We start from the raw sequence: 57,671 nt of genomic DNA, 5'->3' as shown, positions 1-57,671 counted from the left end.
TGTACTGGGGGTGCGTTTTTTCGAAGCAAACGCTAATTTTCATTACATTCCATTATACCATACGAAGTATATGGACTCCATATATCCCGTATGAAATTTATAGAAAAGATTTTAATGTTCGGATTTTACTATATACAAAACTTAATATGAGGAAATAATCTTTAAGAGGCGCTAGCCTTTCGACGGACTATGCTTTATGATCCTCGCCTTTAGACATTTTAACGGCCCCTACAGGACAGATTGAATAACAATCGCCACAGCCGATACAGCCTTTGCCAATATTAAATCGAGTCTCCCCTTTGGTGATGCATTGAACAGGACAATCTACGGCACACGCACCACACTTAACACAAGTATCATCTATATTAAACTTTAGATTTCCCATTCCACATCACCTCCTATGGGTTTAATAAAACTAACTTAGCATTCGCTCTAACATCAGCTAAAGCAATGTATTACCTGTAATACACTTTCGAGCAATGCCTCACTATAAAACCGACTGGAATACAAACCGACAAACAAATATATATAGTTTTTTCAGATACTACCAGTTAAAAGTATTTATTTTTAACTGGTAGTATCTCAAATTTACACATATCGAGCACAATCCAGATCAGAAAGATTTACTTTTAACTGGTAGTATCTCAGATTTGCACATATCGAGCACAATCCAAATTAGAAAGATTTACTTTTAACTGGTAGTATCTCAGATTTACACATATCGAACACAATCCAAATTAGAAAAATTTACTTTTAACTGGTAGTATCTCTAATTTGAGATATGATTACTGTTTTTTTAGTAATTCATTGTTATACGCAATGGCGGAATAGATTGCTTTAGCCACGCCATGATGGTTATTATCCGTCGTCACATAACGCGCTGCCTCTTTAATATTTGGCTTCCCATTGCCCATAGCTACGCTAGCACCTGCAAAACGCAGCATGGATAGGTCGTTTTCACTATCCCCTAAGGTCATGACTTCATCGGGACTAAATTGCCAGTGATTTGCCAAGGCCTCAACAGCTGTTCCCTTCGTAGTATGTGGTAATACAAATTCTAAGTTACCTTCACTAGAGAGTAGTACATCATAAAAACGTTCACGGCCTGTACCATCGTGAGACATACCTTGGTATTCATCGCGTAAGTCTTGTAAGATGCGTTGGCGCATAGGCTCGTCACCGTAAAAGATTTGCATCTTTTCAGGGCCTTCGTCTAAGGCTTCCATATGAGCTAGTAAATCAGGCACCATCGTACGTGTTGCCAAGATAAATGGACGAATATTAGGTCTAAAGAAGAAATTAGACTGTTCGACTTCACACTCAGACATATTTATAGTCGCTGCTTCATCACCTTCCGCTAAGGCATAGTGATCATGGGTTTCACCAGGTAGATGTCCCTCAGGTACATCAAGTTGAGGATGATTCATTAAGCTAGGTAGATGATTATCCATGAGTCCAACCGAACCTTTTGTATCAGTCGATTTACGATCACTAGCATATGCGCTTAATCGTTCAGGCGTAATGCATCTGGACGGTGGATACATACCAAAGATTTTATCTTTCACATAGGCCTCTACATAAACGCCATAGGTTAAGAGTTTACGCAATAAATATAAGGCCTGTACTTTATCAAATGTTACATGGAATAAAGTGCGTTTTTCATCTTTATCCATTACATAGGCACCATTGGTACACATAAAATAGCGTAAGCATGGCAACTTCTCGATGACATCGTTCATTTCATTCCAAGCACGACCAGAAGCGATGGCTACACGAATGCCACTTTCACGAGCGGCACGAATCGCCTCGATAGCCTCATTAGGAATTGCTTTCGCATCATTAACCAAGGTACCATCTACATCAGATGCAATGAATCGAATGGGTTTATCACCGGTGAGACCTATATAATTTTTAATTTGTAATGTTTCAGTTGAGGACATAAAGCCTCCTTTAATACGGTATATAAATGGATAGATATTATTTTCAATCAGTAGTACAGTAATAGTTACAAATATATCTGTTAAAAGAATACACAGATAGTATGTAAGACATAGATAGTATATAAGGCATAGATAGGAAGTGAAATCATATGCGTATCATAATTGATCGAGATGCAGTTTGTGCAGGCGATGATATGAATCATCATCGGGAGGAATTTGTCATTCCAGATGATATCACTATCGCTGGTTTATTTGAATTCCTTGAGTTTAAGTACATTCCAGTCATCGCGGGAAATAACGTGGTCTGGACGCTCTATTATCACGAACGTGAGTTAGGTGCCTATTTCACCAAAATTCAGAGCTTCATAAATGGAAACATCTCATTATCATCCATAATTAATAGATCTGAAAAAGACCACGAATTCTACCTACACTATTACAGCCATCCTGATAGATATAGAAAACGCTTTATTTAGTTGCATTAAATTCAGCAACGATTTCTTCTAATACAGCTGGATTTTCTACCAATCGTAACAAGGTGTGGCCTATAATATTAGCTCCGTCCACAATTGTTTGTTCAATGGTGGATTCTAACATAGCCGCAGCGAATTCTTTAGAGTGGCACACCTTGTCTTCCCCAGCGAGTCGCAATTTTGGATGGAATGCAGCGCATTGATAGCTAACATTACCGATGTCTGAGCTGCCCCCAATATCTGCTGGGCCTGGCTTGAAATCAATGCCCATATCAGACATTACGTCTTCGATTAGAACGGTGCCTCTATGGTTTTGGTTCATATCATCATAAGGATTACCGTAGAACTCTACATCTACAGTAGTGCCTGTACAGAGGGCGGCACCTTCAAAGATTTTTTTGATTTGTTCAGATAGACCATTCAAATATTCACGTTCAGTATGACGCACGGTCACCTCTAATTCGCCGAAGTCAGGAATGACATTAGATGCAGTACCACCGGCAATGATCCATGTGCCAATACGACTTTCAGGACGTACTTGTTGACGCATCATATCTATTGCATGAATAGCGAGTTGCACACCATTTACCGCGTTGATACCGTTCCACGGTTCCCCTGCAGCGTGGGCGGGTTTACCGTGATAACGAGCGCGGAAACAGTCTAGCGCCAAGAATTGTGAATTAGGTCGTGTTTCTTCACCATCGAGGTGAACCATGATAGCCAAATCATAGTCTTTGAACACGCCTGCATTACACATATCCACCTTGCAACCTGTGGCTTCTTCATCTGGTGTACCGATGATATCGATGTCCATATTGAAAACAACGCCGTCTTGTTGCATTTTGCGGAGCGTTAATGCGGCAAGAACACTCATAGAACCACTGGCAGAGTGACCACATGCATGACCTACTTCAGGCAATGCATCATATTCACATAGGATAGCCAAACGACCTTTTGGGTTATCTACTTTTACAGCAGACGCCTTAAAGGCTGTAGGTAAGTTACAGAAATTATAAGTTACATCCATGCCATGTTTTTCAAGAACCGCGCCAATCGTTTTGACGGATTCAAATTCATGACTGGAAAGTTCAGGGTTTTTAGCTAATGTATAATTAATGACAAACGCATCAGATGTGAAGCTTTTACAAAGATCTGAAAAGGTATTAGTAAGGGACATATTACCTCCATGTATATATCCTAATTATTGTAAAAATTATAATACTCTACAATAAAGAATAGAAAACTCATTTACTCTTAATTATACAATGTTATTGCCTATTATTGTAAAATTCCGTACAATATAAACAGAATTTGATAAACCATGTATATGGATGTTTGAGGAGGTTTCTATGTTTAAGTTCAAAAAGTTGACAGCCATCGCCCTCGTAGCGGTAGCAGCAATGGGTTTATTGGCTGGTTGTGGCAATGACAAACCAAAAATGACACAACAAGAAGGTGTATTGCGTGTAGGTTCTGAAACTACATTCCCACCATTCGAATTTACTGAAGGCGACAAATACGTTGGTTTCGACGTTGATTTGTCCGAAGCAATTGCTAAAAAATTAGGTTTAAAAATGGAATTCAAATCCATGGGCTTCGATGCTTTGATTCCAGCAGTTCAATCTGGCGATATCGACATGATCGCAGCAGGTATCAATGCTACACCTGAACGTGAAAAAGCATTGGACTTCTCCGATGTATACTTCGACCAAGGTGGTTTCATCACAGTTGTTCGTAAAGACAACACAACAATCCATAACATGGATGAATTAGCAGGTCATACTGTAGGTGCTCAAATCGGTACTATCCCTGTTGAAATGGCTCAAAAAATCCCTAATACAACAGTAAAACAAATTGATTCCAATGCTAATATCTTCATGGAATTGAAAGCTGGTACAATCGACGGTGCTATCATCGATAACGCAGTGGCTATGTACTACCTTAAACAAGGTGCTGACAAAGACCTTAAACTCGTAGGCGAACCTACTAAAGCTGAAGGTACAGTTCTTGGCATGAAAAAAGGCAACAAAGCTTTACAAGAAGCTGTTAATAAAGCTCTTAAAGAACTTAAAGAAGACGGCACTTACCAAAAAATCTACGACAAATGGTTCGGCGATTACAACAAAAAATAATATCTATCTCTATGAACTAGGATAAATATGACCCCTCTGAAAGACTTCAGAGGGGTTTTTTCCTCTTTTGCGGTCTCTTACGTTCGTTATATAATAAATATGTATTCTATAGTAAATGTAATTAATATAAAGGAGGCCTTATGGCACAGTACTTTACGGAACGCCTACAAAAGGTCTTCCACATGATTTTTAAATCCTACAATCAAGAAATGGCCCAAGAAGGTTTGCGCCAATTAGAACTGATTGTAAATAATCAGCAAAGCCCGGAGCAAACGAATCATCAAGCCTTGCGCAACGATATGACTACCTCTCTGGAAAACGAAATTGACACTAAAGAGGACGCATTAAAAATAGCAAACGATCCAGAGTCTCGAGAGATAGCTGATGCATATGCTTTATTGGCTCGTATCTACGCAGGTCCACGCTTTACGTGGGAGGAATCTAATTTCCCTGAAAACAATATGCGTACCTATCAATGCTTGCACGATAGCATTCGCCGCTGTAGTCCTATCGGCACCTTACAAGCATTGCGTATCAACGGAACCATTACACCTACGGTTGAAAAGGATATGTTAATATCCTTTAATGATGCATTTCGTATAGTCTACGACTACGCTGAACAAGGCGATGCATTTTGTCAGTACATTATAGGTAATGTCTTTTTCTGGCGCGATGATGACCGCATCAGCTTAGCCAAGGATATGATTACACCGCCTCGCCTAAGTTGGTCCAAACGGATTCAACAGATTTTACAAAAAGGTTCTATTCAAGAACGTATTGGAGCCTTACAAGGCACTGTTTCAGACGAAACATTACAGGAAAATGCTACTACATTTGCCAAAGAATGGTTTAACAAGGCCCTCAACAATGGACTTGCCATGTTCCAAGGCAATTTACGTAACATCTATATCGACGAAGGTGATTTTGATAATGCGCGCCGTGTAGCTTTAACTGCTGCTGAGCTAGGCAATCCAACTATGATGCTCTACACTGGCCTAGACTGTCATGAACATGGAAAATTTGAGGATGCTTTCACATGGTTTACGAAAGGTGCCTCCTTGGGTCAAGCTGAAAGCACCGCCGAATTAGCGGATTATTACTATCACTTTTATGATACGAAAGAGCTACGCCGCCTAATTCCGTATAATCCCGTAAAAGCAATCGGCCTCTACCGTCGCGCAGCTACTAAGCATTTTAGCGACGCCGGCTATGCTGCATTGCAAGCCGCCTTCGGCTATATTTTCCACATAGGCCACCTTCCTCTCGACTGGGGTCTCATTGCAGACTTAACACACATGGCAGCCACTAAAGAACGCTTTATGTTCTCCTTGCCATACATCGGTTACATGCGAATCCATGGCTTAGGGGTAACAAAAAATATACGTTTCGGTGTACAATCGTTAACACGTGTACTGGATGAAGAAAGGCGCGCACTAGAAGAGGAAGATCGTGTTCTCTTCTATGATATTACACGAGCTTTAACAAGAGTTGCCTTAGGGTATGCCTACGAAAAAGGCTATGTTACAGGCAAACCTGATTTAGATGCCGCTGTAGCCTATTACGAAGAGTCTCATCAATATATGTTATCTCACAAGGCAAACCTTGATGAAGAGCTGAAGGATATCCCTATTGATGATGAAGCAGAAGAGCGCTTAGCGGTCTTCGAGGAAATAGACGGTCATTGGCACTATAAAGAGGGCTTTACAGAGTCTACCTCAACAGTACGCCCTAGTCATACGAAATGGCCTCAAAATGCGGCTCGCTTATCTGTAAATATGGATGACTTCTTATGGGATACCACCTTATATGATTGGCAAACCATTGAGCATGCTTTAGAATCACAAGAAGAAATGAAACTGAGCTTTTACAATCATTTCCTATCCGTTCCAGATAAGTTGCGCAACATTTTTAAGTTAGATGTAAAACGCATGCCACGTGATACGTACCAAGTCAGAATACATGGATATGACTCCACAGAAGGTCAAGAGGTTATCTATCGAGCACTATTCAAGAAAGAGGATGCTATACATCTGTTAAAAGACCTCTATGATAATCATCAATTACCTGTATTTGGTGATAACTGGTCTATTGAAAAGAATGAAGAAAAACCAACTTGGCACTATGTACTCGACGTAGATCAACAAGCTTTCTTGCTTGAAGAATACGACGATGCGAATGCCATGATACAAACCGCATTACAAGGCTTAAAAGACAAAAAGTACGAACAAATTAATGTCCGTACCCATGACTTTATCGGTCCATCCTATTTTATTTTCAGAGGCAATCACGCAAATCCATTTAGAGTGCAACTCTATTTGAAAGAATCTATGCGCCACTCCATCGATAAGGATGGTAACCCTCTCGATACACCAGGCAATACCTATTTATTTGAACAACAGTTAGGTAACGAAGTATCCTTAAACTACTGGATTCAAAAAACGATTAATACCTTGGAAATACCTGAGCTAGACAATTGGAAAAAACTCAGTGTGCCTAAGGCATTACAATAAAAATGACCCAAAACATAAAAGGAGCTAGTACAGAAAGTACTAGCTCCTTTTTATAAGCTATAAATAGACTAAACTATTATAAATGATCATGAGGGTAATGAACACGGAAATTCCTATAAACCAACATCGACAAACTGCTGTTCATAAGTATTTTCCACAATTTCTTGTACAACCATATCGCTACGATGTACCTTATCAAGCATCTTGGAACGAGCCGTTGTAATCGCGCTTTCACTATGTTTACCACCACGCCAAGCAAACTTAGATGTGCCGATGGTATATTTCAAAGTCGCATAAGGACCACTCAAATGATGAGATGCCGTTTGGTAACCCGCATCGAGGGTAAGATGCGGTGTGATATGGAATTCTGCACCCACTTTAAAACCTTTTATGGCATCACGTTTTTTTAATTTATAATACCCTACTCTTACAGCCTCTCTACCACGCCAATTATAATAGTCCGCATAAGCACGAGCCCAGCGAGCATTTTTGAAAGTTCGTGAGTATCCTACATCAAACCCACTGGCAGCAACCTTTTCTGATAGCATCCAATGATTTTCATAAGCAGCAATACCATAATTATAAAGACTTTGATCAGGATCCATACCATATGGATACAATCCTGCAGGATCACCCAATACAACACTACGCCCATGGAGACCTATATATTTTCTATCATCAGTCCCTAGATTTCGGTACAGATTAGCATGAAATTCATTAAGGCCTGCCACATATTCTAAGCCGCCACTAACGCGCTTATAACCGCCTTTAAACACATGGTCATAGAACGCATTAACACCAACATAAGCATGTTCACCTTTGCTAAGGCGACGATAGCCAATGCCAATATTAGCATTCATTCCTAATGATTCTTTCGTATCTGTTTGCTTATCATGTGTTATAAACGTCCCTGCAGGTCTGGCTGGCTCCAAATAACTATCTAATTTATAAGATGAAATTTTTTCTCCACTGCGCCCAATACGACCTTGTACAAAGACAACGCTTTTAGCGTTTTCATCATAATGGGTTATAGGTTGCAAGGTCTCAATATACAATTTATTGATTTCAGTAGATTTTGAATTTTTCGAAGTTACAGTATTTAGATCATCATGTCTCATCGATGATGCACCAACAGCATGGTGCTGACTATGCGTCTCTTTCGAATCTTTCATACCAACGCCGACTACCACATCTGTGCGATCCATCCAATTAGAACGAACAGCTTCATGTTTAGCCTCATTCACTTCTGTAGTAGAATCTGCAATACCTTGTCCATGCCCATCGGCTGCCAGTCCTGTAATAGTGAAAGCACAACTTATAGCACCTAAAACAAAAGCCTTAATAATCAAATTTCTTCTCATGTCTTGTACGCTCCCCTCGTTTTACATAAGAAATAAAACCACACAAACTGTACGCTCTTCACGTTCACTTCATGGTTCATTCATCTTAATTATAGGTATGCTATTTTCCATAGTCAATATAAAGCCTTATAGTTAAACGATAGTTAAAGATTCTCTAAATCATTATGTTACAAATTGATTTCTATTTTCAGGTAAAAGAAAAAGACCACCTGCAAGCTAGGTGGTCTTTTTTCTGGGGAATGAAATTGTTATTTGAATAAAGGCAAGATTGCGTTTGCTAAACCAGTAAGTGCAGCCAAAATTGCTTTAATGATAGTTGCTACCATTGCTGTTCCTCCTTCTCATATAAGCACAATAACTAAACTAACTATAAACATCTTAAACCAGTATATTAAATTTAATGTGAAATGAGTAAAAATTTACACATTAAGTTTTCATGAGGAAAATAACAAGTTAGCAATTATTATAGATAGTTTTATGAGAAAGATAGCATGCAACGAATTCATAAATTTCTATAAAATTTTAATAATTAACAGACTAAGGGATATTAATTTTCATAAACGTACTTACAGGACAGATACATATAACAAAAACCCTTCTCTCACTAGCTTAGCCAAGAATAACTAAGTGTAGTATAGAGAAGGGTTTCCTATTTAGAAGTTAATACATAATAGACAACTCATAGTATGTATTATGTTCTTTGGATTATAGAGATTCAACAACCTCTGCACAACGATGGCAAAGTGTAGGATGTTCGATGTCTTGACCTAAATTTATTTTTTATCCGAATTAGGTTTTATCCCTAATGCCTCTTCTTGTACATACAACCGTTCTGTCTTTTTTTCCAATAATCGATCATAGAGCTTATTACCGGTTTCCACATTCACTTTAACGTCGGAATCGTCTTTTTTATCCATATGTAACTCATCTAATAATTCTTTAGTGCGCTTTTCTTCTTTATCCAATAATTTTTTCTCTATTTTTTTTGTTATGGACATAATATAGCCCTCCATTCAATAATAATGAAACCTCTATATATAATCATTATACCTTAAAACGGCCAATATTATAATCAGATAAAATTAATAAAGTCACTATAACCGATATATCAGATAAATATAATCATTTTTCACATTATATTCATTAAATGTTATATACTTCTTACTACCTCTGCACAACGATGGCAAAGTGTAGGATGTTCGCTATCTTGACCGACTGTATCACGGTGGATCCAGCAACGTTCACATTTTTCAAGTTCAGATGGAGCCACTACTGTCGCTACGCCTGTTTCTTCATCTTTAACAGCCTCTGCTGGTGCAGCGCCATTAACGATGTGAGCTTCGGATACGATTACGAGTTTAGCCAAGCCTTCTTCACCAAGAGCGCTCAATGCGTCGAATGCAGCGCCTTCAGCGTATACTGTAACGGATGCATCCAATGGATGACCGATTGTTTTGTCTTGACGAGCAAGTTCCAATGCTTTTTGTACGGATGTACGCAAGTCTAACAATTGGTTCCATTTATCAGCCAATTCTTGGTTGAAGTGTTCAGGATGACCTTGTGGCCAATCTTGAAGCATAACGGATTCAGGCATACCTTCTTCTTTAGGCATGTATTTCCAAACTTCTTCCGCTGTGAAAGAAAGTACTGGAGATACCATTGCTACCAATGTTTTCAAGATTTCGTACATCGCTGTTTGAGCAGAACGACGAGCTACGTTGTTTTTGCTTTCAGCATACATAGTATCTTTCATTACATCAAGGTAGATGGAGCTCAAGTCTACTGTACAGAAGTTATGAATTGCATGATATAACATGTGGAATTCATAGTTTTCGTATGCTTCAGTAACCTTTTGACGTACTTCTTCTAAGCGCAACAATGCCCATTTATCAAATTCGGACATATCTGCGTAAGCCACTTTATCAGTATTTGGATTGAAGTCATCCAAGTTACCAAGCAAGAAGCGGAATGTATTACGGATCTTACGGTATACTTCAGATAATTGTTTTACAATGTCTTTGGACAAACGTACGTCTGCCTGGTAATCCGCAGAAGATACCCACAAACGCATAACGTCAGCGCCGTATACGTCGATAATGTCGCTAGGTGCTACTGTATTACCTACGGATTTAGACATTTTGCGGCCTTCGCCGTCCACAACAAAACCGTGAGTCAATACGGAGTTGTATGGTGCTTTACCTGTTGTTGCTACTGCAGTTAACAAGGAAGAGTTGAACCAGCCGCGATGTTGGTCAGAACCTTCAAGGTACATAGCACATGGTACATCTAAGCCATTAACTTCAAGTACACCTGCCCAAGAGGAACCAGAGTCGAACCATACGTCCATGATATCTGTTTCTTTTTTGAACTCATCATGACCGCAATGAGGACATTTGAAACCTTCTGGTAACAATTCTTTTGCACTGTGAGCCCACCAAGCATCGGAGCCTTCTACGGCTACTTTTTCTTGTAATGCTTTGATCGTATCATCGTTGATGATGTGCTCGCCGCAGCTTTCACAATAGTAAATAGGAATTGGCACGCCCCAAATACGTTGACGAGAGATTACCCAGTCACCGCGATCGCGAACCATGTTGAAGATACGATCATGGCCCCATTTAGGAATCCATTGTACTTGGTTATCGATAGCATCAAGTGCTTGTTGACGATATCCATCTACAGAGGAGAACCATTGTTCTGTAGCACGGTAGATGACAGGGTTTTTACAACGCCAGCAGTGTGCGTATTGGTGACGCAAGCTAGATTTATGAAGCAATGCATTATTGTGCGCCAAAATTTTAATAACAGGCACCTCTGCATCATGAATTTCTACGCCAGCCAATGGGAATTCAGTATCGCCATAACGGTTGTCGTCCACTTGTTTAGTATAGTTACCAGTTTCGTTAACAAGGGATACGATAGGAAGCTCTGTTTTACCGTCCTTGTTATAACGCATAACGATGTTAAAGTCATCTTCACCGTGTGCAGGAGCTGTATGTACGCAACCAGTACCTGCTTCGAGTGTTACATGGTCACCACACAATACTGTAGCATTACGTTCAACAAATGGATGTTTGAATTCAGCCAATTCTAAATCTGCACCAGAGAAGCGATTTACGATTTCGTAGTCTTCGATACCGATATCTTTCATAGCCGCATCAACAAGTTCAGTAGCCATCAAGTAGTATTCGTCTCCTACTTTTACCCAACCATATTCAAGCTCTGGGTTAACAGAGATTGCTACGTTGGCAGGCATTGTCCAAGGAGTAGTTGTCCAAATAACGGAGTATGCTTGTTTTGGATCTACGCCAGCTGGCAAAGTTACCTTTTTCTCGGATACGTAAGGGAATTTTACGTAAATAGAGAAGGATTTTTTCTCAGCGTATTCGATTTCTGCTTCTGCTAATGCAGTTTCACAGTGAGTACACCAGTATACAGTTTTAAGACCTTTGTAGATATGGCCGCGTTTTGCCATTTCGCCAAAAATACCAAGTTGTTTAACTTCGAACTCAGGACGCAATGTCAAATAAGGGCGATCCCATTCGCCTAATACACCAAAGCGAATAAAATCTTGTTTTTGAGTTTCTACGCATTCTAATGCATATTCCTTACATTTATTGCGCAAGTCCAATGGCGCCATTTCATGACGGTTAAGACCTGTGTTTTTAATAACCGCATGCTCGATTGGCAAACCGTGCGTATCCCAACCAGGAATGTAGCGAGTATAATGACCAGTCATAGTCTTGTATTTCATGATGATGTCCTTCAACGTTTTGTTGAGGGCATGACCGATGTGCAATTTACCATTTGCGTATGGAGGGCCATCATGCAAGATGAAAGGTTTTGCGTCTTTACGCAATTCCAAACGTTTTTGATAAATTTTGTTGTCTTCCCAGAACTTTAAGATTTCTGGTTCGCGCTTAGGCAAATTGCCGCGCATTGGGAATTCTGTTTCAGGCAAATGTAACGTCTTACCGTAATCCATGATGTGCTCCTTTTACATAAAAAAATCGCCCGCCCCCGAAGGGACGGACGTAATATCCGTGGTACCACCCTACTGACCTTCTGTGAAAGCTAGAATATTCCGAGCATACGAAATAACTAGGCTTCATTTTGTGAAAGCCACTTAAACATATAACGGTGTTCACCGGCGGCGTTACCGCTTGCTCCAAAGTGATCCGCAAATCTCTAGATTTCCAAACCTTTCAGCCCATGAGTTTGGTCTCTACTAAATCCGTCTGAGATATGCCGTCTTTTTCAACGCAATCTTCATATAATAGATAATTATAGGACTCACGAGGGTAGATTGTCAAATATTTCATCACCTAATTTTACAAAGATTTTAAAGTCCTAATAACTAAAAAAGCCTGCATAAGCAGGCGTTTTCTTATATTGATAAAAAAGATATCCAAATATTAAGAACCCAAAGGCAGAGGCACACAATCATTGCTTTTTGGTCCATGCTTTCAGATGGTGTTTCTTTAAGGCCCGTACGAGCAGATTCGTCAGCTGTGATTGTTTCATAACTTACTGGGGAACCATATTGGTTATCGCCTGCATCACCTGGTTTAGCCAATAAATAAATAACATATATAAGACCGATAATTGGAATAAATGGAAGTAGCAAAAACCATCCAGATTTATTAATATCATGTAAACGACGAACTGCAATACCAAGAGACGGCAAGAATATTGCACAAGTGTATGCAAAGGATAATAAATTAAAGAGGGATTCCAAGAATGTATTGCCAAAAATAAATCTTAATAGACTAAATACAAAACCTATGACAACTGTAACTGCTGTAAATCGCCAATATTCACTGCGACTAGCTCTAGTACTAAAGTTTACAAAATTACCGACTACAGAATGCTTGAAATTATCAATATACGCCAAGTTTTTAATGTTTAAATCAGTCATAATTCTCTCCTATCAAATGACAAATTGAAATTAATTTATTATACAACAAAACAGCCTATTGCACCATGCAAGAGGCTGTTCTTTGTATATATATTTTATTTTTTATATCACACTTGTCGTTAGCAATCGATCCACCAAGAACCACAGCACAAAGATTGCACATAGTAATCCTGCTGTAAGGCCTGTGGTAGGTGTAGCATCAATCAAACCAATTTCATGAGCCATTTGTTTTGTTAAGATCACTTGCCCAGTAGGAGAGCCAAAGCGATTTGCGTGGCTTTCACCAGGAAGAGCCATTAACACTAGTAATATAATTGTACCAATGACAGGAACGAGTCCCACAAAGACAAGTCCGCCAGAGCGGCCTTGATCGTGCAAGCGTCGTACTGCAACAGCTACACCAGGGATGACCATAACGACGGACATAAGTACAAGAATGACTAGCCCGAAGCCAACGCCAACCACACTAGAGAGCGGACTGATATAGCTCAAGAATGCACAGGTGAATAGAATGGCTACAAATAGCAATTGATACACCAAAAAGAAATTCCAATATTCACTACGACTAGCACGCCCTTCAAAGTCAGCATATTTGTAAATCAAACATTGTTTAAAGTTTTCAATCAATCCCAAGTTATATTTATCTAACGAAATAGGTGCTTTACGAATACGTCCACAGTTTGGACAGTATCGTTCATTTTTTAACACCTCATGCCCACAATAGGGACAAGGTCTCATACTAAACTCCTTCCATTCACAGCAGGAAACAGTGAAGCTCATAAAGTCCTGTTGTTCTTAACACATATAGTAACTTAGATATGTTGTAACGTAACCATATCTATATTTTTAAATTCATCTTGATTTCATTTTACTACAAAGTGTTATATTGTCTATAAAGGAGTTGTTAAACTTTTATAAAATAAAATAATAAGTATGCTATTTGATGCAGGTTAATACTATATGTAGCCATTGGCATTAATGCCATACCATAATATATCACCTATGGTATTTCCAAATATTATGGACTGAATAATAAAAATGGTGATCCCCATAATCCAATCCTGACGACGAGAAGGTGTTTCTTCAAGTCCTATAGAGTTACTCATAACAGCGGTGACAGGTACATAAGCGGTTCTTTCACCGTAACTATTCTCACCTTCATCGCCTCGTTTCAATTCATAGGTCAAAAATATAAAGAAACCTATAATAGGAATAAAGGAAATTAGCTGAGTCCAGCCACTACGCCCAATATCATGCATACGTCGCGTTGTGATGGCGATATTAGGAATCAGGAAAAACAGAGTCACTAATAGATTAATCGTATCAATGATAGACTCAAAATTATAGAGACCTACTCCGTTACAAAGAATGGCTACAATCCCTAGCGTTCCTTGAACCATCATGACTCCAGCTATGAACCGCCAGTATTCACTACGACTTGCACGACCTTTAAAATTGGCGTAGTTTTTGATGCCTAGCACGAAGGCATCGGTATAGTTTAAATCGTATACATTTACAGATGCCATACTAGTCCTCCTCAAACTCTTCAAAACCAACGATTTTCCAACCGTTACCCACATTATATAAACGTACTAATATAGATGGTCTTTTATCTACAAAGTCCACTCTATATCCGATATAATCCACCGTTACATCATCATCCACATCTTGAGACACATAATCCAATCGTATAGTTTCCACAACAGAACGTTGTTCCTTCGTCTTAGCCTGTTGCCAAAGATCAAAGGTACCATATCGTTCCATTTCACGACTACTCAATTCTCGATACGCACTATGATAATCCCCATTCGCAAGTGCTTGGTAATACTCTTTCACAACTAGATAACCTTCTGTTGTAGCAGAATCACTATGTAGTAAACGATTTGCTTTTTTGGTGAAAGCCCCCTGTCCTAAATTACCAAAGGCTGTTTCTTCTACCATATAATTATGACCCATCATAGAGGTCCCTATACTGCTAGCAATCCAGCCTAAAACAAGGATAGCCATGATGAATACACCAGAAACGGACCGTTTTTCACCAATACTATGTTCTACAGATATCTGTTCGTTAGCTATACTTCTCTCTTGTTGCGGAGCCGACCTCTTGCATAATAGATAAAGCAAAACCAACCATCCTAAAATAGGAATAAAGATGAGAATCATCAATGTTGGATCATTATTAGAATCACGCAACCGTCTAGCTACGAGCATAATAGTCGGCAATGTTAACACTACTGTCAATGCCGTTAATACGCCGCCCCCTAAGGATATAGCATATAAAAATCCATAAGGAATGAAGGTAGCAAGACCTGTTATGAATGTAACTAGACCGTATACAAAGGTCATAGCGCTTATGGTAAGCCAAAAATCGGCTGTCGTTGTTCGTCCTTTACCATTTGCATAGTTTTCTACTAGCTCGCGATAGAGGATTTCATATACTCTCTGTTTCATAAAACTCCTACTATATTTAGATATTATACAAACTTAGCTATTACTATTATACTATGCTTTACCAAGGCTTACATTTCATTTTTTCTTCATTAATTTTACCTATACTAATAATATATTTTTTACAACTAAAATTCGTGCAATTAAGTTTGTATAGGAGATAATACTTATGAACGCTAAATTGACTAAAGTAGTAGCTATGGCCAGCTTGGCAGCATTCTTAACAGTCGGTATTGGTGCCAATGTAGCGCAAGCTAAAGATTACCACTTCAAAATCGGTGAAAACCATCGCATGGAAAAGAACGATGATGGTACTGTAGATAGCAGTGCTCATCCATGGTTCAAACCGGACCAAAAGAAATATAAAAAACACAGAGTATCTGAACGTGAAAAACATGATAAAAATGCCACTGCTAAACGCAGCGAACAACATCAACGTTCCGAATCTACAAATGGCTAATCATTCCCCTTTCATAACTGGTTATCCAGTCATATAACACATAACTAAACTAACTAACCTAAAAAGGACGTTATACCACATGTATAACGTCCTTTTTAGTATGTATTGTATTATCTATTTTATTATGCGTTAGCTTTTTGTACCGCTTGTTTCATGGATTGTACGTAGTCAAATAACGCTTGGTCAGCATGTTCACCGTGTTCTGCAACGATTTTAACGATAGCAGAGCCAACGATAGCACCGTCAGATACGCGAGCCATTGCTTCCGCTTGTTCTGGCTTAGAAATACCGAAACCAACAGCTACAGGAATATCTGTATATTTGCGAATCGTCTCAACGATGGATTTAATATCTGTCTTGATTTCGCTACGCATGCCTGTAACACCGAGGGAGGATACGCAGTACACAAAGCCTTCTGCATCTTTTGCGATCATTTCGATGCGGTTTTCAGATGTTGGAGCAATTAAGGATACCACTTCAACGCCATGTTTATTAGCTACGCTAGCGAGTTCTCCTTTTTCTTCAAACGGCATGTCTGGCACGATAACACCAGAGATACCAACCTCTTCGCAGAGAGTAAAGAATTTTTCGCGACCAAATACGTAGATTGGGTTCAAATAGGTCATGAATACGAGAGGAATCGTCACCGCATCATCACCGGTACGCAAACGGCGCACCATATCGAAGATATCGTGAATTTTTACGCCTGTAGATAATGCGCGTGTGCTCGCTTCTTGGATAACTGGACCTTCCGCTGTTGGATCAGAGAAAGGAATACCAATTTCTACCATGTTGGCGCCGGCTTTTACCATCACACGAATATAACGTTCTGTATTTTCAATGCCATGGTCACCAGCGCTGATGAACGGGATGAATGCCTTGCCCTTTGTGAAAGCGTCTTTAATTTTACTCATGAAGATCCACCCCTCTGTACTTCGCCATAGCCGCTACGTCTTTGTCGCCACGACCAGATAAACAAATAATAATGATATCGTCCTTGCTCATAGTAGGAGCGATTTTACGAGCATGCGCCACTGCGTGAGCACTCTCGATAGCTGGAATAATGCCTTCTAAGCGAGACAAGTATTCGAATGCATCCACTGCTTCATCATCTGTTACAGGCACGTATTCAGCACGACCGCTATCGTGCAAGTACGCATGTTCAGGTCCGATGCCAGGGTAATCAAGGCCTGCAGAGATAGAATATACTGGAGCAATTTGGCCGTCTTCGTCTTGGCAGAAATAAGATTTCATGCCATGGAAGATACCAACAGAGCCTTTTGCGATTGTTGCTGCATGTTCCTCTGTATCAACACCACGACCAGCTGCTTCACAACCGATGAGGCGAACACCTTCATCAGGAATGAAGTGATAGAACATGCCCATCGCATTGGAGCCACCGCCTACGCAAGCCATAACCGCTGTTGGCAATTTGCCTTCTGCTTCAAGGATTTGCTCACGCGCTTCACGGCTGATGATGGATTGGAAATCACGAACGATCATCGGGAATGGATGCGCCCCCATAACAGAACCCAATACATAGTGTGTATCAGACATGCGGTTTGTCCATTCGCGCATCGCTTCAGAAACAGCATCTTTTAATGTACTTGTACCAGTTGTTACAGGATGTACCTTAGCTCCCAATAATTCCATGCGATATACGTTAAGTGCTTGACGTTCACAGTCCTCTGCACCCATGTATACTTCACATTCCATGCCCATCAACGCAGCGATAGTAGCCGTTGCCACGCCATGTTGACCAGCACCGGTTTCAGCAATAACGCGCGTTTTACCCATCCGTTTTGCCAATAACATTTGACCAATTACGTTGTTCAACTTGTGGGAACCAGTGTGGTTCAAGTCTTCCCGTTTTAAGTAGATTTTAGCGCCCCCAAGGTCCTTTGTCATGCGTTCTGCATAGTATAAAAGGGATGGACGGCCTGTATATTTTTTATGTAAATCCTCAAGTTCGCGTACGAAATCAGGATCATCTTTGTACTTGTTGTACGCCTCTTCCAATTCGATGACCGCATTCATCAATGTTTCTGGCATAAATTGGCCACCAAAGGAACCAAAATAACCATGTCTTTGTTCACTCATATAACTTACCTTTCTATCTATCATTCCTGCTAATGTACCATGTTATGACAGGGCTATTGTTCTTACGATGTGGGTGAAAGCTTTAATCTTTTCATCGTCTTTCACGCCTTCTGTTTCAATGCCGCTGCTAATATCGATGCCATAAGGGCGAACCGTACGAATTGCACGGGCCACATTGGTACTATCGATGCCGCCTGCGAGCATAAATGGTCGTTCAAACTCATCTAACGAGGACCAGTCGAATACTTCGCCTGTACCGCCCCGCTCATCTTTGTGGTATGCATCAAACAAAAGCATATCCGCACTGCTATCAATCCATTTTTCTGCATCTGCCGCACTACGAACTTGAACAGCTTTCCAAACCTCTACATTAGTACATTCTTTTAAGGATTGGATGAAAGTCTCATCTTCATCGCCATGAAGTTGAATCACATCAAGTTTGACTTCCTCAGCAATCTTAAGTAGGTTTTCTACCGTTTCGTTTACGAATACGCCTACTGTTTTAATCTTCTCAAAATTAGAGTTTCCTTGGACAAATTCCTGACTGTCCTGACCGTCTTGTGCTGTACCAGTATTCATTGGTGCTGTAACTTCACCATATACTTTTTCGTATTGCTTATGGAACTCGTCCACTAATGTCTTACCTTGCTCCACAGTGACCTGCCGTTTGCTCGGTGCAAATACAAGGCCCATATAGTCAGGCTTTGCATCGACTATAGCAGGGATAGTTTCCACCTTAGAAATACCGCACATCTTAATTTTTGGTGTGTAGTATGTGGGACCATAGAGATATGCCAATTTCTCAACCTTATTAGGAGAACGCATAAAGGTTTCCCCCATCAAGGCGACGCCGATATTGTTATCCCGCAATACTTGGATATCCTCTGGCGTTTCAAGTCCACTTTCTGATACGAAGATTACATCGTCTTCCACGAGATTGCGTAAGCGCACGCTGTTTTGTACATCTACAGTGAAGTCTTTCAAATTACGGTTGTTAACGCCAATGATACGAGCACCACAATCGATGGCCATTTGCACTTCGTGCTCGTCATGAGCCTCTACCAAGGAGGATAAGCCTAGAGAGTCGGCTAACTCACGGAATTTTGTTAACGTAGGCACATCTAAACATGCACAAATCAAGAGGATCGCACTAGCGCCCCACACCTTCGCTTGGTAGATTTGGTATTCATCGATGATGAAGTCCTTGCGAAGTACAGGGATTTTTACAGTGCTTGCAATTTCTTGCAAATATTTTTTATCACCTTTAAAGAAGTCTCGCTCAGTTAATACAGAGATAGCCGCTGCGCCTGCTACTTCATATTCTTTAGCGATCTCTAAATAGGGAAAGTGCTCAGCAATGATGCCCTTAGACGGAGATGCCTTCTTGACTTCGCAAATGAAGTTGAAGTCTTGCTGACGAAGGGCTGCTTCAAAAGGAAGTCCTGTATCAGATGGTAACGCCAAAGCCGCTGCTTTTACAGCCTCAGGCGTTTCCACCTGTTTTTCTTGGGCTACCCGAATTTTGGTAGCCTCTACAATTCTATCTAAAATCAATGGTTATACCTCTTGTGTTGCTTTCACAAACTGTTCCATTGTGGCAAGAGCCTTGCCAGAGTCAATCATATGTTTCGCCTCTTCAATGCCCTCTGCTAATGTAATGCCATCTTTTGCAAGGTAAATCGCCATACCTGCGTTGAGGAGAACGGCAGTACGTTTGCCACCTTGTTCACCACCGAGAACGCGGCGAGTAATCTCAGCATTCACCGTAGCATCGCCACCTTCAAGATCAGTTTTATCAGCGTATTCGAAACCGTATTCCTTAGGATCGAATTCATAGCTTGTGAAAGTACCATTATTAATTTCGCATACGTACGTTTTATTGGTAGCTGTAATCTCATCGAGACCGTCGAAGCCGTGTACCACTGCACCGCGTTTAACGCCAAGGTTAGCCAATACGCGAGCCAATGGTTCTACTAAGGATTTATCGTACACGCCCATTAATTCTACAGTAGCACCTGCAGGGTTTGCCAAAGGTCCAAGGATGTTGAACACCGTACGAACGCCTAACGCTTTACGTACAGGACCTGCATATTTCATAGCTTGGTGATACACAGGGGCAAACATGAAGCACATATTTGCTTTATTGAGAACTGCCTCGTTTTGTTCACCATTAAGCTCTAATTTAGCGCCTAAGGCTTCGATTAAATCAGCAGCGCCACATTTACTAGATACACTGCGGTTACCATGCTTTGCTACAGGAATACCTGCTGCAGAAATGATAAAACCAGACGTAGTAGAAATGTTGAACGTATTAGCCTCATCACCGCCAGTACCTACGATTTCCACAACAGTACCTTCATGAGGCACAGAACCAGCCTTCTCGCGCATAACCTCAGCAAAAGCCGTAACCTCATCTACAGTAGGGCCTTTTGCGGCAAGGGCGCACAAGAACCCTGCCATAGGAACCTCGGGTACGTCGCCGCTCATAATCTTGTTCATTGTATCTTTTGCAAGGTCGTAGGATAAATCTTGACCGTGCGTTACTGCATATAATGCGTCTTTAATCATTTTATATCTCCTTACTTGTTGTTCATTTTACTTCGCTTCAACGTTAATAGGGCATATACCTGCGTTAATGCAACATGTGATTCACAGGGACCTATGCCCTCCACTGGCCGGGTCTGACTACGGCCTACGGCCTTCGCAGGGCCAAAGTCGGGCCTAGAACCCCGTGAACTCACATAAACGCTATGACATTTAATCTTTTATATGCCCTACTCATCGTCACATTCGCAATAAAATGAACAACAATTCAATATCTCTCAAATGATCCTGCGCATTATATGGAGTAACGCACAGATCATTTCTTTATGTGGATGGGAATGGTGGTGCTTTGCACCACCTTTTCCTATGTTAGGGGTTCTGATTCGCATATTTCTTTAGAAAAATATGTCTATCGTTTAAGGTATGTGCTGTAGAGGGGCTATTGAATGAGTAATGCCAAGGTTGATTTGGCAGGAAATAAGGTCTTAAGGAACGACTTGGCGGCCCCACAAAGTGGGGCGGTGGCCACTCGGAGTTCCGAGAGACCTTATTTCTGCCCTATCGTTCTAGAGCCTTAGAATAGCCCCTCGATACATAAATTAGGCTGTAGGTTATTTTTCTAAGAAATTGCGAATCATTTGTTCCCCGTTCGGTGTCATGATGGATTCCGGATGGAATTGCACGCCGTAGATTGGGTAGTCTTTGTGTTCTACGCTCATTACTTCGCCGTCGTCTGTAATGGATGTGACGATGAGCTCACTTGGCATGGTTTCGTCGATAATCGCCAAGGAGTGGTAGCGTGCCACTTCAAATTGTTCTGGTACGCCTTTAAGGATTTTGGATGGGTGTACTTGTTTGGCTACGCTTTGTTTACCTTGCATCACTTGTTTTGCGTAGGATACGGTGCCACCGAATACTTCGCCGATGGCTTGGTGACCGAGGCATACGCCGAGAATTGGGAATTCACCTTTGCATTCGCGCAATAGGTCTTCGTATACGCCCGCATCAGCTGGTCTGCCAGGTCCTGGTGAAAGTATCACATAGTCTGGTTTCAAAGCGCGGATTTCTTCAACTGTTAATTCATCGCTGCGGATGACTTTAATATCTGGATCGATAGAGCCTACTAATTGGTATAAATTAAAGGAGAAGCTATCGTAATTATCTATAAGGAGTACCATTATTCTACCTCCTGTGCATCTGTAATTGCGGAAATCATGGATTGGCCTTTTATTAAGGTTTCGTTATATTCACTAGCAGGTACGCTATCGCGAACGATTCCAGCGCCAGCGCGAACATAAACCTTGCCTCCTTTATTCATGGCCATACGGATGCCGATACATACGTCCATGTTACCGGAGAAATCGATGTAACCTACGGCACCACCGTATACGCCGCGTGGGCTTTTTTCAAGTTCGTGTAAAATCTCGATAGCACGAATCTTAGGTGCCCCAGACAATGTGCCTGCTGGCAAAGTAGCACCAATAGCATCAAGGGCATCTTTACCATCTTGAATGTCACCGCTTACAGTAGATGTAATATGAATTACATGAGAGAAGCGTTGTAACATGTGTAATGCTTCAACTTTTACAGAACCAAATTTAGCAATCTTACCTAAATCATTACGACCAAGGTCAACGAGCATATTATGTTCAGCCAACTCTTTTTCGTCATTAATGAGTTTTTCCTCAATAGCGAGGTCTTCTGCTTCGTTTTTACCACGGCGCATAGTACCTGCAATTGGGAAGGTATACATTTTACCATCTGTCAATTTTACCAATGTTTCTGGAGAGGCACCTGTAAGCTCTACATCGCCACCAGATAGATAGAACATGTATGGAGATGGGTTCAACGTACGCAATACGCGGTATGCATTTAGCAAGCTGCCATCGAACTCAGCTTCACGGCGGTTAGATACAACACATTGGAAGATATCCCCTTCCTTAATGTAATGTTGTGTCTTTTTAACAACTGCCTCAAACTCATCCTTTGTAAACTCAGAAGTAAACTCTGTTTTAAGGATCCCTTTTGGAATATTAGCCTCTTTACCGTTTACTACGAGGTCAGCTAATGCTTTCAACTCAAGCTCAGCCTTGTTATAGTTGCGTTCCAAATCGTTTGTGCTGATGTTAGCAATCAAATAGATTTTATTTTTATAGTGGTCAAAAGCGATTACCTTATCAAAGAGCATAAGGTCTACATCGTTTACCATAGCAGAGTCATCATCCGGTGTTGGGAAGTCTAATGTTGGCTCAATATAGCGGATGTATTCACAAGCAAAGTAGCCTACAAAGCCGCCTGTAAAGGTTGGTAACTCTTCTAAACGAGGGCTTTTATATTGACTCAAAATATTGCGAATTTCTGCAGCTGGGTCAGAGCATTCAAAAGTACGTGTTGTACCGTCTTTGATAGTCATTGTATGGTTTTTGCAGAAAAGCTCAATCTTAGGATCGTAGCCTAAGAAGGAGTAACGGCCCCAATGATTACTATTATCCGCACTTTCAAGCAAGTATGTATGACTGCTCACTTGTTTTAACGCTTTCAACACACTAATCGGTGTGCGTACATCGGATAAAATTTCCATATATACAGGCACGATATCGTAGCCCGGTGCGATAGCTTTCACACGGTCAAGACTAGGGAAAATCATGAGAACCTCCATCTGGCATTTGCCAATAAAAAACTCGCCCATGACAATATAACGTCAAGGACGAGTCTATAGTTCTATTCTTATACAATTATTAGAAAATACTTGTATTATGCTATAAATCGCGGTACCACCTTGTTTGAATGCAGTGCATTCCCCTTTCGCAGGATACTAACATATCCCTCACGACTAACGCTCGTGTGACGTCGCACCATACTAGGAATGAAAGTTCATTCTGTTCCATGCGCCCTCGGTGGTCCATTTAATAAGCTGCGTACTACGGGTTCTCAGCTAATCCCGCTCTCTGTGAGTGCATTTCCTATTTTTATCTCCACCTCATCGGTTTCTTTTAGGCGAGTATAAAATTATAATCTGATTATACGTTTTCTATAGAATGAAAGTCAAGGATAATCTTAACTTTCACCTTATCCTTAGATTCATTAATTATCTAATATGCTTACTTGTAATCAAATAATATCCCCTTATTCTCCCTAACAAATTCAGAACATTTATATTGTGTTCCTCTAAACACTAATAGTATACTGAAATTACATATGTTATCAGCTTCTACTGATTATTATGCAGAGGAGAGAGAATGAGTTTTTATTTTACTGATCAAATACAACAGTCTTTCAATAAAATATTCCATCAATGTAATAAAGATATCGCTTGGGCGGGCAAGGCTGAGCTTGAGACCCTTGTGAAATTAGACGAGGAAGGCCAAACGATTCCTGGTATTGGCGATGTGTACGCTATTTTGGCGCGCGTCTATTCTGGCCCTCAGTTCACGTGGATTGAGGCAGGCTTTCCTGAGGATGACACAAAGGCGTATAGCTATTTACATACGGCTATTCGTAAAGGCAGTGCCATCGCCATTTTACAAGCTATGCGTACCTCAGGAGCCCTGACACCAACCATCGAAAAAGAGTTGCCTATGACGAAGGACCAAGCATTCCAGCGTGTCTATGAGGGCGCCCAAAAGGGTTGTTCTTACTGTGCCTACGCCATTGCCAATGTATACCAATGGGGGGATTATCACATCTTACCATCGGCTAAAAAGGTGGCTAATGAAGGTGAACCATCTGGCTTTGCCCGTTTTTTAAAGGGCTTATTTGTACAAGCAGATCAACGTAGATTGGCCAATAAAGTAAATGCTATTGCTCAGCAATGGTTGCGTAAATCTGCCGAGGCAGGCCTTGTTATTGCATACCGCAACTTGCGCATTACCTATGTAGAGCAAGGCAACAAGAAAATGGAAGAACACGTCATTTTTGAAGGTGCTAAAGCAGGTTTGCCTCTCATGATGTATTTAACAGGTGATATTTGTAAATCACGTGGGGAGCATGAACGAGCTCTCCAATATTTTGAGCGCGGCGCCGCCATGAATAATGGCATGTGTTTGCGTGAAGCTGCCGAGTACTATGCAAAACCACGTGAGTCTAACAAAAGAATCCCTCAGGATATTCAAAAGGCCCTCAGATATTACGAGCGCGCTGCTATAAGCCCAGATTACTTAGACTTTGACGACCACGCTTATGTTACAATGCAAGCCATCATTATTCGTACCTTGAACATCGATGGTCAGTCCCAAGACTGGTCTCGCATTGCTCACTTATTGCAACAACCAGCTATTTACACGCTCGATGCTATCTGGCCATATCTCGCTTATGTATTTACTTTCAAAAAAGGTAATACCCCTGCAATGAGAAACGCCATAGAGTGCGTTAATCAGGCTAGCAAATGTCACGATAGATACGGTAGTTATGACTATGCGGACCATCTATGGCAACTAGCAGCCGGCTATTGCTACGAAATTGGTGCCATTACAAATGAACCGGATTTAGACCAAGCCGTTACGTTCTACGAACATGCTCGTGAAAGCATCAGACGTATTAACACAAGAAATGATAATTGGTTAAGTACTGGTGAGCCCTTGGTAATCCCTGACGAAGCATCTGAACGATTAGAAGCCTTTGAACTCGTTAATGGCCACTATCAGTACAAAGAAGGCATAAAAGAATCTTCTACAACTTGTAATCCTATGCCACCTACATGGCCTCAAAATTCTGTGGATGTATTAGAAATCTTCGAGGACTCTACTACTGGTTGGCGCACGAATAAATACGACTGGAATTTCATTCAACGGGAATGGGATACACAAAAATATCTCAGCTTTATCATCTACGATAATCGCCAATCCATAGAAAACGTCATTTACGATGTGTACAGTATCGTTATGTTCCACAATGAAGATAAAAACTCTTGTACGATCTATCTATACGGATACCTTGAGGATACTAGTAGACAGGATGAAAACGTGGAGCCTACGGTGTATGAAATACGATACTTTAAAGAAATGTCCATTCCTGAAGGGCTCGCTTTAATTAAAGAGTTCTATGATTATGCTACATTGCCTGTTATTGATGAAAGATGGGAGAGACAGTACAAAAATACTACGCCTCCACGGGAATATGTATTAACTTGCGACAATGATATTTTCTACCTCAATCAATATGAATTTTCCAATCAAATGATTAAGGATGCCTTAGAAGGCGTAGCCAATGGCAAGTATGATATCATGGCCGTTCGCCCATCTAACCTCGACGATCCAGGTATTAGCTACTTCATCGAGCGTGGAAAAGGTAAAAACTTACACATTAGCCTCTATATCACGATAGAAGACGACGTAGAGGACGACATCGTATATGGCTTTGAACGAGACTCTAGCAACTTAACATCCATCAACTACTGGATTCAGGAATCTATAACTAGCAATAATCTTCCTGACTTAAGCGATTGGGAAGAAGTTAAAAAGAAACATAATTAATAATTATTTCGTAGCAAGAAATAACTAGCCCAAAGTCATTAAGCAAAAGACTAGCTCAAAGTCATTAAGCAAAAGACTAGGCAAAAAATGAGCCTACAAGTTTTTATAGCTATAAATGTATTACAAGACAAAAGGAGGGATACTTTGGAAACGTGGAAACGAACGGTGTACATCAGTTTAGTATGCGTATTCTGTACAGCCTTTGGTGTTAGTCAACTAGCTCCAATTCTACCTTTATACTTTCATGATTTAGGCGTTAAAACTCCAGAGGCAATGTCCCTCTGGTCAGGTTTAGCTACGGGTGCCACCTATATAATCGTTTGCTTAGCTGCGCCATTTTGGGGACGTGTGGCTGACAAAAAAGGTCGTAAAATTACATTAATACGATCTAGCTTTGGCATGGCATTATGCAATATATTAATTGCTTTTCAAACTACACCCGAAGGGGTTGTTTTAATCCGACTCGTTCAAGGTCTAGTAAGTGGTTTTTACTCGGCATCAATTACATTAATAGCTTCAGAATCACCTATTGAGCGGACAGGTTGGGCCTTAGGATTATTAGCATCTGCTAATCTTGCTGGTTCACTAATAGGGCCTTTATTGGGCGGCTATATTGCAGATACAGTAGGCATTCGCAATGACTTCATTATCGTCGGTACGCTCATGGGTTTAGCTGGTGTGCTGGCTACTATATTCATCCATGAAAATTATGTACCACAACCGAATCCTGAAAAACTTTCCATCCGTAAGTTGAAAGAGCAAATACCGGAATTTAATAGTATTGTCGCATTATGTGTAGCGTCCTTTATCTATGCAATATGCATCATGTCCTTACAACCTGTTATCTCTGTATACATTAAGGGAATCGTTCCTAGTGATACAGAAAATCTAGCATTTATTGCAGGCGCTGTATTCTCCGCTATGGGTATTGCTCAACTTATGAGTAGTTCTCCACTAGGTAAATTAGTCGACAAGATTGGGCCACGTAAAGTATTAGTAGTATCTCTTATTTATGTAGGGATTCTAAATATCCCTCAAGCCTATGTTTCTGATGTATATCAACTGGCAATCATCAGATTCCTACAAGGTTTTGGTTTAGGTGGCATGTTGCCTGCCTTAAACACTTACCTCTCTTCAAAAACGCCTCGAGAATTTACAGGCCAAGTATTTTCCTATAATCAGTCTTGTTTGTTTTTTGGTTATTTCTTAGGGTCTGTTGGTGGTGCTAGCCTTATGGCATGGCTAGGCTTTACTACCCTATTCTGGGTTAGCGGTGGCTTATTTATTATTTCCGCTCTCTGGATTGGCTTCAAACTTAAATAATACAAAGATATGTAAAAAGAACCCTATCATGATTGAACTGCACCTCCAAAAATTGGGCCTAATTTTTGGAGGTGCAGTTTTTTATGTCAAAATAGGGTTCTTTTATTGTGTATTCTAAAGTTTAACGTCTTTAATATATCTGTAATTTATGAATTTATAGTTTTACAGCTATATTTTAATCTAATCATAGTAACAATAGCATAATCACTACGGTAGCAATAATACATGGTACAGCATTGCGTTTTGCCATTTCCATAGGGTTAATGCCTGCAAGGCCAGCAATGATGATACCTGCACCTGCTACTGGACTCATACTACGACCGATGCCAGCACCTAATTGGGCCATGGAGCCGAGTTGCATAATGCCATAGCCAAAGTCTGCCGCATGCGGTGTAACAGCTCCGTTAAACGCAAGGGCTGCTGCATTACCAGAACCAGAGATAACAGCTAATAAGAATGGACCAAAGGCTGCACCAATTTGAGCGATTTGTTGAGAGTTCTTCATACCATCAATGAGTGCACTTGTAAGTCCAATGTACTGCATACCCGCAGTAAAGGCTGCTGCCGCAGCCATAAGACCCACAACATCACACATACCATCGCCAGTACCGCGGAAGAATTTCTTAACTGCTTCCGTTACATTAGGACGTACAGCAATAATACCGATGGCTGTACCAATTAACATGGATACCGGAACAGAAATTTCTGGAATCACCGCTACTTGTTTACTACCGAGTACGAGTAATACAAGCGGAATGATTGGGATGATAGCATATAAATAATTTACTTTAAATTCTTTACCTTCTTCTTCGTTAGCATCTTTCAATACATAGCCAGTATGTTCCTTCTTAACGATAGCTACGATATTGAGCAAGATAGCTGCTACGACAATACCAATAATAGCTTGCATAGAGAAGCTCGCAATAACGGTCATTACGTCTTCACCTGCTAGTTGTGCTACTTGTGGGTTAAACATAAGACCTGGGCTCAATGCACTTCCCCATGTACCTAGGAAAATAGCAGAGCCTGCCATCGCTGGATGCACACCGGAGCGAATAAGTGCAGGAATTAATAGAGCACCTACTGCCGCTGCACAGCCTGCCGCTGTAGGTAACGCAATGTTAATCAAGAACGTAATAATAACAGCACCAGGGATGATGATTTTAGTCATTTTTTTAAGGCCTGCAGAGATGAAATATACCATGTGCTCTGTACATTTTGTATACTCCATAACATAACTAAAACCAAGCACTGTACAAATAGTTGGTACAAGGCCTGGATTTGTAAGTTCTTTTACAAAGGCTGTCGTACCAGCACCAAGTTGCCCACCAATAAAGCACATTAACAAACCCGATAATAATAACACGAGCCGTGTTTCAAACTGTTTAATAATGGCAATAAACGTCGCCACTACGATAACAATACCGGCAATAACCATAATCTCTCCAATCTGTGTATTCCCTACCAATAGCGAGTATTCTCTGCCATTCTATTGCGGAATACACCCTTCTAACCACGTAAAATATGATATCTTAGCTAGTTAACACATTGCTAACTAAATTATATCTACATCAAATATTCCACAGTACTCAACCTAGTTAAGTTTAGTACTTTCTAAGCTAAGCTTTCTTAGCACCGTGTCTAATATCTTAGCTCCCGTAACGATGTCATCCATATCTGCAAATTCAGCCGGATTATGACTAATACCTTCACGGCATGGGATAAAAATCATTCCTGTAGGAACATCATCAGCCCAATGCATGGCATCATGACCTGCACCGCTTGGCATGGTCATATAGTCTACGCCTACAGACTGAACAGCCTCTTCAATTTCTCGAATCATAGCTGGATGCATCGCTACAGGATGATCCTGTGCAACAGGCTCAATCGTATAGGATAAGCCTCGTTTCTCTGCAATAACATCAATATATTCCTTAATGAGAGTAACCACAGAATCACGGGCCACCTTAGAAATACTGCGAATATCGACGCCCAGTTTAACGGCCCCAGGAATAACGTTCATCGCTCCTGGCACAACCTCTACTACACCGACTGTACCCACTACTGGAGGCTCTTCTTGCATGGATGCAATCTCCTCAATACCGAGAATGATTTTAGAAGCCCCACAGAGTGCATCATGACGCAAGTTCATTGGTGTGGCCCCACTATGATCCGCATTACCACGAATGGTTACATAGAACCGTTCTGGTGCAGCAATCCCCGTTACAATACCGATAGGCTTAGCTTCGTACTCTAACACTTTACCTTGTTCAATATGAATTTCTGTGAAAGACTTTACAGGTCTCTTATATTCCATATGCTCAATAGCATCTGGATTTAAATTACGCTCTTTTAATGCGTCATACAAGGAAATGCCTTGTTTATCTACTAAGCGATGTAAATCTTGCAATGTCAATTCACCGCGCATAGATTTACTACCCAATGTAGCTGCTCCAAAGCGGCTAGACTCTTCACACATAAAGTCTACTACTGCAATGGTATGATCATGTTCAAAACCATCATCAGTCATACTGCGAACCGCTTCGATAGCAGATAATACACCTACAACACCATCATAATTGCCCCCATTAGGCACGCTGTCCGTATGAGAACCAACCATGACAACCGGTAAATCAGGATTCTTACCTACCTTATAGCCTAGCACATTTCCAAAATCGTCTATCTCTACAGTTAGACCTGCATCAGTCATGCGGTCAATAATATATTGCCGCCCCTTCCAATCTGCATCGGTAAAAGCTAGGCGATTGATTCCCTCACCAGGTGCAGTCAACTGTGCCATAGCATCAAAATCTTTAGCTAAACGCTCTCGTTGAATCATATAACACCTCACAATCTAATACTCATATTACATCTAATATATAGCACACTATACATATTTCGATGCATACATCTATATAGTTATGTACCTATAGCTTGGATGTATGCATCACAATATCTCAATCAATATGTCCTATTTTAAATAGTGAGTAGCAATTGTACCTAACGCAACAATACCGTTTAGCATGTCTTCTTCATCGATATCGAATAATGGATTATGATGAGGTGCTTTAATAGCTGAGCCCAATACCATATAGGTTGCTCGACCACCACGATCAATAACACGATTTAAGAAGTAAGCACAGTCTTCACTACCGCCACCGCTATAATCGAATGGAACTTCTTTAAAGATACCTAATGGTTCAATGATAGATTGTACTTCGCGAGCTAAATCATCGCTAATACGGCCTGCAGGAGTTTCACCTTGTTTTGTAATTTCAAAGGTACAATCATGCATTTCTGCAGCACCTTTAATAATGGTCTTAGTGCGTTCAATCATATAATCATTAATCTCTGTAGTAGCACCACGAGTTTCTAATTTAAGTGTTGCTACATCAGGAGTAACATTGCGACCTGTACCACTTTCAAAAACGCCTACATTCATGCGAGATGCACCCCCACTATGGCGAGCAATGGCTTGTAAGTTAATAACAGCTGTACAGCCTGCAAGCATGGCATTTTGAGCCTTTTCTGGAGAACCACCTGCATGGGAAGAATAACCATGGAATACAGCATCAAGTTTTGTAGTCGCTAAAAAGCCATGATCACTACAAGCAAAGCAATTAGATAACTGTTCATTAAATCCGATATGCATGCCGAACATCAAGTCTACATCATCTACTACGCCAGCCTTTACCATCGCTTTAGCACCACGTACGCCTTCCTCTGCTGGTTGGAAGATAATTTTAATAGTACCCTTCAAGCCTTCCTTATGTGTAGCAATATATTCAGCAAGACCAAGGCCCATTGTCATATGTGTATCATGACCACAAGCATGCATAGCCTTCTCATGACGGGAACGGAAACCATTCTTAGCAGGAGTATGGTTAGATGCTTTAGATTCGATTACATCATTGGAATCCATATCTGCACGGAATGCTACTACAGGACCATCATCACTAAACTTCATAGTTGCCACAATAGCTGTTTTACCATAGCCCATCTTCTCTACTAGTTCAGGATCAGCACCTTCATCCATAGCACGAGCCATTGCTGCTTTCATAACATCCTCGCTCGGCAAACCCATACGAGAATCTAAATCAAGCACTTCTGCACCGAGTGACACATCATAACCCAAAGCAATTAGCTTTTCAGCTACTTTAGCGGCAGAACGATATTCGAGCCAAGCTGGCTCTGGATACATATGAAAATCACGACGTAAAGCAATAAAATCATCGCGGCGTTGTTGTACGAAATCTTTTACAGACATACTTACCTCCTAAAATACAATAGATACTATACTTCAACTATATAAAGAGCTACAAAAATAGCTAATTAAATAGTCAACCAATAAGATTATGTATACAGAATTATAAATTTCTATATACATCAATAATAATTCTTATATTTATTATAACTTATATTGATATTTTTAGAAATAAAAAAACATACACACTATGCCTAATAAATATACATAGTAATATATGTTTTTTAAACAGTCTTTCTCTACTGTACCGCTTCTGTACAAAGCATTATGCCCTTAATGTATGCCCCAAAAGAGCATACACACGTAGATCACACAATTTCTTCTTTATTTAATTTTTTTAGTACTTCTCGTTTAATTTGTCGTTGACGATCCCAAGCAATAATAAACACAGTAGCAATGATGCAAACCATGCCAAAAATGCCGACCAGCATAAAATGATTCCCAAGCAATACCCATCCAAAGATCGCTGCTGAGATTGGTTCTAATGATGAAAGTATAGAGCCTTGTATAGCACCAATGAGTCTAACCCCTTCCATATAAGCATTAAAAGATACGACTGTACCAAGTATGATGATGGCGAATAATCCTAACCAGGTCATGCCATCCCAGAGGGCTTCCGATTCTACTTGTTGAAACATAGCTAAAGATAAAATACCACAGATAAACATGGCAAAGCCCACAATGGATGTGGTGCCATATTTCTTTAATAGCTCAATAGGTTGCAATGTATATACACAGATACTAGATGCCGATACAAGCCCCCAGAATAAAGCAAGCACATTAAAGTTTGAAATATCTAGCCCTTCTTGCATGACGATACAGAGTGTTCCCACCAAGGCCAATACAATACAGAAAAACTCTGGTATAGATGGCTTTTTAAAGTATCTCAAAAACAAATAGATAATGATTAGCGTAGGCGCAACATATTGAAGGACCGTAGCAATACCGACTCCTGAAATGGCAATAGCCTTGAAGTATGAGTACTGAGCTAAAGCAATACCTAAAATACCAAATACTAATAATTTCCCTATATCCTTTGGTTCTTTAAAGATAGAGAAAATACGCTTACCATCCCTTATATAGGCAAGACCTATCGACAATATACCTGCTATGAGCAAACGCGCTTCTAGTAGCCACTCCACATTGATATGCTTTGCATTTTCAAGGAATTGTACAGATGTGCCTGAAAGCCCCCAAAACAGAGCTCCCATAATGGCGAGGCCCATGCCCTTCCATTGTTTTTCCTCCATAAGCCCCTCCCATGACGATTACTTTCACAATATGTATCATAATAGCAAAGAGGTCCCAACCGCTGCAATACGCAGAGATGAAACCTCTAACATTAAATTATAAATATAGTTACATCAATATAGATTAACTACGTTTTTCTAAAGCAATAATAATAACGGTAGCAATGATCATAGCCATACCAATTAGCCCTAATGCACTAAATTGGTTGTCTAACAAAGCCCATCCAAAGAAAGCTGCTGAAATCGGTTCAATAGATGACAAAATGGATCCTGGAACGGCGCCAATGCGTTTAACCCCTTCAAGATACGCATTAAATGATACAATCGTACCGAGAAATACTACATTAAAACAACCCACCACAGTCCATACATCCCACATAGCATACGAATTTGGCTGATGAAATAAAATAGCAGCAACAATACCACTGAGAAGCATACCAAATCCTACAATCGGCAAGGTTCCATATTTATATAATAAATCTACAGGAGAAACACTATATACAGCGACCCCTACAGCAGATAGGAGTCCCCATACGAGCACTGCTAGTGGGAATTGCTCCATAGAAAAGCCATCATTCCCCATCAAACAAATCGTACCTACCAAGGCCAGTATAACGGAGATAATTTCCCCTTTAGAGGGCCTTTTACCATAACGAGCTAGCATATAAATAATAATCATTGATGGCGCCAAGTATTGGAGTACCGTCGCAATACCGGCCCCTGCTAAAGCAATAGATTTAAAGTATGTATATTGGCATAAAGCCATGCCAAATACGCCAAAAACGATAAGGCCTGCTGTATCTTTTAAACTACGAAAGACATGGAAGATAGAATTACCATATTTAAACCATGCATAAATAACAGTCAACAGTCCTGCTGTAATTAATCGCATGGTGACTAGCCATTCCAAGTTCATATCCCTAAAGTTACTTAAGAACTGTACTGAAGCACCTGATACGCCCCATAAAACAGCACCTAATAGGGTTAGTAAGACACCTATAATTTCATATCGCTTCATAGGATTACTCGCCTAAGAGATCCACATGCACTTTTACAACAACCTTGCGGATTTTAATAGGCTTATCATTAACAGCTAATAGTGGTCTATGGATATCAGATGGGAAGAATACTGTATAGTACCCTTCTGGGCAATGGATTTGTCCTTCATCTTCAGCTTCGTTTGGGTAGAAATAACAATCACGATCTGGATGAGACTCCACAGGCTTTACGAGGCCTTTATCTACAAAAAAGCCCATATTTTCTTCCCCATCTACCATGAATTGAATATCTACATAATTGCGGTGAGACTCAGGTTTTGTAGTTTCAAACAATTTTGTTTCTACATCGTCTACATTGGCGTACATCATGTCCCCTTCAATGGCATGACGGCCGCCAGGCAATGCTTTCAAATCTGTATTTTTTAGGAAATCCAAAGCTCGTACGATAGCTTTAGGATAACCCATTTTTGTATAATCTGCAGTAATGCTAGAAAAAAACATATACAATCCTTTCCCGATATATGGAAATAACACCCGATACATAAAGAAGTATATTATCTTAATGTTAGCACATATATACATAAAGGACTAGCAATTCTATTATTTCCACTGCATCTATACATACCAGTGATTAGGTCCCAATATTCTCCGTTATCGATTAAGCTCTATTCTAATCTATTTCAAATATAGTAAAAGCCCTCCATACGCTACATATATGGAGGGCTCGTGTAAAATACTATTCAAATTTATGACTTACGTCAATTGTTATGCTATTAAGTTGTTACGATATGCAATTATCTATTCAGTTGTAGTGATTCTAACTGTATTTGATACAGTACGTGGACATGGTCTTACTTTATTCTTGAGTCTTACGAGCAGCGATAATTTCTTCCGCTTGCTTATGTGGAACCTCTTCATAAGTATAGAACTGACGGTTAAATACGCCTTGTCCTTGAGTGATAGAGCGCAATGCAGTTACATAGTCGGCCATTTCAGCCAATGGTACTTGTGCTTTAACAACAGAAATACCTGTTCTTTCACTTTGTTCCATGCCTAATACACGACCTCGACGGCTATTTAAATCACCCATGATGTCGCCCATGAAAGCATCTGGTGCAAACACGTTAACTTCATAGATTGGTTCTAATAGGACTGGTTTCGCCTTAGGAATTACATCCTTGATAGCTTGTGACGTAGCTACTTTAAATGCTAACTCTGAGGAGTCTACGCTATGGTAAGATCCATCCAAGAGTGTCACTTGCACGCCAATCATAGGATATCCCGCAATTAAGCCTTTATCTAGGGTTTCTTTGGCACCCTTTTCCACTGCTGGTATGTATTGTTTAGGTACAGCACCACCAAAGATTTTGTCTACGAACGCAAATTCCGTACCATCATATAATGGATCCACTTGAATCTTAACGTGACCATATTGACCATGACCGCCACTTTGTTTCTTATATTTAGACTCGGTTTCAGCAGAGCCTTTAATTGTTTCGCGGTATGGAATATATGGAGTCACAAGTTTAGCTTGTACGCCATATTTACGATCCATTTTGTTGAGGATATGCTCGAGATGAACCTCGCCCATACAATCGATTTGTAGTTGACGGGCCTCAGCATTTTTCACTACTACACAAGTAGGATCTTCTTCTGCCACTTTTAGAACAGCACTAGCTAATTTTTCCTCCTCACCTTTTTTCACAGGTTCTAATGCCACTGTGTATAGAGGTTGAGGGAAGCGGATAGCATCGTATGTTACTTTAAAGTCAGGAGCAGTTAAGGTATCCCCAGTCTTAGCATTTGCCAATTTCGGTATCACTACGATATCGCCAGCTTTAGCGGAGGATACAGGGATTTGTTGCTTCCCAATAAGGGTAACCATCTTGCCCCATTTTTCTTCTACACCTTGATTTACATCAAAGAGGCGATCGCCTTCTTTTAGTTCACCAGAGAAGATACGTACAAAGCTTTGTTTGCCTGCGAATGGGTCTAACAATGTTTTAAATACAAATGCAGTTAAAGGTTTATCTACATGTACTACACATTGTTCGCCGGTTCCCGCATCAGTTGCGGTCATCACTTTTTTAGTTGCATCCGGCATGTAACGGATCATACGATCCAATACTTGATCTAGGCCAATACGAGATGTGGCACTGCCACACATGATTGGGCACACACGGCCACTAATCATCCCTTCACGCAAGCCTTGGCGAATTTCCTCTAAGGATAATTCTTCGCCTTCTAAATATTTTTCCAACAATTCATCGCTACCTTCAGCCGCGGCTTCTACGGTCATTTCCCGAATTTCTTGAGCCTTTTCGATAAGGTGAGCTGGTACAGCAATCTCTGTTGGTTGGCCGTCCTTATAAGTAAACGCAGTCATTTTTGCTACGTCTACGACGCCTTCAAAGTTGGCGCCTTCACCTATAGGAATCTGCAATGGCATAATACCTTTGCCAAATAATTCCCGCATTCTTTCAATAGTACCGAAGAAATCGGCACCATCCACATCCATTTTATTGATAAATGCCATGCGCGGCATTTGTAATTCAACTGCATAATCCCATGCGCGAACTGTGTCAGTTTCTACACCAGATGTGGCGGATAGTACCATCAACATACCATCGCACGCACGCAAAGCGGCACGAACTTCACCATGGAATTCATTATAGCCTGGAGTATCTACGAAGTTAACCTTATGGTCATGCCATTCACATGGAGCCATGCCCAATTGGATTGTTACGTTACGTTTAATTTCTTCAGGTTCAAAGTCCATAATATGTTTATTGTCTTGGCCTTTACCTACGAAATCAACCGCACCAGAGGTTAACAACAAAGATTCGACAAGAGCTGTTTTACCCGCACCATCGTGGGAAACAACAGCAACATTTCTAATTTTATCACTACTGTACTCTTTCATCGGAATCGCCTCCTTAATGGCAAATTACGGCTTTTGCTATTACATTTCGACACCCAAATAGAAAAGTCCTCTTTTTCCGAAAAAATTTATCAAAAAAAGAGGACTCTTTATTAATATTAATTTATATATGAGTATTATCTACCCACTAAAGAGGCACAGCCTCCAAGAAGCGCCATGAAAAGTGCCCAAATTATAGCGAAGATTATGGACGTTAAGATGCAGGCAATGAATACTTTCATCTTCGTAAGCATTACTTGTGTTGCCATAAGTTCTAAGGATACCCAAATGGATATAACCAATAAGGCTATTGTTCCTACAAAATAGATAACACCAGCAAAGGCCCTACTATCGAATGCAAGTCCTAAAATCCCCATTAAAACCATGATTATCGTATAACCAATACTAAATAATAGTACCCCATACCCTTGTAGATACCAACTAACTTTCATAATCGCCTGTACATTGTCGGTACCACCCATCTTAGTGATAACCCAGTTGTATACATAGGAACCGATGGCTACCATCACAAAGGACCAGCCGATACTGATAAGCCATGCAAAGATGAACATAAAACTGGCACCGATACCGATTAAATAGGTTAAACCAGTAAATTCATTATGAGGGAGAAATGGAATTAACATAGTCCCAAATAAAGCCAATATAATATATGGAATAGCCCACAAGAATACAGTGCCCCAAAATCCTTTATTCAATGTCCCCGATTGTACAACTTGATCAATACCGCCTTTAAAAGGACTAGCAAATAACCGCCAAAAATCAGAATACCATTTTGTCTCCATAATACACCTCTAATATATACAAACTAAAACTCTCCCGTACGCTTGCCGTAGTGTTTGGAGTCACCATTTTGCTTCCAACCCACGGTATCACCGATGGACATTACGCGGCGCGTTAAGCAGTCTTTACATTTATCTGCATTATCATCTACACAAGGTTTGTTATCATATAACAAATACTTTGCCCGATGTTCAGGGATTGTAATAATAGGCATCAAAATATTGGCTCCTGCAGCAAGGCCTTTTTCACGGCCAAGTTTATCCAAAGCTTGTAATGCTGTTGTAGCCGCAATATTTACGTCTTTTAAGAATAAACGTGTTAACGCAATCATCTTAAGACCCAATTGAATACGGCGCAATTTACCAGCTTCATCATCGATGCCCATAGCTAATGCTTCTTGGCCTAGGGGCGTATCGTGATGTACCACATATGGTCCCATACCAATCATGTCGATATCCATATCGCGATAGAACAAGATATCGTTCACTAAATCTTCCTCAGTTTGACCAGGCAAACCGATCATGACACCTGTACCTACTTGGAAGCCTACGCGGCGCAAACGACGTAAGCATTCAACGCGCGTTTCAAAGGAGTGCAATTCATCTTGAGGATGAATTTTATGATACAGTTCTTTATTTGTTGTTTCAATGCGCAATAAATAACGACTAGCACCGGCTTCACGCATGCGGCGGTACGCCTCTTCGCTTTGTTCCCCTACGCACATCGTAATGCCCAGGGAACCATCGCCAATGGCTTTAATATCCCGAATGAGATCTACCACATAATCAACGAATATATCATCACTGCGTTCACCAGATTGTAACGTAATAGAACCATATTCATGGTCATAGGCCCACTGCGCCATCTTGATGATGTCTTCTCGGTTCATATCAAAGCGTTCCGTCTTATCATTTTCACGACGGATACCGCAATAATTACAGTTTTTGATGCATCGGTTCGAAAACTCGATGAGGCCCCGATAATACGCTACAGGCTTTACATATTTTGCCTTTACTTCGTAAGCCTTTTTATATATTAACTGCAACTCGTCTTCATCAGTTACAGACATGAGAAATCGCAATTCTTCCTCGGTCAGCCATTCATCGCCGACGAGGTCTTTTGCAAGAATGTCTTGCACTTGCAAACAATCACTTCCTTTCATAACGAACCGTCATCGATTCGCTTGGTATAGTAATGGAATCTATGTCAGTGACACAAGTAAACCCATTAACTTCGCGCGGCAAGTCACGCACATGTTTCACTTGGTTCGTTAAACATTCGTGAGCCATCACACCTCGACTCATTTTCGAGGACGTACTCATCTGTTTAAACGCATCGCCTCGCAATTCCCAAAATTCAACAGTTACCACCTTCGGATGGTTTACCATTTTGGCGTATTCTTTAGACGCTAGATTTAGGATCCAATCTTCCTTGTGAAAGTATGCATCCACAGTTTCCCGCCAAGTATCGTATAGATTAATACCTACTTTATCGACCATATCGAGTCGATAGTCTCTAACGCCCATCATAGGCTCTACGACGCCGTACAAGGCAGACATAACAACAAGATGGCTTTCACCAAAGACCTTGGCCTCTTCAGACAAGTTCTGCCAGTCTAAATATTTGAAAGCAATACCATCGTAGCTTTCACAAGCAAGCCCTACAGGATGAGACGCAAAATCTTGATAGAAATCAAAGATAGCCTGCGCCTTATCATCCTTGAGTTTCAAAGCCTTACCAAGGGCCGCCACATCTAGGGACTGCACATGTTTTACAATGTCTTGTGTAATGTGCGGTTGAAATTGACCGTCTAAGACTGTAGGATTGACTGCCCCGTCGTTGATAGTAGCAGGGGTAATCGTTTTAGTCTTACTAGGAGAGAGGACGATTTTCATGGGATAATTCCGCCTTGATAGTTTCCTCTGTCAAATTGTCGATCAACTCAGGATTCCACAACATAAGAGGCACAGCCACTACATGGCTAGCTTTCATTTCTTTACATAAATTAATGCATTCTTTAAGGTAATCAGAATCTTCATCTACAAGATCGCATACGATAACAACGTGACGACCTTTTAAATTTACACCTTCGTAGTCGATGCTGCCAGCAGATACTGTAAGCATGCCAGTTTCTAGACGACCTTCGCTCATGTCGTTCAAGCGAGACATTAGAACGTGTTCGAGCATAGTAGATACAGGCGTTACCACGCGACCAATGCCGATAAGAGCCTCAGGTTGGGCGTGAACAATAACTGTTTTCTTGCGTTTATCAGTTCTAAAATCAACGAGAGCTTTTTCTAAAGCGCCAAAGAACACGAATAATTGCCAAGGATCAAAAGAACCTGTTTGGAACATGTCGATAACAGAGCCATCCTCATCCATATTTAGGCGCGTTAATAATTCCTCTGCAATGTCGTTTACTACAACACTAAAATCAGATTGCATTGCATCTTGTACTTTTACTTCCTCTGCCATTAGGTCCTCCTAATTTCTATCTATTACACTGGTGAGGGATTGTTCCCTACAGAATTTATACTATCTTTAATTGTAACATATTTTATAGCCCACATGGGTATTCATAGATATACTTTTTACATAACAACTATACCGGTTATATACCGGTTATATGACAAAGTAATTCTAATAAAACAATGTTACATGATTAATGTAACTTTATGATTAATGTAACTTTATAAATTTGAACACCTAATATACAAAAAAGACCGCTAACGCGGTCTTTTCCTATTACCCTACAATGAGTAGGTAAATATTCATAACAGTAACAACAATACCAATGCCCCATAACAGTACATTCGTATATGTATGGTTCGCATATTGCCCCATCACCTTACGGCTACTCGTCATATAGAGCTGCAAGAAAATTGTAATAGGTAGTTGCAAACTCAAGAACATTTGAGAGATCAACAATGCTTGGAATGAATCAGTAACAAATACAATCAACAGCAATGCCGGAATGTATGTTAAAGCCAAGCCTAATCGAGTATGGAAGTCTTTCATATCGTAAGACTCACCAAACATGCCGGCAAATATACTCGCTCCAGCCATACCTGCTGTAGCAGAAGAGGCAAAGCCCGCAAAGAGCAATGCGATAGCAAAGATAGTACCTGCTGCAGGGCCAATGAGAGGTCGCAACAGTTCCTCCGCCTGTTCAAGCTCGGTTACCTCAATGCCATGAGTAAAAAACACTGCTGCCGCCAATAAAATCATGGCGGAGTTAATCATCCACCCAATCCCCATAGAGAATAAGGTGTCTAGGAATTCATAACGCAATTGGCGCTTCATTATAGAAGGATCTTGCGTATTGAATTGGCGACTTTGGATGATTTCTGAGTGCAAGAACAAATTGTGAGGCATAATAACGGCCCCTAAGATACTCAAAATAACGAGCATCGATTCATTCGGAATCTTAGGATCTACCCAGCCAACACTAGCTGCCGCCCAGTCTACATTGACCATATTGACCTCAATGAGGTAGGCCAATGCAATAAGGGATACAAAACCAGCAATAATCCGCTCCAGTTTTCGATAGGAGTTTGTAATTAGCATAACAGTACATATAACGGCCGTTAATACACTACCTATCAGAAGCGGAATGCCAAAGAGCATTTTCAACGCAATAGCAGCGCCGATAAATTCAGCCAATGCCGTCGCCGCAGCTGCAATGCCAGCGGTACTCAATACAAAGCGAGACACGTAACGCGGTAAAAATTCATAGGCACATTCGGATAAGCATTGGCCCCGTACAATGCCTAAATGAGCCACATTATGCTGCAATAAAATCAGCATAATCGTAGATAGTGTTACTACCCACAAAAGTTCGTAACCATAACTAGCACCAGCAGCTAGATTAGCTGCCCAATTGCCAGGGTCGATAAACCCTACAGTTACGATAATGCCAGGCCCTATAAATTTAAAGACCTCGCTCACCTGGTGCTTACCATTTTGGTGAACCGTAAACAACTGTTTCTTTAAGAAATCAATCATTATAACTCCTTATTAAGGGTTATAGAGTAAAAGTCATCTCCATTTGCATGCGAGCATCGGTTTTAGATTTTGTATCCTTACCACCGGTATAACGGATGCGCACATTATTATTTACTTTAACACGAGAATCATCAATTTTGAACTTCTTCATTTTTTCTTTGATTTGTTCATCTGTTAAAGCACGCTCTTCTGGTTTTGCCACTTCATCATTAGCTGAATCTAAAGTCTCTTGTTGAGATTTAGATACTTGGTATGTTTTACCAGATTTCTTAGCCTTTTCAGCACGTTTTTCGTCTAATTTTTGACGGCGCTCTCGGGTAACTTTCTTGTCGCGACCGATACGATAATCCATTACATCACGCATATTTTCTTGATAAATGCGCAATGCATATTGGCGATCGTTTTCGTTCATTTGCTCTCGTTTCGTTACTACCTCATCGATAAGAGGCATAAGCTCATCCTTTGTATAGCTTGTATTGCCATCAAAGACAAAACCATGTGTATCTGTAATAGCACCGTGCTTAATTAGCGTTTGTAACGCTGTATACGTCCAATCACTTGGCGTAATCACACCTGTACTCACGTGATGTTGTGCTTTACTAGAGCTACTAACAGTCTCTACATCGGCACTCATGCCATCTATCATGGGACGTGCGCTTGGAATAGAAATGCTTTCAGCATGCGCAAAACCAACAGAGGCAACGAGACATAATGCACCGATCCCCATAGCGCGACGAAGTAAATTCATGTGACGTGTATATTTTATATTCATAAGAGTCTCCTTAAAATTACATTTGATACAATCTATTATATGAAACCCCTTATCATACGTCAACTCTATAACCTTACACACCTGTATACATCAATATTTACAAGACCTCAAGCTCACTTGAGCCCTTACACCTTTAGGTCTATACCACAATAAATCAGAACCACCCGTAAAACGGGTGGTTTGCTCACGGGCTATAAGCCCGTAGTACTAGGCCAGCGTCTAAAGGCGCTGGCTTTCACTACGTTCAAGCCGCATAGCCATTGACTCGTAACGCTCCCCTTAAAGGGGATATGTATTACTTGCTACCCTTAAAAGGGTCCTCATATTCTTTTACACTAAGTTTATCTTTCATCTGGTCATGTAACTCTTGCTCACGTATATATTTTTTACGGTAGCTTCATTTAAACCTACCGTACTTACATAATATCCCTCGGACCAAAAGTGTCTATTTCCAAATTTATACTTTAAGTTTGCGTGTTTATCGAACATCATTAGTGCACTTTTACCCTTTAGATATCCCATAAAAGATGAAACTGATATTTTAGGTGGGATTAATACTAGCATATGCACATGATCTGCCATAAGCTCCCCCTCTATAATCTTGACGCCCTTATATTCACACAAACGTCTCAGTATTTCACGTAAACTATTTCTGTATTGATTATATATAACTTTACGTCTATACTTAGGTGTAAATACTATGTGGTATTTGCATAACCATTTTGTGTGCGCAAGGCTCTGTGTCTTTGTTGCCATATAAAATCACCTTTCTTTTGCATATAATGCGGCTTGAACACCTACATTATACTTAAGCAAGGTGATTTTTTTGTATAACTTTCGTTGCCGCACCCGCATAGCGGGTGGTTTAATGATTCGCGACTACGTCGCGAACCAGTCTAAAGACAATAACAAAAAGACCTCACATCGCTTGATGTGAGGTCTCAGCATGGCGGAGGATTAGGGATTCGAACCCTAGCGACGGTAACCCGCCCTAACGATTTAGCAAACCGTCCTCTTCAGCCTCTTGAGTAATCCTCCATGCTTTACTGGGTAATCATATCATACCCAATAAGGCATTGTCAATTGTATTATTTCAACATAGATTCGATGAATCAGATTTGTTTTACTACTATATTAAATATAGTATTCTATGTAGCCATCAGGGATTTTCTTTTCCTCAGCCTTACCGTTATTAGTACGACGAGGTTTACGGACATACATATTTTCTGGATCTGTTTCAAAGATAACCATGTCTTTAGGGATATCATGTTTAATAACAAGATTACAACCGATTTTTGTGCGCGCACCAATGGTAATATCCCCTAAGATTTTTGTGCCTGTACCGATGAGCACTTCGTCTTCGATGGTTGGATGGCGTTTTACCTGTTTAGAGGACATCCCCCCTAGTGTAACTTGGTGGAATAGTGTTACATTATCCCCTACGATGGCGGTTTCACCGATTACAACGCCCATACCATGGTCAATAAATAAACCGCGGCCAATCGTTGCCCCTGGGTGAATTTCAATGCCCGTTACGTGACGAGAATGTAATGCCACACGACGCGCCAAGGTTGGCCACCCCGCCTTATAGAGGCGGTGCGCAAAGAAATGCCAGAATAAGGCCGTAATATGTGGATACGTCCAAATAACCATCCACACGCTTGTTGCGGCTGGGTCAGAATCCATTACGCGCTTAATATTATATTGAATTTTGCCCCATAATTCACGCAAACCTTGCATCATAGTGACTCCATCTCAAATAACTCTACTCATATAACATATAGTATACAACATATGTGGTCTGTATTCCTATACATATGATGTTTTATCTATGCGAAATCCGTTATTTTACATATTCGTTATTAGCAAAATCCAAGAGGGATAAATATTTTTCTACCCCATCTGGTGCAATAACCACAATATTCGCCTTTGGTTCTTCTCGTGCAATGCGCTTAGCTGCTACGATAGCGGCCCCCGCTGAAAGTCCAATAGAAACACCGCTTTCACGCATAAAGGTTTGTACTTCGCTAAAGGCTTCTTCATCACTTACAGTTTGTACGCCGTCCATCAAGCTTTGGTCGAAGTTCTCTGGAATGAAGCCCGCACCAATACCTTGAATTTTGTGAGGACCACCCTTGCCTTCTGTAATGGCCGGAGATCCTGTTGGTTCCACTGCGATAGCTTTCAGATTCGGATTATGCTCTTTCAATCGTCTAGTAACACCTGTGAAAGTACCACCTGTACCGATACCAGCCACAAATACGTCTACATTCGGCACTTGCTCTACGATTTCAGCGCCCGTAGTACGGTAATGCATATCTGGATTCGCAGGATTTACAAATTGGCCTAAAGTAAACGCATTAGGATATTTTTCTAAGATTTCATTTGCTCGTTCAAGAGCACCCTTCATGCCTGTTTCTTTCGGTGTTAAGATGAGCTGTGCACCGTACGCCTTAATAAGTTCACGACGTTCTTTACTCATGCTTTCAGGCATAATAATTACAGTTTTAATATGTAAGATAGCGCCCACCATGGCAAGAGCAATACCTGTATTGCCACTTGTCGCCTCTACGATGATGCTATCCTCGTGAAGGCGTCCTTTTTCCTTAGCATCTTGCAACATACCAAGTACTGCGCGATCTTTCACAGAACCGCCTACATTATATTTTTCAAGTTTTACATAAATATTGGTATTTGGTAATTGATATACCGGAGTTTTACCAATCAGTTCAGTTGTTTGATTTGTTACTATGCTCATCTGATCCTCCCTCTAGCGACAGATGATAAAAATCGTCCTCAGGAATATCCCAAGGACGATATGTATTTCACCTTGTTACTCACTATACACTGGGTATAAACGTTTATGTATTCCGATTAATACATCCATACTCTAACACCTGAATCAATTCATTGTCAAGAGAATGAGAATAGCTTTTAATACCCTAAAAACACAGGAAATAACTAGGTTCATCTATTTACTTGTAAGCACGTCCACCACCACATCCCAAGTGATAGGCACTAATATGATGGCTAAAGCAAAAGCAATAAAGAGAACGGCTCCCACCAATACACTAAGGCGAGGGACTAAGGATATGACAACACTCCTAGCCAAGCTATATACTTTACTAAAATCATGGTGCAACGCTACATGGCCCCACAAGAAGCCTGCCACTACATAGGAAACTACATATGGATCTAGCAGTAGATGCGTAGACAGCTCATGATTCTCATGCATAATGCGGTTCATAACTGGTGAGACTAGTACATTTACTAGCATAGCTAGCACCTTAAACCACACAACACAGAGAATATATGTCCACAGGCTCCTCTTGGTCATCCAGAGCATGTATAGGAGTCCTATTATACTTGCCCCCAGCGAGCCCTTCTCGCGTTCCATGTATCGCTCCATCCAAGATGGCTGCTCCTTGCCCTCCTCTACTTGGCTATAGTAAAAGGATAGATTTCTTTCACCATGGGCCACATCGACAAGCCCTAAGACTTGGAATAACACAAGCAAAAACAAGACCGCTACAACGATTTGGAAACTTTCACTAAAGAAAACATCCATAAAATCAACACCGAGATGGCCTATGTTCATAAGATTGCCGTATACATCGTAATAGGCTAGATATATAGCATTTGTTAGGAACAGATCCATAACAAATAGAAGTAGAACAAAGATAATATAGCCGTTCCATCGAGTCCATTTGCCTTGTGATTCTATATACGTATTCGTCCCTACCATAATCGACGCAGGGTGTATAGACAAGGTCACACCAATCATAAAAAACATTATGAACGATGTGAACATTGTTAAAAATTCGTATGCCATATTAACGGTATGCTACGCGCTCAGGCTGCATATCGTGGAAATGAAGACGCTCTTTGGCAGTCTTTTCCCACTCCGTACCAGGCTTGCCATAGTTTGCGTATGGATCGATGGACAAACCACCGCGCGGCGTAAACTTGCCCCATACCTCGATGTACTTAGGATCCATCAACTTGATGAGGTCTTTCATGATGATGTTGATGCAGTCCTCGTGAAAGTCCCCATGATTGCGGAAACTAAATAGATATAATTTCAAAGACTTGGACTCTACCATTTTCTTATCTGGTACGTAAGAAATATAGATGGTCGCAAAATCTGGTTGACCTGTCATAGGGCACAAGCTAGTGAACTCAGGACAGTTAAACTTAACGAAGTAATCATTATCAGGGTGCTTGTTATCAAACGCCTCTAATACCTGTGGTGCATAATCAGTAGGGTAATCGGTCTTGTGACCTAACATCGTTACCCCTTGTAACTCCTTTTCAGATCTGCCGGATGCCATAAGGAACCTCTTTCTCTAAACTCTATAAATCTATAATTAAGATATATTAAATAATTCATGTAACACTTAATTATAGCATATAAAGAATTACTTATATCACTACATGATCAGGTAGTTTATCAAAATCAATGACATATTCTTCAAGAATAGAGGTTGCCTCCAAATCATTCCATCTCAATAGAATAAGATGTAATTCGTCATCCTGTTCAAAGAAAACAGTGCAAGCCCCGTATAAAGGATACTTAAAGGATATTAACTTACTTTTATCATCATTATCCAACTTAATTAGCTGTAATTTATCCTCTGCAACGGCTAAACAATATCGAGTAGTTGTAGCAATATCAAAACAATCAATATCTACAAAGTCGTTAATTTCTACCTTTTTCATAAAATCTATGATAGTAATCTTATTACTATCAAAATAAGCTAGTACACCCTTATGAAAATAGCTATGTTTATCTTTGCTTTGAGTATAAAACCAATTAAAGAGTTTATCAGTGTTCCGTACATCCGCAACTAGCTGAACTGTAAAATCTTTAAGTGACCAAAAAAGAATCCCCTTACTAGTATTCATATAAACAGCATCATCAGTAAAGTGATAGAGCGCTTTAAATCTAACTGTTTTAAACTCCTGAGGGGTTGGAATAAGCTTAACAAACTCATTATCTATGTCAATAAAACAATATGTTTCTTCCAAAACTAGAACCAGTCTATTTCTAGAAAAATCCACATAAATAATTTCAGGAAGTAAAATATCTTCACCTATATAGATTCGTTTTACTTCATTCCAATCATCATCTAAAACAATAATCCCTTTATTCTCGTTATTAATAATTGTATATCTACTGCTTTGTTCAACAAAAAACACCTGATTTTGTGAATAGGAGCTTTTCAAACACTTAATAGGAGTCATCCCAAAATCTTTATTTAATATAAAGCTTTCTTCCTTTAACTTTACCATTTTTATCAATCACTCCTGTCAACGGATCGGCTATGCCGATATGATTCCCTTTTCTATTAAATCCTTCTAAATGTGCTTTCTTTCCTATGTGAAGTGTATCTCTATAATAATATACAAAAATCAATATCTACTATTATATTAACACTCTTAAACGTAGATTGAGATATAAAGTTTGCACCAGATATATTCTTATATGAATTGTATAAAATTAAAATTTGTAATAAAATATTCATATACATTTGGTAATGTTAATACATTCAGAAAAATATAACACCTTATGGAGGTCCCTTATGAAATTAAAACAGCTTATTTTATCTAGCATCGCTGTAGGTGCACTAGCTTTCACATTTGGCACGGTACAACCTGCACAAGCAGCTATTGGCATGGAAAATCCTGGTCCAGCTATGAACCTTGAAAAACCTGCATCTGTTACGACTGCTCATCACATTAATGTAGATGGCAAAGTTGTAGAGCCTATCAATGGTCAACAAAATGTAATTTATGTAGATGGTCAACCCCTCGTAGCATTGCGCCAAGTATCTGAAGCATTAGGCTATAAAGTGGCTTGGGATGAGCCTACTAAAACAGCGTTGGTAGATATGAACATTGCTACATTAGCAATCCAACCAGACTCTGCTGAAGTAGTACGCCATGGCAAATTAAAGATTATCAACCTTGATACATCTGAAACCTTCTTGTCTGCAGCTCGCAAAGTAGACGGCACAATCTTTGTAAAGCCTCAAGTGTTCAAATTATTATTGAACGACGTGAAAATTACAAAGGATGAAATCTTCATCGCCCCTCAACGCGCACAATTGGCATCCACTACAAACACAGAGGTATCTCATAAGAATGAACTCAATACATTCTTACCACCATCTCAAGAAGATGTGAAGAAAAAAGAAGATCCAAAAGCTAAAGAAAAACCACTTATCAAAATCAAAAAATCTTTAGCCAAAGATACTGTCACAACAGATGAACAAACAACAGCTACAGAAGTATCTGAATACCAACGTGCTAATGGATTAGATCGATAAGTAGATCTATTAGATTGTTAAACAAATCTAGTACGTCGTTAACGCAATCTAGACATATAAAAAAGGTCCCATAAAGGGACCTTTTTTGTGTTATATGACCAAATCTAGTTATGGCTAAATTTAATTATACTCAAATCCAATTATTTGAGATTGAGCCTACTAAGTTTAGAAAACTATTTACCAAAACCATAGCGGTTAAGTGCTGTATTACCACTACCATATATAGCCATAATCTTCGCCATGAAATAATCAGCCACTGCTACGGAGTATGCTGCAATATTATTGTAATCAGAGTATTTTGGTGCAACATTAGTCACAGTAATGTTTTCAATAGTAGTACTAGCTTTAGGAGCAGTCAATTTATTTGTAGCAGGTGCAGGATCTGTAACTGTTACAGTAGAGCCCATGGCTGGATTAACATAACCTGTTGGAGTAGATACTGGTGGGCGTTGGGAGTCAGTATATTTATAGCCATAAGAAGCGTTCGCTTGTTGTGGCGCCAATGTAGCTACACCAAATGCAAGTACAGATGCAGCCAAAACGATAGAGAATTGTTTTGATACTTTCATAAAAACCTCCAAAAACACAAGAGCATTTATCAAAAATTATGATACTGGAAGTTTATTATAAACCAGCCAACTAAACACAAAATGAAAGAGAGTTAACATCATACATATTTCATTTATCAATTAATTTTGATGCCTTCAACACTGTCTTTCACAGAATCCATTTGTCGTTTCAAGTCTTTAATAGATCCTTTTACATCGTCAGGAATCTTGACATCTTTAAGACCTTTTGCCGATTCCGAGGCACGCTTACTATTTCCACTAGCTTGCTTCATGCCCTCTTTAATTCGGTCCATATTCTCATCTAGCTCGTCAAATGAGTCTTCATCATAGATGATAAAATTACTGCCCCCGTGGGATGTGATATTGAGAGGACCCATGGTAAGCTGACCATTATTAATACTCAATGCATCTGTGGAAATGGTCGTAATATTCGTATTAACTTTCACATCACTAAATGATAAATGTCGTCCCTTATTATGAAAGTTCCCTGTAATACTTTTTATGGGAATGAGCATATAACGACCTTCACCAGACCAGAAATCCCCCCACACCTCCATATCACGAGGCATCCCTTCACTTTTAAAGTTCAAATTAGCCGACACAGGTACAACAAATTCAGGTGTTTTAAGAGCCTCACTACTATCTAGATCCTTTGCTATCCCTGTAATCGTATAAGCCCGAGTATCTAAGTTATATATGCCCTTTGCCTCTAGCTTTCCGCCGTATACATTGGCATTTACATTTTCAAAGTTCAAAATACCGTCTTGGTATGTCACATCACCTACTACATTTTCAAAGGTAAGCGCCGGAATTCGTAAAACAGGCATCGTTACACGACCTTTAGCCAATGGACGATTAAAATCACCTGTTACCTTTGTCAGCAAGGTCATTGCATCGTGGATATTATCGCCAAAACCGAGTGATGATGGGTCCACACCCTTTACATCAAACTGTAAGTCTAACTGAGGCATGCGATGCTTTAATACATCCTTTAGATCAACACGCCCTTTTAGTGTAAGGCCATCGCCAATGGCTGTACCACCAAACTTCCCCGTCTCCATATCGATGCGAATAGCACGGTTACTATCAAGATGTATCTTAGAGTTCACGTTCTTCATTACATAGTGACGATTTTTCTGAAAGATTTCCAGCTGGTTATTTCTCAATGTAATCGTAAGATTTAAATGTTGACCGTCCCAATTAAAGTTACGAACCTTCTTGCCTAGTTCCTCCTGTCGCTCTTGAGTCGTCTTTTTAGGAGGTTTAGGTCGCGGCTCTACCTCATTAAGTGGCTTGTTTACATCAGGTGAAGCAGGCACAAAGTCAAGACGGTTGTTATCATCTAAATCGACTACAATGGTCGCATCATTTAGCTCGATTCCGTTTATAGCAGAGGCCTTAAAATTCCGTGTTATTACGTCCCACATATTAACGCGAATCTTTCCATCTGGCACTGTGAGCAACTCTCGGCCTTCTGGATCCTTCCATACCAAGTCAGTAAAGGATAATGTCCCCCATGGTGTTGCAGTTAAACTCTCTACCGTTACAGTCCCTCTCATCATCGTTTGACGAGCCATTACCTCGTTAAAAATAACGCCCATTCCACGGCTCGCTATCGTAGCGAGCACAAAGACTATAATCGCTCCAATGGCAAGAAAAGCAGCAATGCCTTTTAAGCCTTTCTTATACAATTGTTTATATTTTGTCCAATAAGAACGCACGTAATGTTTCATAGAATTATTATATCACGTTGAAGATGTAAGTATTCAGTATTTATGCTTCATCGTCGGTTACAGCTTTGGTGCCTCTTGTACCTGTACGTATACGCATTGCGTCTTCTACATCATATACAAAAATTTTACCGTCTCCTACTTCACCGGTTTGTAAAGTATTTCGTGCTGTGTCCATGACAAGGTCAACAGGCACATCACATACAACGGTTTCCACCTTTACCATAGGAATGAGATTTACATCGTATTGTTGGCCCCGATATACTTCGGTATGGCCCTTTTGTAGACCACAGCCAAAGACTTGTGATACTGTCATACCTTGAATACCAATCTTGTTTAAGGCCTCTTTTAAATCCTCTAGTTGCTCAGCACGAGCAATAATATCTACCTTTTTCATCCGTTTCATATATTTATCTCCTACAAGTACTATCTATCATTCACAAATCATAACAAGGACGTTTGATTGGACGAAATAAAACGACCTGAGCTTTTAAATTCAGATTGATTATAAGCGCCTTCGCCATGTTCACTAATATCAATACCAAGTGATTCAGAACCAATGCTAACACGCATATCCATGAAAGCGCTAACGATTTTAAATAGTATAAATGTACCTACAATAGCAAATACATAGGCAATCACGAGTGAAAGCAATTGAGGACCTAACAATGAACCACCATAGAACAACCCATTCGCCCCATCTGGATTAATAGTTGTGGTAGCCCATAAACCGGTAGCAATAGCGCCCCATGTACCGCCTACACCATGAATACCAAAGGCATCAAGAGAATCATCGTAACCAATACGGTTTTTAATAATGGCTACCGCTAGATAACATACAACGGCACCTACAAAACCAATTATAATGGCCGCCATAGGCGTTACAAAGCCTGCCGCTGGTGTAATGGCTACTAGCCCAGATACACCACCAGAGGCAGCCCCTAACACAGTAGGTTTACCGCGATGCAGCATTTCTACTAACACCCATCCTACAATACCAACAGCTGCAGAGATTTGTGTAGTTAACACTGCATTAGCTGCAAGGAAGCCTACGCCAAGGGCAGATCCTGCATTAAAGCCAAACCATCCAAACCATAGAATAGCAGCTCCAAGAATTGTCATCGGCAAATGGTGCGGCAGCATAGGCATGCGTCCATAGCCTCGGCGACGGCCTAACAGCATACATAATGTCAATCCAGATACGCCAGACAAAACGTGTATCGCAAGTCCACCGGCGAAGTCTAATGCACCTAAATCACTAAGGAATCCACCGCCCCAAATCCAATGGGCCATCGGATTATATATAAAGATAGACCATAGCAAAGCAAATACTACAAAGGGTGCAAAGCGCATCCGTCCTGTAATAGAGCCACTCATGATGGCTGGTGCAATAACAGCAAACATGCATTGGAACGCTACAAAAGCAAGCTCAGGAATATGGGTATCACTTAAGATGGTTGTTTCCGCACCACCAAGACCAAATTTACTAAAATCGCCGATGATACCATGTATATCATCACCAAAAATCAAAGTATACCCTAACAAAATAAACTCAACAGAAATAACTCCAATTAAAAAGAAGCTCTGCATGATCGTACCTAGCACATTTTTACTACGCGCCATCCCACCATAAAACAACGCTAAACCAGGTGTCATAAAGAATACTAAGGCAGTGCATAACAAGACCCATGCTGTGTTGCCCGTATCAATCATATTGACCATAAGAAACTCCTTTCCATACAAAAAGCGCCTTGCTCGCAGAAACTCTGCATGCAAGGCGCCGTTACCTAACTATTTTATTGTAGTAATATACATCACTACATACATCGTATATTAGATTATAATGTATGTCAACAAATTCTATAGAATTTTATTTTCAATCCCATAAATTTCTATGAAACATACTAATTATCTAAAAAAAGAGCACTCATAACGAGTGCTCTTTTAAATATTTAATAAAACAAGCTATTATGCTTTTGCTTCTTTACCGTATTTTACAAGGCTTTCAGCTTCGATTTCAGCTTGTGTACGATAATCTTGAGGAATATTGGACAAGCGAATCCAGCTGCGTACAGCTTCTACCAATACGATAAGGATCATGAGGAACATAGCAGCACTGAATGCTACTAGGATCCATTTACCAGCTGGGATATAGCTGTTAAATACGTTTTCAAAGTCCGCAGCGATAGCAACGATAGCCATAAGGATACAAGGAATACCTGTTACCCATGCATAACGTTTGCGGCCAAGTCGCATGATAACTGTAGTACCTACAGCTAATGTCATAGTACCTAATAATTGGTTAGATACGCCGAATAAAGGCCAGATAATACCGATGTTACCTTGTAGAACTAGGTAGCCCCACAAAATACAAATTAAAGCTGCACAACCATAAACGCCAGGAGCCCAATGTTGGTCGTTGAATTTAGGATGGAAATGACCTAATAATTCTTGAAGTAAGTAACGACCTACACGAGTACCAGCATCGATCAAAGTCATGATGAACAATGCTTCGAACATGATACAGAAGTGATACCAGTAACCTAGCAAGTGATCCATGTTAGGCAATCTGGAGAAGATATGAGCCATACCTACTGCAAGGGATACGGCGCCACCAGGACGGTGCATCAAGTCTTCACCAACCATTGCAGACAATGCTGGCAATTCATGAACTTGAAGGCCTAATGCTTTGAAGGATTCAACAGTGGAGTTGATTGCAAAGTAATCATCTGGATGCAATGCAGTTGCGGCAATCAACGCCATCATAGCGATGAAGCCTTCTGTTAACATTGCACCATAACCGATAGGCAAGATTTCTTTTTCATTAGTAAGCATTTTAGGTGTTGTACCTGTTGCGATAACAGTATGGAAACCAGATAACGCACCACATGCGATAGTAATGAAGATATAAGGGAATACAGAACCTTTCAATACAGGACCGCCACCCCAGATGTAAGGAGTTACAGCTGGCATTTGAATTTCAGGCATTACGATGATAATACCAAGAGCCAATGCGCCGATTGTACCGATTTTAAGGTATGTGGACAAGTAGTCACGAGGAGCAAGCAATAACCAAACTGGCAATGCTGCTGCAAAGAAACCATACACGGCAAGCATGATTTCGATGGTTTGCAAGTCATATGTAAACCAAGAAGCGTATTCACTAGCTGCTACGTTTGGACCGTAGATAATAGCTGCGAAGATCAACGCTACACCGATAATAGTTGCTTCTTGAATTTTACCAGGACGCAACCATTTCAAATAAATACCAATGAAAATAGCGATTGGAATTGTAGCAAATACGGAGAAGAAACCCCATGGGGAGTTATGCAATGCGTTAGCTACTACTACGGCCATACCAGCAAGGGTGATAATCAATAGGAACAATGTAGCTAGCATAGCACCGAAACCAGCGAATTTACTAATTTCTTCTCGTGCAATATCCGCAATAGATTTACCATCATAGCGAACGGATGCGAACAAGATAACCATGTCATGTACAGCGCCGGCTAATACGGAACCGATAAGGATCCATAATGCACCAGGTAAATACCCGAACTGGGCTGCGATAACAGGGCCTACAAGAGGGCCTGCACCAGCAATCGCTGCAAAGTGATGACCAAATGTTACCCATTTGTTTGTGGGCACGTAATCGTGACCATCATTGTGGACCATAGCTGGCGTTGGACGATACTCATCCAATGTTAATACTTTCGCCGCTATGAAAGCCCCATAAAAGCGGTACGCTAAAATTAGAATACACGCGGAGGCTATAACTAAGTAAATACCATTCATAACCATATAAACACCTCCAATTGTCTTGTGTGACATGGTGTTATATAAAAATATCTGATAAATCTTTTGCACATCCATGCCACATTGGCTCTCAAAACTTTTAGTACTTACAATAATATTGTAAGTACTAAACATAGAAGTGTCAATTATCAATTTCTCATTTTGGATGTACATTATGAGTTAAAGACATAACTAAAAAGCATTCTCCGTTACTTAGAGAATGCTTTTATCATTTTATTTTGATAGTAATTATCTATTGTCTTGCTGCGACTCCTGATTTATGTAGGGTCTTTTTAATATCTTTTATAGTTAAAACTTTGTTATGTAACAACGCCCCCACAAGAGCTCCAGTTACATTCGTCTTTGTAAATAAATCCACAAAATGCTGTATATTTCCAGCACCACCAAAGGCTGTTACAGGTACATCTACAACCTCTGTTAAAGCTTGATATAATTCAATATCAAAGCCCCGCCCCGTGTCATGTCTATCGATACTCGTTACCAATAACTCACCTGCACCATGACCTACCGCTTCTTTTGCTCATTCTAAAGCTACACTGCGCCCAACTAGCTCATTAGATGATGGTTCATGATAAAACATATAAGCTATAAAAGCTGTTATTAGAGTTATGAGAATAATAATCCCAAACAAAAGCTTTCTCATCAATCTAGCCCCAAATTTTTTCTATATCAGCTATGCTATGTGCATCAGAGCCTAGTACAAATGGTACCCCAATGATAGCAGCCATACCTTGAATAAAGCGGCTTGGATACATTTCACGGCAATCCGGTTTGAAAAAGCCGCTCATATTGTAGTCTAGTTCGCGACCTTGTACGCGCATGATATGCAAGATATCGCTTACCACCTGTGCATTGCGGCGATCTAAGTGACGCTCAAAGCCAAAGTGGTGTTGGTATTTCTTAATCAAATCAAAGTGACCAATGCGTTTTGGCGTATATTCACCAAGATCAGCACGCACCGCTTGGCGCACGGTGGAGTAATATTTGTAATATAACTCATATTGCTTTTGAATCCACGGACCAAAGCCCTTTTCAAATTCTTTAGGGCTATAGTCTAAGCAGTAATAGGCATTATTCACTCCTTCCATAAAGTGAACGGACAAAATATTGTCATCTGTTAATGGACCATAACGGTCGAGGAACTCTTGAATATCTGTCTCAAAGCCTGGAATGTAATCCACTTCAAAGCCAAGGGAGATGTCGATATGCGTGCCATAAGCACGTTGCAATTGACGACCTAATTCTAGATAGGAATCCACTTGATTCAATTTCAAAGACGCCGTGTCATAAGCCTTTTGGTCACCACCGTATTCAACGGCAAAAGCCTTTGGCAATGGCGCATGCTCTGTAAGGCATACTTTCTCAATACGCAACTCAATAGCCTTTTCGATCATCATTGCAGTCCGGTCCCCACTACCATGTGGACACAACTCTGTATGTACATGCCCATCTACGAGACGGCTGCGATACTTACTGTATCCAACGAACTGCCGTTCATCTTTCATGTTCATTCAATCACCCTATTCGCCCTAACCCGTAGCGAACCCTTATCTATCATCTGTACATTTAGTCTGTAATTTAATATCTACGTTTTATTATACCAATAATGCGTATGTTTCGGTATCCTGATATTTACCATGTTTGAAACCAACTTGCGGTGTTAGACCACAGTAGGTAAATCCAAACCGTTCATGTAATGCTGTACTTGCCGCATTTCCCGCCGTAATGACAGACACAACCGTATGTAATGTTTCCGTTTCTTTCGCATGTTTTAATATATGGGCCATCAATTTAGATGCCACGCCCTTACCTCTATAATCTTGATGAATGTAAATAGATAATTCCACGGTGCTTTTGAAAGCATCCTTTGTTCTATACGGTGAAAGCGATGCATAGCCTACAACTACATCATCTATAAGGCCTGCAAAAATGCAGTGTTCCTGCGTTTGATGCGCCTCATACCACTCCTGCCACTCTGGCAACGTACGCGGCTCAAGATCAAGCGTTGCTACGCCGTTCACAACCTCGTAATTATAAATATCTAAACAAGCTGCGATATCATCCTTTGTAATTGGTCGTATTACTAATTCACTCATAAGAATTCCTCAAAATTGTTGGTATCCAAAATCCGGTATCCGAAACTAAAATTATTTCTATATTATATCTATATAACATAATATATAAAAATAACGCTAACACGCAAGAAAAAGGACGAGTTGCAACTCGTCCTTTTCTGTTATATTGTAGATAATTTTGTACGCTTTACTACCTATCAATAGTATACCATAAACAGATTTTTAAAAGATAATCATAACCACCCGTAGAACGGGTGGTTTGCTCTGACCCTATAAGGGTCTTTCTCTAGTGGTGGCCCTCTAAAGAGGGCATTGAATGATCTGACAACCACTCTATTACCACTGGCTGCCCCCTACTCGGGGGCTTTTATTTTGCCTATTTTACTGGCTCACCCGTAAACGGGTCGGTGTATTCTTTAAAGTTTAATGTATCTTGCGCTATATCCTCTTGTAGTTGATTGC

General features: G+C 40.3%; 49 protein-coding genes, 1 tRNA gene and 2 pseudogenes. 7 read left to right on the top strand and 45 right to left on the bottom strand.

The window, feature by feature from the left end; translation table 11 throughout:
• Positions 1-187: 187 nt before the first annotated feature.
• Positions 188-385 carry a 4Fe-4S dicluster-binding protein gene (locus tag VCHSUH03_RS07550; RefSeq protein ID WP_105094586.1) on the bottom strand — a complete coding sequence of 66 codons (198 nt, stop codon included), beginning with the start codon at positions 383-385 and terminating at the stop codon, positions 188-190.
• 400 nt (positions 386-785) lie between these two features.
• Complete coding sequence (locus tag VCHSUH03_RS07545) at positions 786-1,940, bottom strand: HAD family hydrolase (RefSeq protein ID WP_105094585.1); 1,155 nt, start codon at positions 1,938-1,940, stop codon at positions 786-788.
• 149 nt (positions 1,941-2,089) lie between these two features.
• Here VCHSUH03_RS07545 and VCHSUH03_RS07540 point away from each other — a divergent pair, with 149 nt between their 5' ends.
• The gene (locus tag VCHSUH03_RS07540) at positions 2,090-2,416 is read left to right on the top strand and encodes a hypothetical protein (protein WP_105094584.1); all 327 of its coding nucleotides are present in this window, start codon (positions 2,090-2,092) and stop codon (positions 2,414-2,416) included.
• Here VCHSUH03_RS07540 and VCHSUH03_RS07535 read toward each other — a convergent pair.
• Positions 2,409-3,590 carry an amidohydrolase gene (locus VCHSUH03_RS07535; RefSeq protein ID WP_105094583.1) on the bottom strand — a complete coding sequence of 394 codons (1,182 nt, stop codon included), beginning with the start codon at positions 3,588-3,590 and terminating at the stop codon, positions 2,409-2,411. The two genes, VCHSUH03_RS07540 and VCHSUH03_RS07535, sit on opposite strands and share 8 nt — an antisense overlap.
• Before the next feature lie 172 nt (positions 3,591-3,762).
• Here VCHSUH03_RS07535 and VCHSUH03_RS07530 point away from each other — a divergent pair, with 172 nt between their 5' ends.
• Entirely contained in the window at positions 3,763-4,545 is a 783-nt protein-coding gene (locus tag VCHSUH03_RS07530) for a basic amino acid ABC transporter substrate-binding protein (protein ID WP_105094582.1), read from the top strand.
• A gap of 140 nt (positions 4,546-4,685) precedes the next feature.
• Positions 4,686-7,055: a tetratricopeptide repeat protein gene (locus VCHSUH03_RS07525; RefSeq protein ID WP_105094581.1), complete on the top strand. Its 2,370-nt coding sequence runs from the start codon at positions 4,686-4,688 to the stop codon at positions 7,053-7,055.
• A gap of 113 nt (positions 7,056-7,168) precedes the next feature.
• On the opposite strand, the gene VCHSUH03_RS07520 is transcribed toward VCHSUH03_RS07525, so the two are convergent.
• The 7 genes from VCHSUH03_RS07520 to VCHSUH03_RS07490 form a co-directional block, all read right to left on the bottom strand.
• The gene (locus VCHSUH03_RS07520; RefSeq protein WP_105094580.1) at positions 7,169-8,416 is read right to left on the bottom strand and encodes an inverse autotransporter beta domain-containing protein; all 1,248 of its coding nucleotides are present in this window, start codon (positions 8,414-8,416) and stop codon (positions 7,169-7,171) included.
• 773 nt (positions 8,417-9,189) lie between these two features.
• Positions 9,190-9,414 (bottom strand): hypothetical protein, encoded by a 225-nt coding sequence (locus VCHSUH03_RS07515; protein WP_105086403.1) that lies wholly within the window; start codon positions 9,412-9,414, stop codon positions 9,190-9,192.
• Between the two features lie 152 nt (positions 9,415-9,566).
• The gene (gene ileS / locus VCHSUH03_RS07510) at positions 9,567-12,401 is read right to left on the bottom strand and encodes an isoleucine--tRNA ligase (RefSeq protein ID WP_105094579.1); all 2,835 of its coding nucleotides are present in this window, start codon (positions 12,399-12,401) and stop codon (positions 9,567-9,569) included.
• Between the two features lie 402 nt (positions 12,402-12,803).
• Positions 12,804-13,334, bottom strand: a complete 531-nt coding sequence (locus tag VCHSUH03_RS07505; RefSeq protein ID WP_105094578.1) for a DUF805 domain-containing protein — start codon at positions 13,332-13,334, stop codon at positions 12,804-12,806.
• 102 nt (positions 13,335-13,436) lie between these two features.
• Entirely contained in the window at positions 13,437-14,072 is a 636-nt protein-coding gene (locus VCHSUH03_RS07500) for a DUF805 domain-containing protein (RefSeq protein WP_105094577.1), read from the bottom strand.
• Positions 14,073-14,290: 218 nt separating this feature from the next.
• A complete protein-coding gene (locus tag VCHSUH03_RS07495) occupies positions 14,291-14,860 on the bottom strand; it encodes a DUF805 domain-containing protein (protein ID WP_105094576.1) in 570 nt (189 codons plus the stop codon).
• Position 14,861: 1 nt separating this feature from the next.
• Positions 14,862-15,785: a DUF805 domain-containing protein gene (locus VCHSUH03_RS07490; RefSeq protein WP_105094575.1), complete on the bottom strand. Its 924-nt coding sequence runs from the start codon at positions 15,783-15,785 to the stop codon at positions 14,862-14,864.
• A 166-nt stretch (positions 15,786-15,951) separates the two neighbouring features.
• On the opposite strand from VCHSUH03_RS07490, the gene VCHSUH03_RS07485 reads away from it, so the two are divergent.
• Positions 15,952-16,242, top strand: coding sequence for a hypothetical protein (locus VCHSUH03_RS07485; RefSeq protein ID WP_105094574.1), 291 nt, complete (start codon positions 15,952-15,954; stop codon positions 16,240-16,242).
• A gap of 122 nt (positions 16,243-16,364) precedes the next feature.
• On the opposite strand, the gene trpA is transcribed toward VCHSUH03_RS07485, so the two are convergent.
• From trpA to VCHSUH03_RS07455, 6 genes are all read right to left on the bottom strand, one after another.
• The gene (gene trpA, locus VCHSUH03_RS07480) at positions 16,365-17,156 is read right to left on the bottom strand and encodes a tryptophan synthase subunit alpha (RefSeq protein WP_105094573.1); all 792 of its coding nucleotides are present in this window, start codon (positions 17,154-17,156) and stop codon (positions 16,365-16,367) included.
• The gene (trpB, locus tag VCHSUH03_RS07475; protein WP_105094572.1) at positions 17,149-18,342 is read right to left on the bottom strand and encodes a tryptophan synthase subunit beta; all 1,194 of its coding nucleotides are present in this window, start codon (positions 18,340-18,342) and stop codon (positions 17,149-17,151) included. The genes trpA and trpB overlap by 8 nt, the downstream gene beginning before the upstream one ends.
• 42 nt (positions 18,343-18,384) lie before the next feature.
• A complete protein-coding gene (gene trpCF, locus VCHSUH03_RS07470) occupies positions 18,385-19,896 on the bottom strand; it encodes a bifunctional indole-3-glycerol-phosphate synthase TrpC/phosphoribosylanthranilate isomerase TrpF (RefSeq protein WP_105094571.1) in 1,512 nt (503 codons plus the stop codon).
• 3 nt (positions 19,897-19,899) lie between these two features.
• Positions 19,900-20,910, bottom strand: a complete 1,011-nt coding sequence (gene trpD, locus VCHSUH03_RS07465; RefSeq protein WP_105094570.1) for an anthranilate phosphoribosyltransferase — start codon at positions 20,908-20,910, stop codon at positions 19,900-19,902.
• A gap of 587 nt (positions 20,911-21,497) precedes the next feature.
• Entirely contained in the window at positions 21,498-22,064 is a 567-nt protein-coding gene (locus VCHSUH03_RS07460; protein WP_105094569.1) for an anthranilate synthase component II, read from the bottom strand.
• A complete protein-coding gene (locus VCHSUH03_RS07455; protein WP_105094568.1) occupies positions 22,064-23,533 on the bottom strand; it encodes an anthranilate synthase component I family protein in 1,470 nt (489 codons plus the stop codon). The genes VCHSUH03_RS07460 and VCHSUH03_RS07455 overlap by 1 nt, the downstream gene beginning before the upstream one ends.
• Before the next feature lie 592 nt (positions 23,534-24,125).
• Here VCHSUH03_RS07455 and VCHSUH03_RS07450 point away from each other — a divergent pair.
• Entirely contained in the window at positions 24,126-26,357 is a 2,232-nt protein-coding gene (locus tag VCHSUH03_RS07450) for a tetratricopeptide repeat protein (RefSeq protein WP_105094567.1), read from the top strand.
• Positions 26,358-26,501: 144 nt separating this feature from the next.
• Entirely contained in the window at positions 26,502-27,680 is a 1,179-nt protein-coding gene (locus VCHSUH03_RS07445; protein WP_105094566.1) for an MFS transporter, read from the top strand.
• A gap of 184 nt (positions 27,681-27,864) precedes the next feature.
• Here VCHSUH03_RS07445 and dcuC read toward each other — a convergent pair whose 3' ends face one another.
• The 20 genes and pseudogenes from dcuC to VCHSUH03_RS07345 all read right to left on the bottom strand — a co-directional run bounded on the left by dcuC (position 27,865) and on the right by VCHSUH03_RS07345 (position 47,982).
• On the bottom strand, positions 27,865-29,118 hold the full coding sequence (gene dcuC, locus VCHSUH03_RS07440) for a C4-dicarboxylate transporter DcuC (RefSeq protein WP_105094565.1): 1,254 nt from the start codon (positions 29,116-29,118) through the stop codon (positions 27,865-27,867).
• Positions 29,119-29,274: 156 nt separating this feature from the next.
• Positions 29,275-30,519 (bottom strand): M20 family metallo-hydrolase, encoded by a 1,245-nt coding sequence (locus VCHSUH03_RS07435; RefSeq protein WP_105094564.1) that lies wholly within the window; start codon positions 30,517-30,519, stop codon positions 29,275-29,277.
• 132 nt (positions 30,520-30,651) lie between these two features.
• Positions 30,652-31,947, bottom strand: a complete 1,296-nt coding sequence (locus VCHSUH03_RS07430; RefSeq protein ID WP_105094563.1) for an amidohydrolase — start codon at positions 31,945-31,947, stop codon at positions 30,652-30,654.
• 305 nt (positions 31,948-32,252) lie between these two features.
• Positions 32,253-33,194 carry a DMT family transporter gene (locus VCHSUH03_RS07425; RefSeq protein ID WP_105094562.1) on the bottom strand — a complete coding sequence of 314 codons (942 nt, stop codon included), beginning with the start codon at positions 33,192-33,194 and terminating at the stop codon, positions 32,253-32,255.
• Positions 33,195-33,318: 124 nt separating this feature from the next.
• Positions 33,319-34,212, bottom strand: a complete 894-nt coding sequence (locus tag VCHSUH03_RS07420; protein ID WP_105094561.1) for a DMT family transporter — start codon at positions 34,210-34,212, stop codon at positions 33,319-33,321.
• Positions 34,213-34,216: 4 nt separating this feature from the next.
• Positions 34,217-34,693 carry a NanQ anomerase/TabA/YiaL family protein gene (locus VCHSUH03_RS07415; RefSeq protein ID WP_105094560.1) on the bottom strand — a complete coding sequence of 159 codons (477 nt, stop codon included), beginning with the start codon at positions 34,691-34,693 and terminating at the stop codon, positions 34,217-34,219.
• A gap of 355 nt (positions 34,694-35,048) precedes the next feature.
• Positions 35,049-37,115 (bottom strand): elongation factor G, encoded by a 2,067-nt coding sequence (gene fusA, locus VCHSUH03_RS07410; RefSeq protein WP_105094559.1) that lies wholly within the window; start codon positions 37,113-37,115, stop codon positions 35,049-35,051.
• Between the two features lie 134 nt (positions 37,116-37,249).
• Positions 37,250-37,915, bottom strand: coding sequence for a hypothetical protein (locus VCHSUH03_RS07405; protein ID WP_105094558.1), 666 nt, complete (start codon positions 37,913-37,915; stop codon positions 37,250-37,252).
• Between the two features lie 23 nt (positions 37,916-37,938).
• Positions 37,939-39,075, bottom strand: a complete 1,137-nt coding sequence (gene hydE, locus VCHSUH03_RS07400; RefSeq protein WP_241567161.1) for a [FeFe] hydrogenase H-cluster radical SAM maturase HydE — start codon at positions 39,073-39,075, stop codon at positions 37,939-37,941.
• Entirely contained in the window at positions 39,062-39,808 is a 747-nt protein-coding gene (locus tag VCHSUH03_RS07395) for a YaaA family protein (protein WP_105094556.1), read from the bottom strand. Before VCHSUH03_RS07395 ends, hydE begins: the two co-directional genes overlap by 14 nt.
• Positions 39,786-40,388, bottom strand: coding sequence for a hypothetical protein (locus tag VCHSUH03_RS07390; protein WP_060925028.1), 603 nt, complete (start codon positions 40,386-40,388; stop codon positions 39,786-39,788). The genes VCHSUH03_RS07395 and VCHSUH03_RS07390 overlap by 23 nt, the downstream gene beginning before the upstream one ends.
• A 270-nt stretch (positions 40,389-40,658) precedes the next feature.
• Positions 40,659-41,918 (bottom strand): Nramp family divalent metal transporter, encoded by a 1,260-nt coding sequence (locus VCHSUH03_RS07385; RefSeq protein WP_105094555.1) that lies wholly within the window; start codon positions 41,916-41,918, stop codon positions 40,659-40,661.
• Between the two features lie 19 nt (positions 41,919-41,937).
• On the bottom strand, positions 41,938-42,690 hold the full coding sequence (locus VCHSUH03_RS07380; RefSeq protein WP_105094554.1) for a hypothetical protein: 753 nt from the start codon (positions 42,688-42,690) through the stop codon (positions 41,938-41,940).
• Positions 42,691-42,985: 295 nt separating this feature from the next.
• A pseudogene (tnpA, locus tag VCHSUH03_RS07375) lies at positions 42,986-43,446 on the bottom strand (IS200/IS605 family transposase).
• Positions 43,447-43,637: 191 nt separating this feature from the next.
• Positions 43,638-43,728, bottom strand: a tRNA-Ser gene (locus VCHSUH03_RS07370).
• 96 nt (positions 43,729-43,824) lie between these two features.
• Positions 43,825-44,433: a serine O-acetyltransferase EpsC gene (gene epsC / locus VCHSUH03_RS07365; RefSeq protein WP_105094553.1), complete on the bottom strand. Its 609-nt coding sequence runs from the start codon at positions 44,431-44,433 to the stop codon at positions 43,825-43,827.
• 100 nt (positions 44,434-44,533) lie between these two features.
• Positions 44,534-45,448 carry a cysteine synthase A gene (cysK, locus tag VCHSUH03_RS07360; RefSeq protein ID WP_105094552.1) on the bottom strand — a complete coding sequence of 305 codons (915 nt, stop codon included), beginning with the start codon at positions 45,446-45,448 and terminating at the stop codon, positions 44,534-44,536.
• Positions 45,449-45,661: 213 nt separating this feature from the next.
• The gene (locus tag VCHSUH03_RS07355) at positions 45,662-46,474 is read right to left on the bottom strand and encodes a hypothetical protein (RefSeq protein WP_241567159.1); all 813 of its coding nucleotides are present in this window, start codon (positions 46,472-46,474) and stop codon (positions 45,662-45,664) included.
• 49 nt (positions 46,475-46,523) lie between these two features.
• A complete protein-coding gene (gene queF / locus VCHSUH03_RS07350) occupies positions 46,524-47,021 on the bottom strand; it encodes a preQ(1) synthase (protein WP_005387511.1) in 498 nt (165 codons plus the stop codon).
• Positions 47,022-47,112: 91 nt separating this feature from the next.
• Positions 47,113-47,982, bottom strand: a complete 870-nt coding sequence (locus VCHSUH03_RS07345; RefSeq protein ID WP_105094550.1) for a hypothetical protein — start codon at positions 47,980-47,982, stop codon at positions 47,113-47,115.
• A gap of 290 nt (positions 47,983-48,272) precedes the next feature.
• Here VCHSUH03_RS07345 and VCHSUH03_RS07340 point away from each other — a divergent pair, with 290 nt between their 5' ends.
• Entirely contained in the window at positions 48,273-49,019 is a 747-nt protein-coding gene (locus tag VCHSUH03_RS07340; protein WP_105094549.1) for a copper amine oxidase N-terminal domain-containing protein, read from the top strand.
• Between the two features lie 173 nt (positions 49,020-49,192).
• Here the strand turns inward: VCHSUH03_RS07340 and VCHSUH03_RS07335 are convergent, their stop codons facing one another.
• The 9 genes and pseudogenes from VCHSUH03_RS07335 to VCHSUH03_RS09670 all read right to left on the bottom strand — a co-directional run.
• Positions 49,193-49,588 (bottom strand): superantigen-like protein SSL4, encoded by a 396-nt coding sequence (locus VCHSUH03_RS07335; RefSeq protein ID WP_105094548.1) that lies wholly within the window; start codon positions 49,586-49,588, stop codon positions 49,193-49,195.
• 116 nt (positions 49,589-49,704) lie between these two features.
• Positions 49,705-51,321, bottom strand: a complete 1,617-nt coding sequence (locus tag VCHSUH03_RS07330) for a membrane biogenesis protein AsmA (RefSeq protein WP_105094547.1) — start codon at positions 51,319-51,321, stop codon at positions 49,705-49,707.
• A gap of 40 nt (positions 51,322-51,361) precedes the next feature.
• Complete coding sequence (locus VCHSUH03_RS07325; protein ID WP_105086369.1) at positions 51,362-51,724, bottom strand: P-II family nitrogen regulator; 363 nt, start codon at positions 51,722-51,724, stop codon at positions 51,362-51,364.
• A 38-nt stretch (positions 51,725-51,762) separates the two neighbouring features.
• A complete protein-coding gene (locus tag VCHSUH03_RS07320; protein ID WP_105094546.1) occupies positions 51,763-53,040 on the bottom strand; it encodes an ammonium transporter in 1,278 nt (425 codons plus the stop codon).
• Positions 53,041-53,286: 246 nt separating this feature from the next.
• Positions 53,287-55,119: a carbon starvation CstA family protein gene (locus VCHSUH03_RS07315; protein WP_105094545.1), complete on the bottom strand. Its 1,833-nt coding sequence runs from the start codon at positions 55,117-55,119 to the stop codon at positions 53,287-53,289.
• A 247-nt stretch (positions 55,120-55,366) separates the two neighbouring features.
• On the bottom strand, positions 55,367-55,618 hold the full coding sequence (locus VCHSUH03_RS07310; RefSeq protein ID WP_241567156.1) for a HisA/HisF-related TIM barrel protein: 252 nt from the start codon (positions 55,616-55,618) through the stop codon (positions 55,367-55,369).
• 163 nt (positions 55,619-55,781) lie between these two features.
• Entirely contained in the window at positions 55,782-56,645 is an 864-nt protein-coding gene (gene hisJ, locus VCHSUH03_RS07305) for a histidinol-phosphatase HisJ (RefSeq protein WP_105094544.1), read from the bottom strand.
• An 84-nt stretch (positions 56,646-56,729) separates the two neighbouring features.
• Positions 56,730-57,230, bottom strand: coding sequence for a GNAT family N-acetyltransferase (locus VCHSUH03_RS07300; RefSeq protein ID WP_105094543.1), 501 nt, complete (start codon positions 57,228-57,230; stop codon positions 56,730-56,732).
• 355 nt (positions 57,231-57,585) lie between these two features.
• Positions 57,586-57,671 (bottom strand): annotated as a pseudogene (locus VCHSUH03_RS09670) (IS200/IS605 family transposase); the annotation flags it as partial.

This window comes from Veillonella infantium (assembly GCF_002959895.1).
Classification (GTDB): Bacteria; Bacillota; Negativicutes; order Veillonellales; family Veillonellaceae; genus Veillonella; species Veillonella infantium.
The sequence above is the reverse complement of the archived record's forward strand: the minus strand, read 5'-3'. Positions and strand labels throughout refer to the sequence as shown.

Coding starts and splice junctions, on each gene's coding strand:
- VCHSUH03_RS07455 (WP_105094568.1), bottom strand. CDS start 23,533: ATGATTTTCCCTAGTCTTGACCGTGTGAAAGCTATCGCACCGGGCTAC.
- VCHSUH03_RS07545 (WP_105094585.1), bottom strand. CDS start 1,940: ATGTCCTCAACTGAAACATTACAAATTAAAAATTATATAGGTCTCACC.
- VCHSUH03_RS07390 (WP_060925028.1), bottom strand. CDS start 40,388: ATGGCAGAGGAAGTAAAAGTACAAGATGCAATGCAATCTGATTTTAGT.
- epsC (WP_105094553.1), bottom strand. CDS start 44,433: ATGATGCAAGGTTTGCGTGAATTATGGGGCAAAATTCAATATAATATT.
- trpD (WP_105094570.1), bottom strand. CDS start 20,910: ATGATTAAAGACGCATTATATGCAGTAACGCACGGTCAAGATTTATCC.
- VCHSUH03_RS07315 (WP_105094545.1), bottom strand. CDS start 55,119: ATGGTTATGAATGGTATTTACTTAGTTATAGCCTCCGCGTGTATTCTA.
- hydE (WP_241567161.1), bottom strand. CDS start 39,075: ATGAAAGGAAGTGATTGTTTGCAAGTGCAAGACATTCTTGCAAAAGAC.
- VCHSUH03_RS07300 (WP_105094543.1), bottom strand. CDS start 57,230: ATGAGTGAATTAGTAATACGACCAATTACAAAGGATGATATCGCAGCT.
- VCHSUH03_RS07485 (WP_105094574.1), top strand. CDS start 15,952: ATGAACGCTAAATTGACTAAAGTAGTAGCTATGGCCAGCTTGGCAGCA.
- VCHSUH03_RS07430 (WP_105094563.1), bottom strand. CDS start 31,947: ATGTCTGTAAAAGATTTCGTACAACAACGCCGCGATGATTTTATTGCT.
- VCHSUH03_RS07330 (WP_105094547.1), bottom strand. CDS start 51,321: ATGAAACATTACGTGCGTTCTTATTGGACAAAATATAAACAATTGTAT.
- VCHSUH03_RS07340 (WP_105094549.1), top strand. CDS start 48,273: ATGAAATTAAAACAGCTTATTTTATCTAGCATCGCTGTAGGTGCACTA.
- VCHSUH03_RS07345 (WP_105094550.1), bottom strand. CDS start 47,982: ATGGTAAAGTTAAAGGAAGAAAGCTTTATATTAAATAAAGATTTTGGG.
- dcuC (WP_105094565.1), bottom strand. CDS start 29,118: ATGGTTATTGCCGGTATTGTTATCGTAGTGGCGACGTTTATTGCCATT.
- VCHSUH03_RS07420 (WP_105094561.1), bottom strand. CDS start 34,212: ATGAAGCGATATGAAATTATAGGTGTCTTACTAACCCTATTAGGTGCT.
- fusA (WP_105094559.1), bottom strand. CDS start 37,115: ATGAAAGAGTACAGTAGTGATAAAATTAGAAATGTTGCTGTTGTTTCC.
- VCHSUH03_RS07460 (WP_105094569.1), bottom strand. CDS start 22,064: ATGGTACTCCTTATAGATAATTACGATAGCTTCTCCTTTAATTTATAC.
- VCHSUH03_RS07520 (WP_105094580.1), bottom strand. CDS start 8,416: ATGAGAAGAAATTTGATTATTAAGGCTTTTGTTTTAGGTGCTATAAGT.
- VCHSUH03_RS07385 (WP_105094555.1), bottom strand. CDS start 41,918: ATGATTGATTTCTTAAAGAAACAGTTGTTTACGGTTCACCAAAATGGT.
- VCHSUH03_RS07320 (WP_105094546.1), bottom strand. CDS start 53,040: ATGGTCAATATGATTGATACGGGCAACACAGCATGGGTCTTGTTATGC.
- VCHSUH03_RS07515 (WP_105086403.1), bottom strand. CDS start 9,414: ATGTCCATAACAAAAAAAATAGAGAAAAAATTATTGGATAAAGAAGAA.
- VCHSUH03_RS07435 (WP_105094564.1), bottom strand. CDS start 30,519: ATGATTCAACGAGAGCGTTTAGCTAAAGATTTTGATGCTATGGCACAG.
- VCHSUH03_RS07490 (WP_105094575.1), bottom strand. CDS start 15,785: ATGAAACAGAGAGTATATGAAATCCTCTATCGCGAGCTAGTAGAAAAC.
- VCHSUH03_RS07500 (WP_105094577.1), bottom strand. CDS start 14,072: ATGAGACCTTGTCCCTATTGTGGGCATGAGGTGTTAAAAAATGAACGA.
- VCHSUH03_RS07535 (WP_105094583.1), bottom strand. CDS start 3,590: ATGTCCCTTACTAATACCTTTTCAGATCTTTGTAAAAGCTTCACATCT.
- hisJ (WP_105094544.1), bottom strand. CDS start 56,645: ATGAACATGAAAGATGAACGGCAGTTCGTTGGATACAGTAAGTATCGC.
- VCHSUH03_RS07335 (WP_105094548.1), bottom strand. CDS start 49,588: ATGAAAGTATCAAAACAATTCTCTATCGTTTTGGCTGCATCTGTACTT.
- queF (WP_005387511.1), bottom strand. CDS start 47,021: ATGGCATCCGGCAGATCTGAAAAGGAGTTACAAGGGGTAACGATGTTA.
- VCHSUH03_RS07450 (WP_105094567.1), top strand. CDS start 24,126: ATGAGTTTTTATTTTACTGATCAAATACAACAGTCTTTCAATAAAATA.
- VCHSUH03_RS07405 (WP_105094558.1), bottom strand. CDS start 37,915: ATGGAGACAAAATGGTATTCTGATTTTTGGCGGTTATTTGCTAGTCCT.
- trpB (WP_105094572.1), bottom strand. CDS start 18,342: ATGAGTGAACAAAGACATGGTTATTTTGGTTCCTTTGGTGGCCAATTT.
- VCHSUH03_RS07325 (WP_105086369.1), bottom strand. CDS start 51,724: ATGAAACGGATGAAAAAGGTAGATATTATTGCTCGTGCTGAGCAACTA.
- VCHSUH03_RS07495 (WP_105094576.1), bottom strand. CDS start 14,860: ATGGCATCTGTAAATGTATACGATTTAAACTATACCGATGCCTTCGTG.
- VCHSUH03_RS07505 (WP_105094578.1), bottom strand. CDS start 13,334: ATGACTGATTTAAACATTAAAAACTTGGCGTATATTGATAATTTCAAG.
- VCHSUH03_RS07415 (WP_105094560.1), bottom strand. CDS start 34,693: ATGTTTTTTTCTAGCATTACTGCAGATTATACAAAAATGGGTTATCCT.
- VCHSUH03_RS07530 (WP_105094582.1), top strand. CDS start 3,763: ATGTTTAAGTTCAAAAAGTTGACAGCCATCGCCCTCGTAGCGGTAGCA.
- cysK (WP_105094552.1), bottom strand. CDS start 45,448: ATGAGCATAGTAACAAATCAAACAACTGAACTGATTGGTAAAACTCCG.
- ileS (WP_105094579.1), bottom strand. CDS start 12,401: ATGGATTACGGTAAGACGTTACATTTGCCTGAAACAGAATTCCCAATG.
- VCHSUH03_RS07380 (WP_105094554.1), bottom strand. CDS start 42,690: ATGAATATAAAATATACACGTCACATGAATTTACTTCGTCGCGCTATG.
- trpA (WP_105094573.1), bottom strand. CDS start 17,156: ATGAGTAAAATTAAAGACGCTTTCACAAAGGGCAAGGCATTCATCCCG.
- VCHSUH03_RS07355 (WP_241567159.1), bottom strand. CDS start 46,474: ATGATTGGTGTGACCTTGTCTATACACCCTGCGTCGATTATGGTAGGG.
- VCHSUH03_RS07425 (WP_105094562.1), bottom strand. CDS start 33,194: ATGGAGGAAAAACAATGGAAGGGCATGGGCCTCGCCATTATGGGAGCT.
- VCHSUH03_RS07525 (WP_105094581.1), top strand. CDS start 4,686: ATGGCACAGTACTTTACGGAACGCCTACAAAAGGTCTTCCACATGATT.
- VCHSUH03_RS07395 (WP_105094556.1), bottom strand. CDS start 39,808: ATGAAAATCGTCCTCTCTCCTAGTAAGACTAAAACGATTACCCCTGCT.
- VCHSUH03_RS07540 (WP_105094584.1), top strand. CDS start 2,090: ATGCGTATCATAATTGATCGAGATGCAGTTTGTGCAGGCGATGATATG.
- VCHSUH03_RS07550 (WP_105094586.1), bottom strand. CDS start 385: ATGGGAAATCTAAAGTTTAATATAGATGATACTTGTGTTAAGTGTGGT.